53 protein-coding genes and 2 pseudogenes are annotated in these 43,098 nt (G+C 47.6%); 17 read left to right on the top strand and 38 right to left on the bottom strand.

Annotation, left to right across the window (positions count from 1 at the left end):
* Positions 1-245: 245 nt before the first annotated feature.
* Entirely contained in the window at positions 246-680 is a 435-nt protein-coding gene (locus G548_RS0114270; protein WP_022794830.1) for a VOC family protein, read from the top strand.
* Between the two features lie 109 nt (positions 681-789).
* Here the strand turns inward: G548_RS0114270 and G548_RS0114265 are convergent, their stop codons facing one another.
* The 12 genes and pseudogenes from G548_RS0114265 to uxaC all read right to left on the bottom strand — a co-directional run bounded on the left by G548_RS0114265 (position 790) and on the right by uxaC (position 10,704).
* A complete protein-coding gene (locus G548_RS0114265) occupies positions 790-1,086 on the bottom strand; it encodes a DUF4282 domain-containing protein (protein ID WP_022794829.1) in 297 nt (98 codons plus the stop codon).
* A gap of 187 nt (positions 1,087-1,273) precedes the next feature.
* The gene (locus G548_RS0114260; RefSeq protein ID WP_027847442.1) at positions 1,274-2,602 is read right to left on the bottom strand and encodes a TrkH family potassium uptake protein; all 1,329 of its coding nucleotides are present in this window, start codon (positions 2,600-2,602) and stop codon (positions 1,274-1,276) included.
* A gap of 235 nt (positions 2,603-2,837) precedes the next feature.
* A complete protein-coding gene (locus tag G548_RS18350) occupies positions 2,838-3,467 on the bottom strand; it encodes a class F sortase (RefSeq protein ID WP_022794827.1) in 630 nt (209 codons plus the stop codon).
* On the bottom strand, positions 3,436-4,272 hold the full coding sequence (locus G548_RS0114250; RefSeq protein ID WP_022794826.1) for a DUF4397 domain-containing protein: 837 nt from the start codon (positions 4,270-4,272) through the stop codon (positions 3,436-3,438). The genes G548_RS18350 and G548_RS0114250 overlap by 32 nt, the downstream gene beginning before the upstream one ends.
* A 158-nt stretch (positions 4,273-4,430) precedes the next feature.
* The gene (locus G548_RS0114245) at positions 4,431-4,625 is read right to left on the bottom strand and encodes a helix-turn-helix transcriptional regulator (RefSeq protein WP_022794825.1); all 195 of its coding nucleotides are present in this window, start codon (positions 4,623-4,625) and stop codon (positions 4,431-4,433) included.
* A gap of 17 nt (positions 4,626-4,642) precedes the next feature.
* Entirely contained in the window at positions 4,643-5,122 is a 480-nt protein-coding gene (locus G548_RS18345) for a DUF6773 family protein (protein WP_051143878.1), read from the bottom strand.
* A 158-nt stretch (positions 5,123-5,280) separates the two neighbouring features.
* Positions 5,281-5,499 (bottom strand): annotated as a pseudogene (locus G548_RS19070) (PTS sugar transporter subunit IIA); the annotation flags it as partial.
* Positions 5,500-5,756: 257 nt separating this feature from the next.
* A complete protein-coding gene (locus G548_RS0114230; RefSeq protein ID WP_022794822.1) occupies positions 5,757-6,761 on the bottom strand; it encodes a sugar kinase in 1,005 nt (334 codons plus the stop codon).
* A gap of 3 nt (positions 6,762-6,764) precedes the next feature.
* Positions 6,765-7,394: a bifunctional 2-keto-4-hydroxyglutarate aldolase/2-keto-3-deoxy-6-phosphogluconate aldolase gene (locus G548_RS0114225; protein WP_022794821.1), complete on the bottom strand. Its 630-nt coding sequence runs from the start codon at positions 7,392-7,394 to the stop codon at positions 6,765-6,767.
* 11 nt (positions 7,395-7,405) lie between these two features.
* Positions 7,406-8,251, bottom strand: coding sequence for an SDR family oxidoreductase (locus G548_RS0114220; protein WP_022794820.1), 846 nt, complete (start codon positions 8,249-8,251; stop codon positions 7,406-7,408).
* Positions 8,252-8,254: 3 nt separating this feature from the next.
* Positions 8,255-9,292, bottom strand: a complete 1,038-nt coding sequence (gene uxuA, locus G548_RS0114215) for a mannonate dehydratase (protein ID WP_022794819.1) — start codon at positions 9,290-9,292, stop codon at positions 8,255-8,257.
* A gap of 14 nt (positions 9,293-9,306) precedes the next feature.
* Positions 9,307-10,704: a glucuronate isomerase gene (uxaC, locus tag G548_RS0114210; protein WP_022794818.1), complete on the bottom strand. Its 1,398-nt coding sequence runs from the start codon at positions 10,702-10,704 to the stop codon at positions 9,307-9,309.
* Between the two features lie 113 nt (positions 10,705-10,817).
* On the opposite strand from uxaC, the gene G548_RS0114205 reads away from it, so the two are divergent.
* On the top strand, positions 10,818-11,984 hold the full coding sequence (locus tag G548_RS0114205) for an ROK family transcriptional regulator (protein ID WP_022794817.1): 1,167 nt from the start codon (positions 10,818-10,820) through the stop codon (positions 11,982-11,984).
* Between the two features lie 14 nt (positions 11,985-11,998).
* Here G548_RS0114205 and G548_RS0114200 read toward each other — a convergent pair whose 3' ends face one another.
* The 5 genes from G548_RS0114200 to G548_RS18335 form a co-directional block, all read right to left on the bottom strand.
* A complete protein-coding gene (locus tag G548_RS0114200; RefSeq protein WP_022794816.1) occupies positions 11,999-13,297 on the bottom strand; it encodes a TRAP transporter large permease in 1,299 nt (432 codons plus the stop codon).
* On the bottom strand, positions 13,294-13,788 hold the full coding sequence (locus tag G548_RS0114195; protein WP_022794815.1) for a TRAP transporter small permease: 495 nt from the start codon (positions 13,786-13,788) through the stop codon (positions 13,294-13,296). The genes G548_RS0114200 and G548_RS0114195 overlap by 4 nt, the downstream gene beginning before the upstream one ends.
* Before the next feature lies 1 nt (position 13,789).
* Complete coding sequence (locus G548_RS0114190) at positions 13,790-14,779, bottom strand: TRAP transporter substrate-binding protein (protein ID WP_027847440.1); 990 nt, start codon at positions 14,777-14,779, stop codon at positions 13,790-13,792.
* 34 nt (positions 14,780-14,813) lie between these two features.
* Positions 14,814-17,168, bottom strand: coding sequence for a glycoside hydrolase family 31 protein (locus G548_RS0114185; RefSeq protein WP_022794814.1), 2,355 nt, complete (start codon positions 17,166-17,168; stop codon positions 14,814-14,816).
* A gap of 217 nt (positions 17,169-17,385) precedes the next feature.
* Positions 17,386-17,577, bottom strand: a complete 192-nt coding sequence (locus G548_RS18335; RefSeq protein WP_022794813.1) for a hypothetical protein — start codon at positions 17,575-17,577, stop codon at positions 17,386-17,388.
* A 187-nt stretch (positions 17,578-17,764) separates the two neighbouring features.
* Between G548_RS18335 and G548_RS0114175 the strand changes: the two genes are divergently transcribed.
* Genes G548_RS0114175 through G548_RS0114155 form a run of 5 tightly spaced genes read left to right on the top strand, consistent with a single transcriptional unit; the run spans position 17,765 to position 21,502 of the window.
* Positions 17,765-18,565 carry a hypothetical protein gene (locus tag G548_RS0114175; protein WP_022794812.1) on the top strand — a complete coding sequence of 267 codons (801 nt, stop codon included), beginning with the start codon at positions 17,765-17,767 and terminating at the stop codon, positions 18,563-18,565.
* Between the two features lie 4 nt (positions 18,566-18,569).
* Positions 18,570-18,950 carry a GntR family transcriptional regulator gene (locus tag G548_RS0114170; protein WP_022794811.1) on the top strand — a complete coding sequence of 127 codons (381 nt, stop codon included), beginning with the start codon at positions 18,570-18,572 and terminating at the stop codon, positions 18,948-18,950.
* Positions 18,937-19,641, top strand: coding sequence for an ATP-binding cassette domain-containing protein (locus tag G548_RS0114165; RefSeq protein WP_022794810.1), 705 nt, complete (start codon positions 18,937-18,939; stop codon positions 19,639-19,641). The genes G548_RS0114170 and G548_RS0114165 overlap by 14 nt, the downstream gene beginning before the upstream one ends.
* Before the next feature lie 2 nt (positions 19,642-19,643).
* Complete coding sequence (locus tag G548_RS0114160) at positions 19,644-20,567, top strand: ABC transporter ATP-binding protein (protein WP_022794809.1); 924 nt, start codon at positions 19,644-19,646, stop codon at positions 20,565-20,567.
* A 2-nt stretch (positions 20,568-20,569) separates the two neighbouring features.
* The gene (locus G548_RS0114155; RefSeq protein WP_022794808.1) at positions 20,570-21,502 is read left to right on the top strand and encodes an ABC transporter permease; all 933 of its coding nucleotides are present in this window, start codon (positions 20,570-20,572) and stop codon (positions 21,500-21,502) included.
* A gap of 133 nt (positions 21,503-21,635) precedes the next feature.
* Here the strand turns inward: G548_RS0114155 and G548_RS0114150 are convergent, their stop codons facing one another.
* Together G548_RS0114150 and G548_RS0114145 are read right to left on the bottom strand one after the other, a co-directional pair.
* The gene (locus tag G548_RS0114150; protein ID WP_022794807.1) at positions 21,636-22,307 is read right to left on the bottom strand and encodes a hypothetical protein; all 672 of its coding nucleotides are present in this window, start codon (positions 22,305-22,307) and stop codon (positions 21,636-21,638) included.
* A complete protein-coding gene (locus G548_RS0114145) occupies positions 22,308-22,634 on the bottom strand; it encodes a PadR family transcriptional regulator (RefSeq protein ID WP_022794806.1) in 327 nt (108 codons plus the stop codon).
* 237 nt (positions 22,635-22,871) lie between these two features.
* On the opposite strand from G548_RS0114145, the gene G548_RS0114140 reads away from it, so the two are divergent.
* Genes G548_RS0114140 through G548_RS0114120 form a run of 5 tightly spaced genes read left to right on the top strand, consistent with a single transcriptional unit; the run spans position 22,872 to position 24,181 of the window.
* A complete protein-coding gene (locus G548_RS0114140) occupies positions 22,872-23,144 on the top strand; it encodes a hypothetical protein (protein WP_022794805.1) in 273 nt (90 codons plus the stop codon).
* A complete protein-coding gene (locus G548_RS0114135; protein ID WP_022794804.1) occupies positions 23,141-23,431 on the top strand; it encodes a hypothetical protein in 291 nt (96 codons plus the stop codon). The genes G548_RS0114140 and G548_RS0114135 overlap by 4 nt, the downstream gene beginning before the upstream one ends.
* Before the next feature lie 37 nt (positions 23,432-23,468).
* Positions 23,469-23,645: a hypothetical protein gene (locus G548_RS19335; RefSeq protein ID WP_022794803.1), complete on the top strand. Its 177-nt coding sequence runs from the start codon at positions 23,469-23,471 to the stop codon at positions 23,643-23,645.
* Between the two features lie 25 nt (positions 23,646-23,670).
* Positions 23,671-23,883 carry a hypothetical protein gene (locus G548_RS0114125; RefSeq protein ID WP_022794802.1) on the top strand — a complete coding sequence of 71 codons (213 nt, stop codon included), beginning with the start codon at positions 23,671-23,673 and terminating at the stop codon, positions 23,881-23,883.
* The gene (locus G548_RS0114120; protein ID WP_022794801.1) at positions 23,870-24,181 is read left to right on the top strand and encodes a hypothetical protein; all 312 of its coding nucleotides are present in this window, start codon (positions 23,870-23,872) and stop codon (positions 24,179-24,181) included. Before G548_RS0114125 ends, G548_RS0114120 begins: the two co-directional genes overlap by 14 nt.
* A gap of 51 nt (positions 24,182-24,232) precedes the next feature.
* On the opposite strand, the gene G548_RS0114115 is transcribed toward G548_RS0114120, so the two are convergent.
* On the bottom strand, positions 24,233-24,523 hold the full coding sequence (locus G548_RS0114115; protein ID WP_022794800.1) for a hypothetical protein: 291 nt from the start codon (positions 24,521-24,523) through the stop codon (positions 24,233-24,235).
* 293 nt (positions 24,524-24,816) lie between these two features.
* Here G548_RS0114115 and G548_RS0114110 point away from each other — a divergent pair, with 293 nt between their 5' ends.
* Positions 24,817-25,404, top strand: a complete 588-nt coding sequence (locus G548_RS0114110; protein WP_022794799.1) for a hypothetical protein — start codon at positions 24,817-24,819, stop codon at positions 25,402-25,404.
* A 38-nt stretch (positions 25,405-25,442) separates the two neighbouring features.
* On the opposite strand, the gene G548_RS0114105 is transcribed toward G548_RS0114110, so the two are convergent.
* The 6 genes from G548_RS0114105 to G548_RS0114080 form a co-directional block, all read right to left on the bottom strand.
* The gene (locus G548_RS0114105; RefSeq protein WP_022794798.1) at positions 25,443-25,916 is read right to left on the bottom strand and encodes a peptide-methionine (S)-S-oxide reductase; all 474 of its coding nucleotides are present in this window, start codon (positions 25,914-25,916) and stop codon (positions 25,443-25,445) included.
* 84 nt (positions 25,917-26,000) lie between these two features.
* The gene (locus G548_RS0114100; RefSeq protein ID WP_022794797.1) at positions 26,001-27,065 is read right to left on the bottom strand and encodes a MupG family TIM beta-alpha barrel fold protein; all 1,065 of its coding nucleotides are present in this window, start codon (positions 27,063-27,065) and stop codon (positions 26,001-26,003) included.
* Positions 27,066-27,127: 62 nt separating this feature from the next.
* Positions 27,128-28,486: a PTS transporter subunit EIIC gene (locus G548_RS0114095; RefSeq protein WP_022794796.1), complete on the bottom strand. Its 1,359-nt coding sequence runs from the start codon at positions 28,484-28,486 to the stop codon at positions 27,128-27,130.
* Positions 28,487-28,509: 23 nt separating this feature from the next.
* On the bottom strand, positions 28,510-29,403 hold the full coding sequence (gene murQ, locus G548_RS0114090; RefSeq protein WP_027847438.1) for an N-acetylmuramic acid 6-phosphate etherase: 894 nt from the start codon (positions 29,401-29,403) through the stop codon (positions 28,510-28,512).
* 139 nt (positions 29,404-29,542) lie between these two features.
* Entirely contained in the window at positions 29,543-30,397 is an 855-nt protein-coding gene (locus tag G548_RS0114085; RefSeq protein WP_022794794.1) for a MurR/RpiR family transcriptional regulator, read from the bottom strand.
* A 144-nt stretch (positions 30,398-30,541) separates the two neighbouring features.
* A complete protein-coding gene (locus G548_RS0114080; RefSeq protein WP_022794793.1) occupies positions 30,542-31,450 on the bottom strand; it encodes a helix-turn-helix transcriptional regulator in 909 nt (302 codons plus the stop codon).
* A 77-nt stretch (positions 31,451-31,527) separates the two neighbouring features.
* Between G548_RS0114080 and G548_RS0114075 the strand changes: the two genes are divergently transcribed.
* Positions 31,528-31,983, top strand: a complete 456-nt coding sequence (locus tag G548_RS0114075) for a VOC family protein (RefSeq protein WP_022794792.1) — start codon at positions 31,528-31,530, stop codon at positions 31,981-31,983.
* A gap of 348 nt (positions 31,984-32,331) precedes the next feature.
* Here G548_RS0114075 and G548_RS19600 read toward each other — a convergent pair.
* The 4 genes and pseudogenes from G548_RS19600 to G548_RS0114055 all read right to left on the bottom strand — a co-directional run bounded on the left by G548_RS19600 (position 32,332) and on the right by G548_RS0114055 (position 35,039).
* Positions 32,332-33,093, bottom strand: a pseudogene (locus G548_RS19600) (SDR family NAD(P)-dependent oxidoreductase).
* A gap of 219 nt (positions 33,094-33,312) precedes the next feature.
* Positions 33,313-33,450, bottom strand: a complete 138-nt coding sequence (locus tag G548_RS19330) for a hypothetical protein (RefSeq protein WP_022794791.1) — start codon at positions 33,448-33,450, stop codon at positions 33,313-33,315.
* A 292-nt stretch (positions 33,451-33,742) separates the two neighbouring features.
* Entirely contained in the window at positions 33,743-34,471 is a 729-nt protein-coding gene (locus G548_RS0114060) for a Na-translocating system protein MpsC family protein (RefSeq protein ID WP_022794790.1), read from the bottom strand.
* 217 nt (positions 34,472-34,688) lie between these two features.
* Positions 34,689-35,039: a helix-turn-helix transcriptional regulator gene (locus tag G548_RS0114055; RefSeq protein WP_022794789.1), complete on the bottom strand. Its 351-nt coding sequence runs from the start codon at positions 35,037-35,039 to the stop codon at positions 34,689-34,691.
* A 400-nt stretch (positions 35,040-35,439) separates the two neighbouring features.
* Between G548_RS0114055 and G548_RS0114050 the strand changes: the two genes are divergently transcribed.
* Together G548_RS0114050 and G548_RS18325 are read left to right on the top strand one after the other, a co-directional pair.
* Positions 35,440-35,874 (top strand): universal stress protein, encoded by a 435-nt coding sequence (locus tag G548_RS0114050; protein WP_022794788.1) that lies wholly within the window; start codon positions 35,440-35,442, stop codon positions 35,872-35,874.
* 72 nt (positions 35,875-35,946) lie between these two features.
* Entirely contained in the window at positions 35,947-36,840 is an 894-nt protein-coding gene (locus tag G548_RS18325) for a diacylglycerol/lipid kinase family protein (RefSeq protein WP_022794787.1), read from the top strand.
* Positions 36,841-37,037: 197 nt separating this feature from the next.
* Here the strand turns inward: G548_RS18325 and G548_RS0114040 are convergent, their stop codons facing one another.
* Together G548_RS0114040 and G548_RS0114035 are read right to left on the bottom strand one after the other, a co-directional pair.
* Positions 37,038-37,466 (bottom strand): DMT family transporter, encoded by a 429-nt coding sequence (locus tag G548_RS0114040; RefSeq protein WP_022794786.1) that lies wholly within the window; start codon positions 37,464-37,466, stop codon positions 37,038-37,040.
* Between the two features lie 38 nt (positions 37,467-37,504).
* Positions 37,505-37,843 carry a hypothetical protein gene (locus tag G548_RS0114035; protein WP_022794785.1) on the bottom strand — a complete coding sequence of 113 codons (339 nt, stop codon included), beginning with the start codon at positions 37,841-37,843 and terminating at the stop codon, positions 37,505-37,507.
* A 114-nt stretch (positions 37,844-37,957) separates the two neighbouring features.
* On the opposite strand from G548_RS0114035, the gene G548_RS18320 reads away from it, so the two are divergent.
* The gene (locus G548_RS18320) at positions 37,958-38,827 is read left to right on the top strand and encodes a LysR family transcriptional regulator (RefSeq protein WP_022794784.1); all 870 of its coding nucleotides are present in this window, start codon (positions 37,958-37,960) and stop codon (positions 38,825-38,827) included.
* A 106-nt stretch (positions 38,828-38,933) separates the two neighbouring features.
* Here G548_RS18320 and G548_RS19540 read toward each other — a convergent pair whose 3' ends face one another.
* The 6 genes from G548_RS19540 to G548_RS0114000 all read right to left on the bottom strand — a co-directional run bounded on the left by G548_RS19540 (position 38,934) and on the right by G548_RS0114000 (position 42,896).
* Positions 38,934-39,137 (bottom strand): hypothetical protein, encoded by a 204-nt coding sequence (locus G548_RS19540; protein WP_022794783.1) that lies wholly within the window; start codon positions 39,135-39,137, stop codon positions 38,934-38,936.
* A 39-nt stretch (positions 39,138-39,176) separates the two neighbouring features.
* Positions 39,177-40,280, bottom strand: a complete 1,104-nt coding sequence (locus tag G548_RS0114020; protein WP_022794782.1) for a threonine synthase — start codon at positions 40,278-40,280, stop codon at positions 39,177-39,179.
* 68 nt (positions 40,281-40,348) lie between these two features.
* Positions 40,349-40,723 carry a RidA family protein gene (locus G548_RS0114015; protein WP_022794781.1) on the bottom strand — a complete coding sequence of 125 codons (375 nt, stop codon included), beginning with the start codon at positions 40,721-40,723 and terminating at the stop codon, positions 40,349-40,351.
* Positions 40,724-40,732: 9 nt separating this feature from the next.
* Complete coding sequence (locus G548_RS0114010) at positions 40,733-41,380, bottom strand: helix-turn-helix transcriptional regulator (protein ID WP_022794780.1); 648 nt, start codon at positions 41,378-41,380, stop codon at positions 40,733-40,735.
* Positions 41,381-41,946: 566 nt separating this feature from the next.
* Positions 41,947-42,108 (bottom strand): hypothetical protein, encoded by a 162-nt coding sequence (locus G548_RS19495; protein ID WP_022794779.1) that lies wholly within the window; start codon positions 42,106-42,108, stop codon positions 41,947-41,949.
* A gap of 263 nt (positions 42,109-42,371) precedes the next feature.
* On the bottom strand, positions 42,372-42,896 hold the full coding sequence (locus G548_RS0114000) for a hypothetical protein (protein WP_022794778.1): 525 nt from the start codon (positions 42,894-42,896) through the stop codon (positions 42,372-42,374).
* Between the last annotated feature and the right edge of the window lie 202 nt (positions 42,897-43,098).

Here is a 43,098-nt window from a genome sequence, read left to right as displayed (position 1 = left end):
GTTTTGGTCGATGTCATCGTACCGTATCAACGGGGATTCTGTCTCTTTTTTATCGATAATGGAAATAATTGTTAATAAATCCGCAACATAAAAGAACCGCAGGTTTTTCTCTCTAAAATAATGAAGCTTTTAGGAATAACTTGAAGCAAAAAGGGAATTTAGCACCAGAAATAGAAATCAGTAATACACTTGCATAAACCCCCTGAAATAAGAAATTTATTAACCTGCGGAGGAGAGTGTGTATTATGATGGGCGTCGAAATCGATATGGTGGTCACCGACAGTTTAAAAGCCCTGAAGCTGTATGAAAAAATATTTGAGATCGAGATCGTAGAGGCTTCGAACTTTTCCCGGGGTGAAAACGAAGCTATCTTCACGCTGTACGATGTCCCTTTCCATCTGCTGGATGAAAACCCGGCCTTCCATTTGACCGCCCCCACCCCGGATGATCCGAAAACACTCTGGTTTAACATTACAGTTCCAGACATCGATGAGACCTATGCCAAAGCCATCGACGCAGGCTGCAGTGAAGTGCAGCCGGTCACGAATCTCCCTGACCACGGCGTGTCGAATGCTATTTTTATGGATCCCTTCGGCTATATTTGGATGTTGCACCAGGTGTACGAGGAAGTGAGTTTGGAAGAGCGCAAGCGGCTCTGGGAGGAAAAACGGGCGAATTAATAATGAAGCAGCCATTATTTTGCAAATATTGGAAAAACCGCGTCTTTGTTAGACACGGTTTTTCTATGTTTTTTATGCTATCAATCACTGGAATAATAAAATGAATATGTTATAAGTCCCGGGAATCGTTCGATTCAAATTTTGACAGCTTCGTATTGATCTCATGCAGCGACTCCTGCATTTTGAAGAATACAATCAGCAGTTCACAGTAGATTCTGGTAAATAACGGCCCGAGTACAAGAGTTATCAATCCAAGCAGTACCTGGGACCCCCCTCCAAAATCACTGGCAACACCCGCGCCTATTTGGAATATACCGATCAAAATCGACAGACCCACTCCGATAAAAAAGATTATTTTAATAATCATCGGTGTAATCATTTTATTAAAGTTTAAAAAACTATACATCTTCCCACCTCCTTTTGATAAATGCATGACTATATTACCACAAAAATTCCTTTTTTTATATCTGTTTCTGTGTTTCCTATATCTTTTATAAAAACTATAGCTCTAGTCTTTCTCCATACAAATAAAACAGCCGCTCCTTATTACACTTCTGGAAACGGCTGCTTTTTATATTTTCAAACTGCAGGATTTACCCGGTGAAAATATCGCCCTGCGGGTAGCGCACGTGCGTTTTTTTCGGCTTGGCCAGCGAAAAGGCGAGCGTTACCGAACCCACCCGGCCGATGAACATGATACCGATGATCACGACTTTTCCAATCGTGCTCAAGGATTCAGTGAGCCCCATCGTAAGACCGACCGTACCGAACGCCGAAAACACCTCGAACACAATTTGCTCAAACGGGGCCTGCTCGGTCAGCGCTAAAATAAATATTCCCGAAAAGACGACCGCGAACCCGAGCACCGTAATCGCAAGCGCCCGTTCAATAATAGCTGGAGCGATGCGGCGGCGAAAGGCGGTTAAATCTTCTTCGCGTTTAATATATTTTACCGCGGCCAGAACAATCACCAGAAACGTTGTCAGTTTAATCCCGCTTGCCGTTGAAGCGCTGCCGGCGCCGATAAACATGAGCATCATAATAAAGACAATCGTCTGAATCTGCATATCGGCAATGTTGACGGTATTAAAACCGGCCGTTCGTGGCGATACCGCCTGAAAATAGGAGGTCCACAGCTGCTCCCCAAGTGAAAGTGAGGTCGTAGTCTGCGGATTAATGTATTCAAACAAAAATACGATAGTCACAGCTGCAATATTCAGCACCAGCGTGCCGACGATCATCAATTTCGAATGCAGCGTCAGGGTGCGGAATTTCCGCTTTTCCCACACGTCATATAACACCGTAAATCCGATGCCGCCAATAATAAACGAAGAAGAAATCGCAATATTCACTGCCGGATTGCCGGCGTACTGCATCAGATTGCTGTCCCAGAGCGCGAATCCGGCATTGTTAAAGGCAGAAACCGCATGAAACACACTGTAGAACAGCCCCCTACTCCAGCCGTATTCCGGCACGCACTGGGTGGTAAGCGCGGCAGCTGCGAGGGATTCTACCGTCAGAGAAAAAATCACCAGGATCTTTACCAGCTTTACGACTCCGCCCATCGCCGGCTGATTCAGCGACTCCTGCACGAGGAGCCGGCTGCGCAGCCCGATACGTTTACCGAGCAGAAGCACAATAAACACCGTGACCACCATAAACCCGAGTCCGCCGAGCTGAATCATGACCATAATTACCGTCTGGCCGAACACCGTGAAGCCGTTACCCGGACTGATTGTCACCAGGCCGGTCACAGTCGTGGCAGACGCTGCTGTAAACAACGCATCAATCACACTGATCGGGGCCGCGGTGGACACCGGAAGCATCAACAGTACCGTCCCCGCTGTAATGACGACAAGAAAGCCCGAGGCAAGAATCTGCGGGGGCGTCATGCTCCGCATCAACCATGATAGAAAAGTCATTACACATCGCTCGATTCTGCAAAAGGTAGTACTGCGAATAAGGAACCATTTCTGGTTTGAAAAATATTCCTTCTGTTTTTTCTATCATACAAAAAACCCGCGCGTTTCACTAGCTTTTTTTATCTGGCGGTGCTGGCCTGACCGCTATCCTCCCAAAAAACAAAAAAACCTGAACCGTGAACACGTGTTTCTGTGTCCAGGCTTCAGGTTTTCATCATTCAAAGGCAGGCTTTCGTTACTCTGCTACAGCCGAGGCGGTAACAACCAATCTTTCCCTGTGAGTACCGGCATCGTTGTCAAACTCTCCGGTACATGTGATCAACTGCAGCGAACGCTCGCTGGAGGCTCCGAAAATCTGCTGAATCGGAGCATCGTCATACGGATAAGATGCTGCGGATTCCATTTTAAAAATAATCGTTTCCCCATGCTCGTCGGTAACTTCAATCAAATCTCCTTTGTTAAGCTTATCCAGGTGGTAAAATACCGCAGGACCGGAGCGGTCATTCACATGTCCTGCGATGACTGCATTTCCCTGCTGACCCGGCTTGAATCCCGGCGAAAACCAGCCAGTATCCCCACCGTTGTCCGGCACTTCCATTCCTCCGTTATCCGTATATCCCATATCGTCTACTTCCGCTTCTACGCCAATCGAGCTTATCCTGATTTCTGCCGGTGAAATAGACTGCGGCGATGAAGCTGTTTGTGTCTCTGCCCGCTCCTCTATCTCCGAAGCTTCCGCCCCTTCTATTGACGGTTCCGAAAACGTCGTTTCCGCTTCCGTGAATTCTTCTGAGCTTCCGGTTAAAAAAAGAATCAGGATAGCGAAGAGAATACTATGAAGTAGCGTCCGCGCGGCGGCGTGCATAGTATCCAGCCCCAAGACCAGCTGCTAACAGGCCAGCCAATACATACATCATTGTATTATCTGTTCCGGCTGCTCCAGTCTGCGGCATCTCCGAAGGCATACTCTCACTCGAAGGGGCAGCCAGTACAATAGCGTCAAGCTCAGGATCGCCTTCTGCAAAACCAACAGCAAGCACAGAATAATTCATGCCTTCCTCAAGCTCCGTACCAGCCAGATCAAGTACTACGTCCTCGGTTCCAGTCGGGCGTACTTCCAGGTCATAGGATCCGGCTTCCACTTCCATATAGTCCGTTACTCCGGTGAACGGGGCATCTTCAAACAAAATATCTCCGTCTGTTACCGCGACATCAACATTTGGAGCGTCAGGAGAGAAGTGGGCTACTCTGACGTTCGCCATTCCTTCTGCTGCTTCCTGATTGTCCTCAAGCACACTAAGCTCAATGTCTTCGAGCGTGTTTATGGCTGCAGCTGTATAAGCTTCGCCCTCTTCCACATCAAGCGTGCCGGACAATACAGGATCGCCTTCGCCTTCTTCACCTGCAGCAAATATCTCTACCTCGCGCTCCCCTTCCGGTACTTCCAAATAATCAGTTGCATCCTTGAAGGCCGCCCCTTCGACTACAGCCTCTCCATCAACATACACATCAACCTCGGGTGCATCAGGAGAGGCGTGCACAATTCTGACCATCCCGCTGTCTTCCGATGCGCCTTCTTCCGTATCGTGACTGTCGGCCAACGCTGTGCCTCCACCAGCGAAACTAAACACCAGCGCACCAGTTAACATGGATCCAGCAAGCTTCTTCATTTCTCCGCCTTCTTTCTGAAAAGAATGTGTTTCTCCGGGGCGGATACTATGCAACCAATTATCAGAAACATAGTTGGTCTACTATATCCCTTTTAGCGTTACTTCAAATGTAAATCTCACAATTTTCTAATAAATATTTTTGCGCTAATACACAGATTTCATTCCTCCCAGAACAGATCATCAAGCGTTTTGGAAAGTGCCCTGCAAATCGAAAGGCACAGCTGCAGGCTCGGGTTGTATTTACCGAGCTCAATCAGTCCGATCGTCTGACGGGAGACGCCGATCTGTTCGGCCAGCTCCTGCTGAGATAAATTTTTTTCCACCCGCGCCGCTTTTAATTTTAAATTTTTCATCTATGATCCTGTCCTTTTTATTCAGCATGTCTTGATTTTGTAAATACGTCGATCAAAAAAGCCAGCCCAATTAACAGCGGAATGTAAATCATAAGACTGCCGGCAGCCACCAGGAAAAAGTAATAGATGCTCTGCTCTGTTCCTTCTGCGTATAAAATAGCGCTACGCGTGCCGAAATAAAGAGAAATTGCCACGCCACCGGCACCTGCGCAAATAAAATTTTTCGCCGTCATCGGAATGTGGCTGCTGCGGTCGTGCATTTCCCGCTCGGCGCTGAAAATGTCAAGCTGCCAGCCACGGATCATATAATAAAGCGACGTAACAAATAGTATTGTAAGTTCCGGAACCATACCCGAATAAGCTTCAATCTCCATAAACTGCTTAACGAGAATCGACAGAAAGCAAAGACCCATAACGACTACAAATAGCTCCCGGTATATCTGATTTTTTGCCTGCTCCACCCGTTCATCCTTCAGCTTTGATTGAAACCACCGCATTTCCACCGCCTCCTTTTTCTTTTATTGTACAGTATAATTTACATTATGCAATATATATATTGCATTAATACTTCAAGCCAACAGCGTTTTTTCTCATGCATGTGAAAAAGCACCCTGTCGCCAGGATGCTTTACTCACGTTGGTATTAATAATTTGTATTACTGAATCGTTTTTAACAGCTCGTAAGCTTCCCGGTCGGATTCAGTATTTAACAATTGTTTACGGAAGGAATCATCCATCAGCTTCCTTGACAGCATCTGAAGTATTTTCAGATGATCCTCTCCCTGTCTTTCTACAGGGACAGCAATCATAAAGATCAGTTTTGCTTCTGTCTTATCTGCACTATCCCAATCGACTCCCTGCGTCTGCCTTCCAAAGGGGGGTTAATTTTGAAAAAAGCTATTGCTTCCTGCACTACTATATTAAATAAAATGGTTATTTTAAAGCAGGTGCTGTAATACTAAAAACTAATTTCAACTGTCAGGCTTTTGAGACCTGCCTCGTGGAAGCTCAAAAAAATAGCCTGCGCAGTACCCGGCAACAGGCCAGGTACTGCACAAGCTATGATTAGAAACGGACTACACTGGTAAAAATACGAAAACCAAGAAGTATTTAATGCATTTGTCCGTTCACTTTAACGTTTCACATCATTACCCTGATTTTCGACAAACTGAAGCACGTACGCTTCATCAAACTGATTGCTGTCGCCGTACACCATATGCTTCAAAACGCTCGAGCCGGTAGCAAAATCGACGATCTGCTGCGGGTTCCAGTCTTCCTGCAGGACGCCGTGCAGAATACCGGAGGCAAAGCTGTCCCCGCCGCCGACCCGCTCCAGCAGATCAAACGAAACGGTGGCGCTGGCATGGAGCCCGCTTCCGTCGTAGTAGTAGCCGGTCAGACTGTTCGAACTCGCCGAAGCCGCCGTGCGGTGCGTGCTTGCCATTAAGGAAATCTGGTACTCCCGGGCCGCCTGTTCGTAAAACCGCTCCAGCTGCTCCGGCGAAAACGCTTCGTCGCCCTCCATGCCGAGCAGATACACAAAATCCTTGTGGCCGATAAAACAGACATCCACGTATGGAAGAATGGCTTCGAAGGACGCTTTCGCCTCCTCCGGTGTCCACAGCTTGGCGCGGTAGTTGCAGTCAAAGCTCACATGCACCCCGCGGCTGGCCGCCTCCTGCACGGCTGTCATCGTGAGGTTATGCATGTCCGGGCCGAGCGCAGGCGTAATGCCGCTCACGTGAAACACGTCCACGCCGGAAAGCAGCTGCTCCCAGTCAAGATCAGCAACCACAAGCTCCCATACCGAGGACTCTGCCCGGTCGTAGATGACCTCTGCCGGCTTGACCGAATAGCCTTCTTCAACATAATACAGTCCGAGCCGACGGCCCTGGTCCACGACCGTATTCGTGTGCACGCCAGCCGACCGGAGCCGGCGCTTGGCGGCTTCCCCCATCGCATTTGCCGGCAGCGCCGTTAAAAATGAGGCGTCGTGCCCGAACTGGCCCATATTCATCGCCACGTTGGCCTCCGCGCCGCCAAAGTACGCGTGAAAATCATTCGTCTGAATCAGCCGCTGGTGGGACGGCGGAGTGAGCCGCATCATGATTTCGCCCATCGTCAGGATTCGCGCCATCGCCTACACCTCCTCCGCGAGCCGTTGGAATTCGCCTGCAAGCCGGGTGACTTCGTCGTAATCACCGGTCTTAGCCGGTCCGGTAATCGATCCGCCGGCCCCGATCATGATGGCGCCGGCCTGCAGCCACTCCTGAACGTTCCCGAGATCCACACCGCCGGTTGGCATGAGCTGCAGGTGCGGCAGCGGGCCGCGCAGCGTTTTGATAAAGGAAGGGGCGTACATTTCCCCCGGAAACAGCTTGACCACCTGCGCGCCGTAGGCCATCGCTTCGGTCGCTTCCCGGACGGTCATCACCCCCGGAAGATACGGGACGGCGTAGCGATTGCACAGCTTCGCCACCTCGGGATCAAAGGACGGGCTCACAATAAAGGAGGCCCCCCGGATGATCGCGAGCCGGGCGGTTTCGCTGTCGAGCACGGTGCCCGCGCCGACCACCGCCTCCGGATACTTCTGTACAAGCGTCCGCAGCGCGTCGTCGGCGTCCGGCACGGTAAAGGTGACTTCGAGCGTTTTGGAGCCGCCCTTTACGCAGGCATCGGCAGTCTTCACTGCCTCTTCCGGACTATCGCCGCGGATGACCACGGCCACCTTGTTTTCAATCATCTGGTTTAGAATATGAAATACTCTCATCGTTTTCTCCTTTATACTCCAGAATAGGCGGAAAACCCGCCGTCAATCGGTACGACAATGCCGTTTACAAAGCCGGAGGATTTTTCGTCCACGAGCCACAGCAGCGTTCCCACCAGCTCCTCCGGCTCCCCGAAGCGCTCCTGCGGCGTCTGGGAGAGTATTTTTTCCGCTCTCGCACTCAGCACGCCCTCCTCGGAAAACATCAGCTCCCGGTTCTGATCCGTGAGGAAAAAGCCCGGCGCCATCGCATTTACCCGCACTCCGGATTTGGAGAAGTACACAGCAAGCCACTGGGTGAAGTTGCTGACGGCGGCCTTCGCCCCGCTGTAGGCAGGGATTTTTGTCAGCGGCCGGTACGCATTCATCGATGAAATATTAATGATCGAGCCCGGCCGGTCGTACACCATGTCGCGGGTGAACACCTGCGATGGAATCAGCGCGCCGAGAAAGTTCAGGGAAAACAGCTGATCCACCGCGGCAGGGTCCAGGTCGAAAAAAGTGCCGCCGCTGTCGGGCGTCTCCGGATTGAAGTATTCCTCTCCGGTTGTTGCCTTCGGATTGTTGCCGCCCGCTCCGTTTACGAGAATATCGCACGGTCCGAACCGGCTTTTTACGTCCTCGTAAATGGCTTCCATGGCCTGTTTGTCCGTGACATCGCCGCTGTAGCCCGCGGCTTCTCCTCCGCTTTCGCTGATCCGCCGGGCCACCTGCTCCACTTTTTCCTTGTTGCGGGCAATAATCGCCACCTTCGCTCCATTGGCAGCGAGCGCCTCGGCCATCACCGAGCCAAGCACGCCGCTTCCGCCAGTGATAACGACAACTTTATCCTCCAGTGGAATTTGAAATGGTGTCTGCATCGTTTATCTCCTCTCCCGCACAGCATCGATAATGCCGTTAAGATATACCGCGCCGAGTGCACGGTCGTACAAACCGTAGCCCGGCCGGCCTTCTTCGCCCCAGATCATCCGTCCGTGATCCGGGCGGATCGGGCCTTCGTAGCCTGTTTCGATCAGCTTCTGCATGATGCCAACCATGTCGAGCGAGCCGTCGTGCACGGAATGCGACGTTTCCTGAAACGATTTTTCGCTTGTCCATCGCACGTTTCTGGCGTGCACAAAGTGAATGCGGTCCTGCATATGTTCAATCATGCCGATTAAATCGTTCTTCCGGTCCGCGCCGTAGGAGCCGGTGCAGAAGGTAATCCCGTTGTGCCTGCTGTTGACCCGCTTCAGCATGGTCATAACGTTGGCTTCATTTGTGATAATGCGCGGCAGGCCGAAAATGTCCCAGGGCGGATCGTCGGGATGGATGGCCATCAGCACATCCTCTTCCTCTGCGACTGGAATAATCCGCTCCAGAAAGTAAATCAGGTTCTCCATCAGGTCCTCTTTCGATATTTCTTTATATTCCTCCATGATAACCCGCAGGTCGTCCTTCTGGTAGGACAAATCCCATCCGGGAAGTGTCAGGCTCCCGTCGAGCGGATCAATCTGCTGAATCAGGTCCTCGTCATACATAAGGGAATGCGAGCCGTCCGGAAGCGGTGCGTCAAGCTTGGAGCGGGTCCAGTCAAACACCGGCATGAAGTTGTAGCAGATGGTCTTAACGCCCTCCCGGGAGAGGTTGCGGATCGTTTCCTGATACTTTTCAATCCAGCTGTCTCTCGTACTTTTGCCCATTTTAATGTCTTCGTGCACCGGCACGCTTTCCACTACGTTCCATACGAGACCCCGCTGCTCGATTTCAGCCTTTACATCCCGTATTTTTTCCCGCGGCCACGTTTCGCCCGGCGGCAGATCATAGATAGCAGATACAATTCCCTTCATCGCAGGGATCTGCTTGATTTTTTCAAGCTTGACGGGGTCTTCGGTCCCGTACCAGCGAAAGCTCATCTCCATCGACTGTTCCTCCTTTAAATTGAAAAATATTTTTTCGCGTTGTAATAGCAGATATTTTCGACGTACGTACTTAACAGCTTCAAGTCATAAGGCGCTTTTCCTTCTTCCACCCATGTGCCAATCAGGTTGCAGAGAATGCGCCGGAAATATTCGTGCCGCGAAAATGACAAAAAGCTTCTCGAATCGGTCAGCATGCCGATGAAATTGCTGATCAGGCCAATGTTGGCAAGAGACTTCATCTGGCTTTCCATTCCGTCAATGTGGTCATTGAACCACCAGGCGGTGCCTACCTGCACCTTGCCGGGGGTTTCGCTGTTCTGGAAGCTGCCGGCAATTGCCGCAAGCGTATTGTTGTTATTGGCGTTTACGCTGTACAGAACCGTTTTGGGGAGCGCACCATTTTGTTCGAGCCGATCTAAAAACGCAGCAAGCGGACGTGCGGGCAGCTGGTCATGAATGGCGTCAAAACCCGAATCTCCACCGAGCTTATGAAACATCGCGGTATTTGTGTTGCGGAGCGGATGAAGGTGCAGTTGCATCACCCAATTCTTTGCCGCGTACCTTTCGGCCAGATGCAGCAGCGTATACGTTTTGTATTTGGCTGCTTCCTCCGCCGATACGGCCTCCCCGTTTATCCGTTTTTGGAAAACGGCTGCTGCTTCCGCTTCGCTCGCTGGTTCATACACCATTTCCGTGAGTCCGTGATCGGAGCTCCGGGTGCCGAGCGCATCAAACGCCTCGATTCGTTCATCCAGCGCGGCTAAAAGCTCCCCGTAGGAGGAAATGCTTTTTCCTGTCACATCTGCCAGCTGCCGCACCCAGGACGGAAAGCTGTCTTTTTCCAGGTGCAGCGCCTGATCCGGACGATAGGAAGGCGACACGTCAAACGGCAGATGGCTCTGCCCCAGCTGCTCGTGCGTGGTTAACGCGTCTGCCGGGTCATCCGTCGTTCCCAGAAATACGACATTGTCCTTTCGTAGCAGCGACTGCGTAGAGAACTCCGGGGACTGCAGCTTTTCCCGGGTTTCCTTCCAGATTGCTTCCGCCGTGTCTCTGTTTAACAGCGTATCAATGCCGAAATACGACGACAGCTCCAGGTGCGTCCAGTGATACAGCGGGTTCCCGAGCGTGTTCGGCACGGTTTCCACCCATGCCAGAAACTTTTCGTAGTCGCTTTTGTTTCCCGTAATATATTCTTCTGCGATTCCATTTGCCCGCATGGCTCGCCACTTGTAGTGATCGCCACTCAGCCAGATCTCAGCCAGGTTATCAAAGTTTTTGTCGTTTAAAATTTCGCCGGGCGGCAGGTGATTGTGATAATCAATAAGCGGCAGATGCTTTGCATAATCATGGTACAGCGTGCGCGCCACTTGCGACTGAAGCAGAAAATCTTCGTGAATAAACGCAGTCATATTCTCATCTCCTAATTAATTTGTTTACTATGCAAACTATTAAATTTATACTTTTAACACAGCAGCATTCATATTACTAACATACGCAGTACTAGTAGAAAGAGGGATCTTCCTTGCATAAAGGTGACTGGAACTATATACGAAACTTAAACCGTCGGGTGATTCTCGAAGAAATCGTGAAAAACGCCTCCCTGTCCCGGAGCGAGCTGGCGAGAATTACCGGCTTAAATAAAGCGACCATCTCCACGCAGATCAATGACCTGCTCGAGCAGGGGCTCGTGATTGAAACGAGAACCGAAGCCCTGGACACCCCAGGCCGGAAGCCGATTATTATTGAAATGAACGAACGCGCCGGCTTTACGATAGGAGTTGATATTGATGAACTCAGCACAAATATCATTTTCTGCGACCTGAAGGGCCGCCGTCTTCATCAAAAGCAGCTGCATCTGGATACGTACCATTTTGAAAGCATGCTTGATGAATTAATTCAACAGCTGCAGACAGAAATCGATGCCTTTCAGAGCGGTTCCTCTGCTGCCCCACTCGCCGGAATCGGAATCGGAATTCACGGCATCGTGAACAACGACAGCCAGATCGTTTACACCCCGAAACAGGAATGGGTGAACCTGGATGTAAAGACCCGCCTCGAAGAAGCGTTTGACGCCCCCGTGCATGTAGACAACAGCGCCAACCTGGCAGTGTATGCTGAACATGTTTATGCAAAACATGGGTCCGACCTGTTCTGCCTTACGCTATACTCAGGCATCGGGCTCGGCATGGTTAAGGATTCGGTCATTTACCGCGGGCATCAGGGCTTTGCCGGTGAAATCGGCCATATGATTATCGAGCCGGACGGCAAGCCCTGTCCGTGCGGCAACCACGGCTGCTGGGAGCTGTATGCTTCCAATAAAGCATTTTTTAAGCTGCTTCACGAAAGCGGCGACGAGTTCCATACCCAGGACCAGGTAAGTAAACACCTTGAAACGATGGATGCGGAGCAGGAGATTGCCGAATACATTTACTACCTGTCAATTGGCGTGAATAATGTGATTAACATTTTCAATCCGGAGCGCATCATCATCAACAGCCCGCTGTTTGCCTCCAAGCCCGATCTCTTAGAGCGGGTCGAGGCGTCTTTGCAGTCCAAGTTTAACAACTACGAACAGCTGAAGATCTCGAGTCTGAATGAAGACGCCTGCGCGCTCGGAGCCGCGGCGCTTGCGTTTAAAAAGTTTCTCGGTGTTCACCATGTGGACCACTCTGCCTCCTTCAGCATATAGCAGAAAGAACGGAGCTACATCAGATCAAACAGCTGCGGCAGAAACAGGCTAAGCTGCGGGATAAAGGTGATCGCGAGCACCATGACAATCAGTATGATGAAATACGGCACCAGCGCTTTGATGACGCTTTCGAGTCTTGCGTTGGCTACGCTTGTACCGACAAACAGTACGCTTCCGACCGGAGGGGTAATATTTCCGATACAAAGGTTGAAGGCAATAATAATCCCAAAATGGACGGGATCGATGCCAAGCTCGGTGACGACCGGTAAAAAGATCGGTGTGAAAATAAGCACGGCCGGCGTAATGTCCATAAAGGTTCCCATTACGAGCAGAATCACGTTGATGAGCAGAAGAATGACGATCGTATTCGCGCTGATTGAAAGAAGCGCGCTGCTGATCCCTGCTGGTATCTCGGTATAGCTCATTACGAGTGAAAACAGCGAGGATGCTGTAATCAAAAGCAGAATCATGCCCGTGATTTCGATGGTTTCCTTGAAAATGTTTTTAAATTCCTCTTTTTTCAGCTGCTTGTATAAAAGCGACAGCAGCAGAGCATAAATAACGGCAACCGCTGCGCCCTCCGTGGCGGTGAAAATGCCGGCAACGATCCCGCCGATAACGATGATGATCAAAAGCAGACTCGGAATCGCATCAAATACGATAAACATTTTATCCTTCCAGCTGACCTTCTCCGACACTGGATATTTATGCTTTCTGGCATATACGTAAGCGACGGCTATCACGGAAAGGCCCCATAAAATCCCCGGAATATAGCCGGCCATAAACAGCGCTGCAATCGAGGTTCCTCCGCTGACGAGAGAATATACAATCAGCATCGAGCTCGGCGGTATCAACAGTCCTGCCGGCGCTGATGCAATATTGGTGGCGGCCGAGTAGCTCAGGGAGTATTTCTGTCTCATTTCCATCGGAGTCATGATTTTACCCATCGCAGCAGCTGCTGCGACACTTGAGCCGGAAATTGACCCAAACAGCATGTTGCCGACAACGTTTGTATGTGCAAGTGACCCCGGCAGGCGGCCGACAATAATTTTTGCCAGATTAATAAGCCGGAAGGCAATGCCGCCGTTGTTCATAATAATCCCTGCAAGCACAAACAGTGGAATCGCCAGAATCGTGAAATTATCTACGCCTGTGGCGAGTCGCTGCGCGGTAATAATAATGCTCACATCAAACGGAATGACAAGCGAAATGGTAACCATGGCACTCAGCAGAATGGCAAGTGCAATCGGCACGCCGAACACAAGCAGTATACCGAGCAGTGCGAATAATAAAATTCCTGCTGTAACTGTCATCCTTTTTCCCCCTCACCAGCAGTGCCGATCCGGCTGCTGCCCCGAAGCATATCAATTACGGCATAAAGCACGATACATACACCCGAGGCCGGCACGGCGCTGTAGACAAACAGCATGGACATGCCCGTCGCCGGAGCTGTTTCCGAGTATGTATACGACAGCAGAATAATGCCGCCGATGATCATCGGTACTATTCCTAAAAACACCCATAAAATATTAATGGCAAGCCCGATGAGGCGCTGCGAACGCTCCCGGAACTTTTCGACCAGAAACACAATGGCAATGTGCTTTTTCTGGCCGAACACGTAAGCCGCAGTAAGCAGCGTGAACCAGATGAGCATAAAGCGGATGATTTCTTCGCTCGTAGTACTCGGCGCATCCAGGACGTACCGGGTAAATACCTGCCAGATCGACAGCGCCGCCATGCAGGTGATTAGCACGGCGTTCACGATTAAAAGCGCACGGTCGAGAATCATTTTGGCCTTTTGCATCCTACTCGGCCTCCTTTATTTTGTTGTAAATCTCAGAGGTATCCGGGTCGTTTTGGAATTCTTCATGCAGCGGCTGGACCTCGTCAATAAACGACTGTTTATCCACTTCATAAAACTCTACATTCATTTCCTCTTCGGCTGTCACCTTGGCCTCTTCTACCGTTTGATTCCAAAGATCTTCATGATAGCTGGTCGACTCCTCCGCAGCTTCTTCAATGATTTGTCGTTCACTATCGGACAGACCTTCCATAATATTTTCATTAGCAATCAGCATGTCGGGAACGATGGCGTGCTCGGTGTAGAAATAGTTTTTCGCCACTTCTCCGTGGTTGCTGTTTGTAAGCGCAGTAGCATTGTTTTCGGCTGCGTCAATAACACCTGACTGCAGTGCGGTGTATACTTCACCGTAGCTCATCGGTGTCGGTGTGCCGCCCATGGCGTCAATCATCTGCACGCTCGTCTGGCTCGGCTGGACTCTTGTTTTCAAGCCGCTCATATCCTCGCTTGTTTCGATCATTCTGCTTTGCGTATAAACGTTACGAACCCCGGCGTCGTAATACGTCAGGCCGCGGAAGCCTTTATCTGCGGATTCCATATAGATGTCGTCCGTCACGTCCTCGTTGTTCATGACACGTTTAAAGCTTTCCTGGCTTTCAAATAAATACGGCAGACTGAAGACGGAATACGCCGGTTCAAAGCTTTCGAGAGCACTCGCACTTACTTTACTGAAATCAACGGCCCCGGCCTGGGTGCCTTCAATGACTTCCCGCTCGCTTCCAAGCTCACCATTCGGGTAAATTTTAATGCTCATGGCTCCGTTTGAGTTTTCTTCCACCAGTTCGGCAAACCGTTCAAGCGACTGGTGTACTGGGTGATCCGTCGGCTGGTTGTGAGCAAGCGTGAAGTTCTGTTCTTCTTCTCCGCTTGCACTCTGGCAGCCTGTTAAAGCAACCAGAACCATGATTGTGACAAGGCTGATCCATTTTTTCACAGTGGTTCCCTCCTTTGATTGGCTCCAGTGACACTCATCCCCACGAAAACCTCGTGCCTCCTTTTCCATTGATAAAAACCTTTCTGCTTTCTGCCTTTGGCAGCTGAAGCTGCATAGACGCAAGACCGTTGTCGTAGGACCCTTCCTGAGAGGCTTCAATATAGATGCCACTTTCATCGGCTGTCATCGTGCACGCAATGGAAAGCACTTCAGGGTCGTGCTGCCTGTCGTTGTCGTCGTAATACGTAAACGATGTGCGTTCGCCGTTTTGGCCCGGGTACGCGTACATGTCGATCCGGCTTTCGGCTTTGTTTTCCACCGGAAGCAGACTGCCGCCTTTTACCATGACCGGCGTATACTCAAGCGGCGCGGGAACTGTCACCTCCTGCCCTCCCGCGTACCACTGTTCGGTGTACAGGTCGTACCAGCCGTGCACGTGTTTGGGAAGATACACCGAGCGCTCGCGCTCACCCGGACGCACAATCGTGCAGACAAGCAGCTCTTCGCCGAGCATGAATTCGTCGTTTTCGTTGTGCGTTGCTGCGTCATTACCAAAGTCAAAAAAGGTCGGCTTGATCACGGGCTCGTAGCTCGCCGACGATTTATGCAGCAGTGAAAAAATGTAGCCGGACAGCTGCTGGTGCCAGTGAATCGTCTCCGATACCTTACCCACAATTTCCGGGTACATCCACGGTTCATTGACCGTCTGGTCGTCGTTCCATGAATGAATCGTAAACCTCGGGTAGTAGATGTTGCTCTGGATCCAGCGCAGAAACAGCTCCGGCTCCGGGGCGTTGCCGGAAAAACCGCCCGTGTCGTGCCCGAAGTTGTAAATGCCGGAAAGACTTAGGCCGATTGCCATTTTGATGTTGTACTGGAGCGTCTCCCAGTTGGAATAGTTGTCCCCGGTCCACGTCTGGGCGTACCTGCTGAGGCCGGCACTTCCTGCCCGGCTGATCAGATACGGCCGGTGTTCCGTGTCAAATTCGGTCTGTGCTTCGAGCGAGCTTTTCGTCATCAGCATCGGGAAGATTGCCCGGTAATCCTGAAACTTTCCACCCTGGCCGAACAAATGAACGTCCGCCTCCGGATCCCAGATTTCAAATTCATTGTTGTCATTCCAGGTGGCGTCGATGCCGTTTGCAAGCAGCTCCGTTTTTACGTTTTCCTTCCACCAGTCAATTGTCTGTTCATTCGTGAAATCCAGGTACACGCCCATGTCGTCCCAGAACTGCTGCAGAAGCGGCCGGCCTTTTTTATCCAGAATAATAAGATCGTTGTTCAGCACTTCCTCGTGCTTCGGATGGTCAATCAGCAGGCTCGGCTTAATGTTGGCGATGATTTTAATACCGTTCGCATGAAAATCTTCGGTGAATTTCACCGGATCCGGGAACTTGTCGTAGTTCCAGTTGAACACATACCGTTTATGGTTGATCGAGGTATACCCGGAGGACAGATGAAAGGACTCACATGGGATATCATACTTCTGGGTATCCTCCACAAAGTTCATCAGCCGTTCCTGCGATTTTTCTTCATCGGTGTAGGTCATTGTCGATCCGGAGTAACCGATGCTCCATTTCGGCATCAGCGCCGGACGTCCGGTCAGCCAGGAGAAGCGGCGGGTAACCTCGGCAACCGCTGGCCCGAGAATGAAATAGTAATCCAGAAAGTCCGAATTGGATTGAAAAAATTTGTACTTTCCGTGATAATTATCTTTTTCCCGCCCCATGTCGAAAGCGCATTCATTATAGTCATCGTAATAGAGACCGTAAGCCACATCGGTTTCCGGGGAGTGCGTAATATAGTATGGAATATGCTTGTACAGTGGATCGGTTTTTTCCGCATCGTAGCCCATGGCGTCAATATTTAACATTCGGAAGCGGTCGCCGTGCTTGTTGACCTTTCCCGTCTTTTCTCCGAACCCGTAAAAGCGGTCGGTGTCGTTACGCTTTAAGTAGTGGGCCGTAGGGGCAGTTTCGGCAACCTGAAAGGCGTACGCCTGGGTGGTGCGGTCCTCTGCGATCAAAACGTCCCCCCCGTTTGTCTTGTCATACCAGCTGCAATGAAGCTTCACCAAGTTTATTTTCAGCTTGAGCGCCGTCGTTTCAATCGTATAATCTTCCGGTGTTTCTGATATTTCATAATCAGGCAGCGTAAAAAGCTCAGTCAGACGATTCCGATCCAGTCCTTCAAAAGGAACCTCCGTGTCCCCCGGCGCCACCGCCCACGTATGTATATTCATTTCCGGACGCTCTTTTGTTAACGTAACCCGGAATAATTTCTCTTCTAATACATAAACGCAAAAGTACATTTCCTGCACATCCGATTCAAATACCAGCACGTTATTCTCCTGCGCTGATAAATAAAACTGGTCCTTCGTCGTTAACATATGTTCACCCTCTTTGGATTAATCACTTGCCTGAATAATTAATTTGTAGTGTAAACAAATTAATTATTGGTTTTATGATAAGGCTTTCCTAAGCATTTAGCAACCCCGGTTTTACTTGATAACATATTCTTTTTCCTGCACCTTCTCCACTGTGCAATTTCACTGATTCATTAAAAAATGGCTCCCCTGACTGTTCCGGGGAACCACCGCTTTGCCGCTATTCTTCTGTCCGCTTTCTGTGATACAGGAAATTACATATAAAAAGCACCGCCACCACCGCGCTCATAAACAAAATGCCTTCTATTCTGTACTTGGCATCGTAATGGGTCTGGTCCAGTAAAAGCACCAGATTCCATGAAAAAAATAAAAATATTCCATACAAATAAAGAACAGACTTCGTACTTTTCATCCAACCCCTCCATTGGCTAGTTTTTGCTGGCTTTTTCCTGTTCCCTTCCCCATTTCAGGTAAATCGTTAGAATTGGGCTTTATTAAAGGATTTTTAAAAGACGTCTTCCTGGCATAAATGTTGTTGACGTTTATTTTGTACCAGTGTACTATTTAATTAATACACTAATACAAAGGAGCTGTGCTTTATGACAAGCTGGTTACAATTGTGGAAAAAAGAGTTTGCGCTGACGCGATCCATTTTTTATTGGTGCCTGGCGCTAATATTCATTGTTATCATCTTCGCCGTGCTTATGAACAGCGGGAATTTTTTCTCCGTAAATACGAACAACCCCTTCCAGACGGTGGGAAGCGTGGTGCTCGGTTCTCTCAGCGCAGGCATTCTGGCCCATTTTGTTTATCTTCCAATCTACATGATTGTCAGCCTGGAACTCGAACGCCGCCAGATGCATCTCTGGCTGTATCAGCCGCAGCCGCTCGCTAAAATGCTCAGCGCCAAATATGCAAGCGGACTCACATGCGCTTCTATTTCTCTTTTTATCAACGGCCTTCTCCTGCTTATTGCTACCTGGGTAACGCCGGGTATCCCTGCCTTTTTCGGCTTACTCCAGGAGGGAGTAACATGGCTGCAGCTGCTCGCTTTATGCTTGCTTGGTGCTGTCTTTGTGCTTTTCGTCTCTCTTTATTTCAGTATCTATTTGTTATTCATTTACTCGTTTGACTTCGCGTTTCGACACACCGTGGGCCGAGGGCTTCAAATTGTGCTGGCGATTGCCGCCGTGGTTCTTTTAAGCGTCCTTGCCAACTCAGGACTCGGCGATGTATATCACGCGATCACCAGCTGGGGGCAGTTTTCGCTCACTGGACTGGTGAATGCAGAATTTATTAACTTCAATTTATATACCGGAGTTATTCTTTTTCATGCCGTGGTTGGCGCAGCCCTCTTTATCCTGTCCGCTCAGTTGATTGATAAGAAAGCGGAGGTATAAGCTTATGGCTTACACATTTGATAACTCCAGGCCCATTTACCAGCAAATCATTGATACGATCCATGGCAATATTATTCGGGGCGAATGGCCGCCGGGGACGAAGCTTCCCTCCGTCCGGGCGCTGGCTGTCGATTTTGGCGTCAACCCCAATACCGTCTCCCGGACATACAGCGAATTAGAACGGACAGGAGTGTTGGAAATGAAACGTGGCCAGGGAACCTTTGTGACCGAAAGCGAAGCAACCATTCAGCAGCTGAAACAGCAGCTGATGCATCAGCGGATTAAGGAATTTATGAACGAAATGGAAAGCCTCGGCATGAGCAAAGCAGAAATCCGCCGGGGCATTGACTCCTACCGGAAGGATGATGACCATGATAACCTTTGACGGGGTAACGAAGAAATTTTTAAGCCGTACCGCTCTCGAAAACGTAACGATCGAAATCCCTGCTAAAGGAGTGACAGGGGTCGTCGGCGAAAACGGCAGCGGCAAATCCACCCTTCTCAAGCTCGCCGGCGGGCTGCTGCGTCCGGACAAGGGCACCGTTGCCTATAACGGGCAAAAGGTATCACGAAAAGACAGCTCCCGTATCGCTTATTTATCGGAAAATGACCATATATACGCCTTTTTCCGCATCGACGAATTAATTGATTATCAGGCTTCCCAGTTTCTTGATTTCAACAAACAGCGTGCTTATGACATGCTGTCGTTTATGAACCTCGATCCTGCACAAAAAATCAAAACGCTCTCCAAAGGCAACCGCGGCCGGGTAAAAATCGTTATCACGCTCGCACGGGAAGCCGAGCTGCTTCTCCTCGACGAACCACTTTCGGGACTCGACCCGATTGTACGGCGCTCCATTATCCAAAGCCTCGTGTCTTTTGTTGATGTCGAAGCCCAGGGCGTACTAATCAGTACGCATGAAGTCAGTGAAATGGATCCCCTGCTCGACCGGGTGCTCGTGCTCCGGCAGCAGCACGTGCTCGACCTCGAAGACAGCGAAGCGATCCGCGAGCAATTTGGTGTCGATACCGCCGGGTGGATGGAGCACATTTATGCCAGGAAAGGGAAGGTTTAATCATGAACCAGCATCCTGTTTTGCAGTTAGAGGGGCTCACCAAGTCCATTCAAAAAACCACCGTCGTCCACCCCCTGGATTTACAGGTGCACGCCGGGGAAGTGTTTGGCTTTATTGGCCCGAATGGTGCGGGCAAAACCACCACTATCCGCATGATCCTTGGTCTTGTGAAGGCGACAGAGGGCGATGTTTACATCGCTGGCGAAAATGTGCGGAGCAATTTTTTAACCGCCATTTCGAGCGTCGGAGGGATTATCGAAAGCCCTGAAATGTATGACTTTTTAACCGGGGAACAAAACCTGAAGCACTACGCCCGGCTTGCCGGCAATGCTTCAGCAAACAACATCTGGGATGCTGCTGAACGGACAGGTATCGCCTACGCCCTGAAACGGAAATTAAAGACCTATTCCCTCGGCATGAAGCAGCGTCTCGGGCTTGCGCAGGCCCTGCTCCACCAGCCAAAGCTGCTAATATTGGATGAACCGACAAACGGCCTGGATCCGGCGGGTATCCGGGAGCTCCGGCATTACCTGCGCCAGCTCGCGGAGCAGGAGCAAATGGCAGTATTCATCTCCAGCCACCAGCTATCGGATATGGAGCAGATGTGCGACCGTATCGGCATTATTCACCAGGGGCACCTGGTGGATGTGCAGCCGGTCCAGTCCTTTGTACAGGGAGACCGTCAAAAACAGGTTGTCACCATTGTCACCGATCAGCCCCGCGAGGCGTCTACGGCGCTAAAACCATTTACACAGGAGCAGACGGCTGTGATGGACGCTTCCTCTGTCCGGGTGTCTCTTTCGCCCGACGATGTGCCTCAATGCGTAGCGACACTAGTCGAGCATGGCATCCGTATATACGAAGTCTCCGTCCACCATCATTCGCTCGAAGACCAGTTTTTAAAAGTAACCAACGGGGGTGCTTGAGTATGCTTACAGCTATCTGGAAAAATGAAAATATGAAATGGATGCATAAAACGAGCACCTGGGTCATTGTAGGCCTGGTTACGCTGATGATCATCGGAGCCGCTCTGCTCGGGAAATGGAACGGAGTGGAAGAAGAGTCGCAGTGGCGTGCTGATTATGAACAGGCACTTGCCCAATACGAGGAAGGCGGAGAGCAGACAGCCGCCTCCTTAACACCGGAGCTCGCTGCTGAATATGAATACCGCCTGCAGGAAAACATCCCTCCTCTCACTGCCTATGGGCAGTGGAATTATATGGACCAAATGACGTTAATGGTCTCGTTCATTACCCTGTTTTCCATTATCGTTACATCAACGCTGGTCGCCGGCGAGTTCCAGACGGGCTCGGTGAAGCTGTTGTTTATCCGGCCGGTCGCGAGATGGAAGCTGCTCTTGGGCAAATACCTTTCCGGGATGACGTTTGCAGCGCTTCTCACTATGTTCACTCTCGCTCTCGTATACCTTACAGGCGGCCTGGTGTTTGGCTTCTCTCCGCTCGGCGCCCCTTACCTTTACAGCAGCGAAGACCTGCTGGAGCGGAATGTGGCGGTTCATATGCTCAGCATATTTGGTCTTGGCTTCATCCAAACAGCCATCATGACGCTTTTTGCTGTGATGATAGCCTCCCTGTTTCGCAGCAATGCCATGGCTATTGGCATCAGTGTGTTCAGCATGTTTTTCGGCACCACCGCCACCGCTTTACTGGCGCAGCTCAATGAAACACTCGCGTCCTACAGCCTGTTTGCCAACAATGATCTTACGGTATTTATCAGTGATAATGTTCGCCAGCTCGTTGATGTCAGCCCGTGGTTTTCAATTATGGTCTTAAGCTGCTATACCATATTGTTTGTAGTAGCAGCACTAGTCAGCTTCACCCAAAGAGACGTGGCAATCTGATACAAAGCCCTGATTTCACCCCTGGAAGAAAACGATATCCTATAAAAATCCACTTTGAAGCCGTTTCTCCAAATTTGGTTTTGTTCATAAAAACAGAAGGGTCTCCTCTTTCTTCAAGGATGACCCTTCTTTCTTAATCTTTCCTCCGCAATATTTCAGCCACCAATAGAAACACCGCTCCTGTTATCCCCAGCCAATATACAGGCACGGTTAACATCGGCCCCATCGGAGGCAGCCAGAAATACATTGCAAAAAATACAGTACCCGGCACGATACCGAATATAAAACCTGTCGCCAGAAATTCCTTTATTTTCGAAATATCCCGGAAACAAGACCACTTGATATAACGAAACACACTATAGCCCACGACCGATATTGTGATGCTCCCAAGGATAATAATTATTGCAGTCGTACCCAGGCTGTACAATTTCGTTGGCTCCATCTGCTGAAAACCATATAAAAGAATCTTTCGTATCAATCCAGTAGACAGCATATATACACCTAAAAAATAACAAATGCCCATTACAAATAACGCCATCATTTCTTTGGGCACTGTATGAGGAAGCTCGCCGACAATATCCTCCGCATACTGCCTTGGATCGGATCCAAACAGCTCCGAACTGTCTCCACCCTCTGCCTGCAAAACGAGAAGATGATCCAGCAGCTCCATCAGCACCTCTTCGGTCTCCTGGTCACTTTTATTAAATGAAAGGCGGATATACACCATCATATCTTCATATATCTTCTTGTTTTCTTTATTTAATTGGTTTCGCTTTTCGTTGTTTTCCTCCACCAACGTACTCACCTATGAATCCTCCTCGTCCAGTAATTGATCAACGGGCTGCTTCAAGGCCTTCCAGTTTTCCCGGAACGCCTTCAGCGAAGCTTCTCCCGCCGGGGTCAGCGTATAGTATTTCCGGTTCGGTCCACTGCCTGAAGCCTTCATTTCCCCGTGAATCAGCTTTTCCTTCTGCAGCCGCAGGAGCAGCGGATAAATGGACCCTTCCTTAACGTCGATTCCCTGCTGCTGCAGCTTGACCGCTAGCTCGTAGCCGTAGACGGTCTCCCGGGAAATAATAGCTAAAATACATCCTTCCAAAATGCCCTTCAACAGCTGGCTTCGCTCATTCATCTGGTCACCTGCCTTGCAATACATGCTAGTTATTTAATTAAATACCCGCCGGCCATATTGCCGCCAGAACGGGTTAAAATAAGTATTCCTCCGCTATCTTGTATAACAATATAGTTTTACCTTAATACACCTTCAGTCAAAAAACAACAATGACTTTAATCATTAAAAGCCTTGTATTTTCGTTTCTTATGTTCAAAAATGGAAATAATTACTAACGTCGGGTTTAGGAGGGAAGCTATGCGTACTGCTGTTCATATATTGTATTTTGTTCTGCTGTTTTTCGTATGCGGATTAATTGGGTTTGGTTTATTTGGAACGGGCTTTACAGCTGACCTTCACCCTTCGACGTTTCTTTTCTTCTTTTCCTTCAGCGCCATATGGACGGTCAGTTATGCAGGGCATCTACACCTCGGACGCTGGGATCTGCGTCTGGCTTTATGGGTATGCACAGCCCTTGGAATAAGCCTGCTGTTCGCTTCAGGGTCAAAAATATTGGAGGTTCTTCAATGAAGAAATGGAATTTTGCCATGCTGCTGATATCCGGCATGTTTTTGGTGTACGGCCTGGGCTTGGTATCCCTGTTTACTCTCGGCATTTTCAGCAGCATCAATCAATTTTTTATTACCATTGGCATGGCATCCATTCCTCTGATTCCTTTTTCTGTGTGGCTGTACCTGCTGTACCAGTTTCATGCCAAAAAAGATCATCAGAACTTTTACATTAGCGTTGGATGTTTTGCACTTCTGATATTCGCTTTAATATACGATGTGCAGATGATCCAGCGTTATATTGCCTGACAAGATTTGAATATTTGCCAATAAGGAGGACATAGACATGAATTTCGCCTGGAAAATAGGGATATTCTCAGGCGTTTTAACGATTATTGTTTTATTTTTCCTGGACGTTCTGCTTCCCGATCTGCCCTCGTTACTCCAGATATCCAGCAATGCTATTGTTGCTTTTCTTACGATGGCAACCGCTTATGCCGTCTTCAGCAAAAAGAATTCATGAAAATTGTCTATAAGGAGCAGTCACGATGAAAATGCTCAAAGTGTTAAAATATATACTGATGATTTGGCTCATTATTCACGGCCTCACAGCTATCGTATTAAGCCTGCTGATACTAACCGGTGCTCACTATATCGATGTGCCTGTGTCTTCAGCGATATCCGCTTCCATGGGCTCCGGCATTTACATCTGGGTTGCCCATCAGCTCAAACGGAAAGAAGGAAAAAATGATATTTCATAAGCCGTATAGTTATTGGTCTGTAGTGACAAGTTTGCTCGGTATTGCATTTCTTGGCCTCACCTATGTTATTGCTCCAGATATACCACAGGGCTTCACTCTATTTGTGATCAACATATTAGTAATTTCAGCTGCTGTTTTTATCCTTATTGGCGTATTGAGCAGTATTGCGGCCATAGTTAACAAAGAGCCCGGGATAAAGAAATACTTAGGGATTTTCATTCCTTCTACAATTATTTTATATATTGTACTGGTGCCTCTTATCATGGGGCTGTTATTTGGCATTAACAATAACCCTTAAAAAAATGGCCTTCGAAAGTCATTTTCATATTGCCGTCACTATCATTTGTCATTAAACAATCCAAAAAGTCATACACACAGCAGAAGCTACGGCTAAAAGAAAGGACCCTACGACAATTACCTGTTGGAAATGCTTACGGCTTTTACGTTCAATATAATCGCAGACATTTACAACTAAAAATAGAGCTACAGCAGGCAGACCAAGATTATCTGTCGTAATCGTTTTTCCCGTCACCAGCATGAGAGCAACAAACAACATCCCGTAGATCAAAGCTGTTTTGGCTCCGGGACTTGCTGGCTTCAGTACTGTCTTTTTCTCCTCTTTCTCCTTTGCAGCCAGCATAGATGTCCTTCTTTCTTTGTAATTATTCGCGCACGCCAAAAAAATTCAAAACCCTTCCAAAGATTCAATTTAACAAATTTATCCAGTAATGAAATCCACCCAAATCATCAAATAAAAAAATCCTGCTTGAATAAATTTTTAACCCCTATTAATAAAGGGTTGCGACTTTAATATATGTATATTATCGTTTTAAATGTAATTAATTTACATAAAAAGATGATATTATACGCCGGGCTGATGGAGGTCTGCCTTATATCTTTTATATTATTTTGCATAAGATCAGGAGGGCTTCTATGTTTACTTCCATTCTTCAGCTTCCTTTTCAACCCAGGAAGCAATTTGCTTTTCTAACAAACCATTACCCGCTTTTACTAGTAGCATCCATTATCCTCGGAACCAGTCTTTTACATACGTTTATTACGAATTATATTTTTCCCGCTACTAATCAATCTCCGATTATTTCCCACAATTCCTGGCTCATAGTATTGGAGACCCTGTTTTTAGGGATTTCTGTTTTTATATTACCCGTGATTTTGAAAGGGGCGGGCAGCATTAATGATCGTCCCCTCTCCTATCAAAAAGCTTTTTGGGTCAATATTTTAACTATTATTCCTTCCCTTTTTTTACTGCCGGTAGCGCTTATTGGATTGCTGACATTTATTGCGCAGGGAAGTACTCCGTCATTATTTACGTTTGTTTACAGAGTGCTCGAATGGCTTTCTTTTATTTGGATATTTGTCGTTGCCGTCGGCACGATCCAGGTTGCGGCAAATACCAGCAGGCCAAAAGCCTTAACGATCGCTTTCACGTACGTATGCTTTACCGTGATAGCTGCTGTCGTCACAGTTTTGTTTCTGGGAGGCTTTTACGCAGCGTTCTAGATTCCCCCATCGGCCCGGACGCCATCAGAGCAAGAGCTTCACCCACTATATTTACGTAACAACCCTTTCGGAATGTGACAATAATCGCCGGGGTGCTTATCCAGTCGGTCCTGGTGCTCCTCGGCGCTTTTAATGTAGTTTGTCAGAGGCAGCACCTCCACCATGATACGGTCGTAATCTGCTCTCTCCCTGAAAAACGCCTCCGCTTCTGTTAAATGCTCCGGCTTTTCGCTGTACACGCCGGTTCTGTATTTCTCTCCTATGTCCTCCCCCTGCTGATTCAAGCTGTACGGATCAATGATTTCAAATAAATATTCCATCAACTCTCTGATTGATATTACTGCAGGATCAAATCCCGTTTTCACGCATTCGGCGTAGCCATCATAGCCACCGTCCAGCGTATAACTGCTTCCATTTGCTCTGCCCGCCTCTGTAAATTCCACGCCAGGCAGCGTTTTGATAAACGCCTGCACGCCCCATAAACAGCCGCCGGCAAGATAGACTGTCTCCATATGACCGCTCCTTTTTGTGTAAAAACAGTAGTCCAGTGTGCTTCCTTCTATGTATGAATAAATTAAGACTTATATTAACTGTTTTTACACAAGTTTAAAAGGCTCGCCAGGTTCAAGCAATGATAAAAGTAAATGAGCTCCCGAGTTTACACGGCCAATAACATTAACATTCGGATGAGCCGGCAGGTCTTTCTTCGTTATTTGAAGCTCTCCCTGGTACCTGCCATATTTGTTATTATCAACAGTAATCGTTCCGGCAGGTCGGGGTTCCGGCACATAAGATGGCAGTATTTGAATCTGCTTTTGCGCAGCGTAAGAGCGGGATGGTTCCGAGCGTATTACATCTCTTGCCGGATCTGGCCGCTGCCAGTGCTGCATGCCAAATATGTCTGCGGCGCTGGTGTTTTTTACGAATAATGAAGAACGGAGGGATACTTCGTTCGTTTCTTCATAAATTTTAAAAAGGAACGCTTCTTCGGAGGAAAGCATGCTGTCCCCAATACATATATCATTAACAGCACATGTGCGCCATAAATCAAGCGCCGCTGCAAACGGAGCTGCTTCGCGGTGCTCCTCGAGGGTGGGCAAAAATTGATGTAAAGGTCCCCGGGGTTTTTTATCTCCTGGTACAAAGGCGCATACGCGAATGCTTTCTGATTGCAGCCATTTATTCTTCTGGGTGATATAATTCCGGTCGAGTCCGGTTTCAGGCCGGGGATAAAAGTTGTGCCAAGCCGCTAAGGAGGAGAAATTCACACCGCAGGCTTTCAAATCCTTGAGCATGGATTCAGTTATTGTACTAGCGTTTAATAGTACATTGACATGTTTGGCAAGCGAGGCAATTCCGGGGGCGTCAATGCCATAATCCACCCTCACGCCGGTAAGACCCCACTCCTGAAGCTTTTTTCCATCTGCCTCTGTCATATCCAGCAATTGAAAGGATGCTGGAGATATGTCTGCAAACAACTTGAGTCCAAGCGATGCTGTCTGTCGGGCGAGGGCTTGAAGCTGGTTTTGATATGAGGAGATGTTATCTTCGGGTATATGAAGTGAAGTAAAGACAAAAGAAAAACCGCTATTTTTCATACGTGCTAAATAAGAGGAATTTTCTTCCAAGTCTTCAGTAAGATAAACGCTAAACCCTTTCATGGATTTCCCTTCCTTCTAAGTAATATGTAAAAAGGAAGCTGAAAAGAAGCTTCCTTTCTTTCTTATTGAATATTTTCAGCCATTTTTTCGTTGTAACCAAAAAGATATGTGAATAAAAAGCCAAAAAAGTAGGCTACTAGAAGACCTAAAAAGTACATTACATATTGGCCGTCGATAAGTGGAATCAACGATAAGCCTGAAACCCCGATCCCGGTCGATGCTGTGCCTATTACTGCCTGAAAAGCGCCCCCTACAGCGGCCCCCAGACAAGCGGTTACAAACGGACGTCCAAGCGGCAGAGTCACGCCGTAGAGTAAAGGTTCTCCGATTCCGAGAAATCCGACCGGCAGCGCCCCTTTTACCGTATTACGAAGCTGTTGGTTCTTTGTTTTTACGAAAACGGCTATTGCAGCACCAACCTGGCCGGCTCCGGCCATCGCCAGAATCGTAAGAAGCGGTGTAGCTCCCATGCTGTCAATAAAATCTAAATGTATAGGCGTCAGTCCGTGGTGCATCCCTACCATGACAAGCGGCAGAAAGAAACCAGCAAGGGCAGCTCCAGCTACTGCCCCGCCAATATTTAGTACAAAATTGATAGCAGCAGTAATTCCAGTGGAAATGAATCCTCCGAGCGGCTGTAATAGAATAATAGTAGCGACGCCTACAATTAACACGGTAAAAAACGGAGTGAAAATCAAATCAAGTGTACCTGGAATAAATTTTCGGATAGTACGTTCAACAAAGGCCATCGCCCAGGCTGCCAGGATAACTGCAAAGATCCCGCCCTGCCCGGGCACAAGGGCTTCGCCGAACAGTGTAATATCGGCAAGGGCGGGATTGATAATTAAGATACCGGCCACAGCGCCAAGAGCCGGAGTCCCGCCAAATTCCTTTGCGGTATTCCAGCCTACCAGAATACCAAGGTATGTAAAAATTCCGCCGCCGATGACAAGTAGAATCTGCAGCCAGGTTGTTTCCGGATCAACCCCGGCATTTTGTGCGAAGTTAGCTGCTCCATTAATTAAACCAGAAGCGATCAGTGCAGGAATTAATGGAATAAAAATATTGCCGATACGTTTTAAAAAATTCCGGATCGGAGTATGCTGGCGTTGTTTAATCCCTGCTTTAACATCTTCTGCTGTATGGTCGTCTCCCTGGACACTTCCGGCTGAAAGATTTGTTATTTTTTCTAATTCAGCAGCCACTTTGCCTGCTGTCCCGGGACCAACGACAATCTGAATCGTCTCCTCCTGCACGACTCCCATAACGTTTTCCACTTTTTTCAACTGAGCGATATCGACCTTTTCCGGATCACGTACGTTCAGACGAACCCGCGTCATACAGTTATATAAAGAAACGATATTTTCACTGCCGCCAAGGGGTTGAAGAACATCTTCAGCAATTTGTTGTTCTTTTTTCATCAGGAACACTCCTTTTTATGCAGTTATTTGTTAATAATGGCCTCCCGGACTCTCCCGTGGTTTTGTTCAAGAAGTGCTGCTGCTCCAGAAGAAGTAGTGTCAGCCAGAATCATAACAATTGCTGTTTTTACATGCCGGCCGGAGGCTTCAAATACGGAAGCGGCTTTTTGCTCGTCTACTCCGGTTATATCCTGTACCATATCCACCGAACGATGGGTCAGTTTTTGATTCGTTGCCTGTACATCTACCATGAAATTTTCGTACACTTTGCCAAGCCTGATCATTGTTACGGTAGATATCATGTTCAATATGTTCTTTTGGGCGGTGCCGGCTTTTAATCGAGTAGAACCAGTCAGTATTTCAGGTCCCGTTACAGCTTCCACGGGATAATCGGCAAGTGCACTGATGGGGGCATCCTGATTACAGGAAATGCTTCCCGTTACGGCCCCGATTTTTCTTGCGTAGCTAAGAGCCCCGGCTACATAAGGAGTGCGGCCGCTTGCAGCCAGCCCAATAACGATGTCCCGGGATGTGAGATGAATTTCTTTGAGGTCAGAAGCACCTAGGCTTTCAGAGTCCTCTGCTCCCTCCACTGCAGTAAGTAAAGCCTCTCTGCCACCAGCAATGATCCCCTGCACCATTTCCGGTTTAGTGCCGAATGTAGGAGGGCATTCGGCAGCATCCAGAATGGCAAGGCGTCCGCTTGTGCCAGCGCCTACGTAAATCAGACGACCTTCCTGGCGGATAGAGGCTTCTGCTTTCTCTACTAGAGGCTCAATTAAAGGAAGAATGCTTTCGACCACATTCGGCACAATTTTGTCCTCGTGGTTCATAATTTGAAGTATTTCTCTAATGCTTAAATTGTCGAGTTCATATGTATCCGGGTGCCGTGTTTCTGTTTTAAGTTTATTCACTATCATCCCTCGCTATCTTTTTAGAAAACGCTTACAATTAAATTATAATTATTTTGAAATTTAAAATCAATATTATATTAAAATAAATGAAATTTAATTTTAAAGAAGACACGAAAAAAGAGCGGATCCATATAGCGTATAATTATAGTTTCCGATGCTCTTCTGTCGTCTCTCTTGCCTGTTCGAATGCTTCTACCAGTTCTTCGCCAATGAGATGAAAAACAGCTACATACAAAGCATCTATATAATTCAACTGGCTGGTGCGTGAAGCAATGCTTCCAATTCGTTCTGCCTGTTCAATATCTGGAATCGCCAGAACGTAGTCAGAATGCTTGACCAATGGTGAATTGGCGTATTTAGTGATGCTGATAACTGTTAGATTCTTTTTCTTAGCATAGCTGGCCGTATCAATAACCTCCTTTGTATAACCGGAAGTGCTAAAACAAATTAAAACATCGTTTTTCTTCATCATTGTAATAAATGGAACCATATAATGATAATCAGATGAGGCGGAGGCATGAAGCCCGAGTCGCATAAATTTATACTGGCCGTCCACCGCCGGAGTGAAGGAACCGCCAACACCAAATAAGCCAACAGTCTTTGCCCGGGAGATCAACTGGACAGCTTCTTCAAATGATTGATGATTGACTGTTTTTGTCATCATATCAAGCGAAGCCCGGTTTAAAGACGTTACTTTTTGAAATAAACTGTGAGGATTATCACTGCTTTCAAGAAGAGACAAACTATTAATGGAAGCATCCATTTGAGACAGCTCCTGGGCAAGAGCAACTTTAAGCATGCGAAAGCTTTCCATGCCTATACGCTTGCAGAAACGGACGATACTTGCTTCACTCGCATTCGCCTGAGCAGCCAGCTGCTTAGTAGTCATCGTAGGTACGAATTCTGCATAAGTAAGCACATAATCCGCTATTTTCCTTTCAGCTTTACTGAAGCTATTATATTCGGCCCGAATTTTAGCCACTAAGCGCGTTTCCATAGTATAGTCCCCCTTTTATGTATGCTTCTATTATGAAGACACTAAAGTATTATTAGCAAATAAATATTAAGAAGCTGGTGATGCTCACTGGTACTATTGCAGAGCTTACCATAGCAAAGCATTTTTCCGGTGTGTGTTAATCTTTTATTTATACAATCCAATGGTTTCCTCTAAAAAATTTATGAAATTTACAATAAAACTCTCAGGCTTTAAAATTTTTACCTTGTTTCCAAAGCCGGCTAGAAATTGATAAGCAAACTTGTTATCTGGCAAGTCAATTCTGGCATGATAACTGTCTGTGGTAACTTCTCTCACTGAACTTTTTCCGTATCTTTCGATAAATTGGTCTCTAACAGCCACGTCAAGTAATAGCTGGACAGTAACCAAATTTTGTGGTTCCAAATGCTTTTTTTCTTTTTTAAACTCTTTTTTCGGCCTCGGGGTAAATGAACCTACTTTTTGGCTGCTGAGCATTCTCGTCACTTTAAACATTCGATAGTCCTGGCGTTCAAGACTGTAACCAAAGAGGTACCAATGCATCTCAATTAAATGTAACCTGTAGGGCTCGACCATCCGGGAGGTTCTCTCTCCTGCTTGATTTACATATTCAAACTTTATTAACCAGTGGTTTTCAATTGCTTGATTAATAAATGCAATTTCTTCTTTCATTTCACTTCTTCCCGTCCAGTTGTAAAAGCTTAAATCAAGCTTCGGGGAAATTTCTGAGCCGGTCATGGATTTAATTTTTTGAATCGTCATTTGAATTTCGGGGTTTGTGATCAATTGATCATAACCCCCTAGCGAGATAAGTATATTTTCCAGGTCCCGGCTGCTTACTAAACGTTTATCCAGCTTATATTCATTCATCAGCGCATAACCGCCACCGGCGCCGTATACGGCATAAATAGGAACATTTGCGTAACCCAGTGCTTCCACATCACGCTGAATCGTTCGCCTGGAAACATTAAACAAACGACTTAATTCTGAAGCCGGGACGATTTCCTTTTGCAGCAATATCATAACGATGGAGATCAAGCGTTCAATTTTTTTCATATATTCCTCCTATATACGACACAATGATGTCATCTATGCCCTATTATACTTAGGGTATAAAAAGGAGGAAATAAAAGATGAAAACAGTAGCTTATTTACAATTTGATGGTCAGGCAGAAGAAGCGCTAACGTTTTACGAACAAGCATTACAGGCAACGAGCATTAAAAAAGTGAGATTTAACGCTTTTGGTCAGAACCCCGGTGCCCCCTTCACAGATAAAGAACAAAACATGATTATGGAATCACGCATTGAATTCCGGGGAAATACTTTAATGCTCTCTGATGTCCCACCCAGCATGCAAGCCATAACGGGGATAATTACGAGGGGAAATTCCCTTCTTATCAGTATTATCGATGCTGAACCAGAGGTAAACGAACCAATTTTTAGAGCGCTCTCTGAAGACGGTACGGTGCTTATGCCATTATCGTCCACTCCATGGTCCTCCAGTTTCGGGATTGTAATTGATAAGTTTGGCGTGATGTGGAAATTTAATAGTGAGGCCAGTAAATTTCTAAATAGCTTTGTGAATTAAATTTTATTCATTATTAGGAGTCTCTAAGATAATTAAAGAAACTATCAATAGATCGTTGCACTGACCCAACGAAATGAGTCAAGAAAAAACAACTATGCGGCCATTGTCCGGAATTCTACCGGACTGTGGTCGTTTCATTTGGTAAATGGTCGTATGTAATTGTAATAATAAATGTACGAATCGACTTTTCCGAAGATAATAGAAGTGGTAAGGAGCATCCGTATTATCGTTACTACTACATACGACGTTAGGGGGGTTCTTCCTGTATCATACTATGGGGTCACTCTAAAAACCGAACCCGGAGTCTTTCCCGGGCCCGGCATAAACAATCATTTGGGTTTTTGGAATTTACTGAGGCTTTGCTTTTTTCGCATGCTCCGCTGCTTTAACCTCTTCAGGCGTGGTTCTATTGTCTTCTGCTGCTTTCTTTGTAGCTTCATCGCCACAAACTACGTGATCCCATTTATTTTTTAAAGCGTCATATCCCTGCTGCGCTACTAATTCTTTATCATTTTTGTTTCTTTCATCGCCAAAGTAAGTAGAATCCATGCCGGCATTGTGGTGAAAATCCGTATTTGTAGCACCAGGGAGCATAGCTGTTACATTGACACCGGCGTCTCTTAACTCCTCTCTTAAGGATTCGGCAAACATAAATCCAAATGCCTTTGACGGGCCATATACTGTTTCGTAAGGTGTCGGCAATGTCGCAGATAAAGACGAAACGATAAGGATATCTCCCTTTTTATTTGGAACCATATCCTAAACGACACGCTTCGCCATATGCACCGTCCCAGAAATATTAATATCTATTAACCGCAGCTCTTCCTGTAAATCATTTTCTAAGAAGGAGCCGCCGATGCTGACACCGACATTTAAAACAGCCGCATCCAGCCCTCTGTTCTTACTTTTTACAAACTCCCAAAAAGCTTCCACACCTTCGTACGTCGATGCATCTGCCTGGTGGGGATATGCTTCCACCCCGTAGCTTCTAATAGTCTCCGCTGCTTCAAAAATACGCTCACTCGAGCCCGAGACCGCAATGTCGTATCCATCGTGAGCGAATAATTTTGCAAGCTCCAGCCCTAAGCCTGAGGAGGCTCCCGTGATCATAGTAAATGGACGTTCATTGGACATGTTATTTACTCCTTGTTTGTTTTTCTGATACACCCTCTGCTAAAAACTACACGTATTATCCTAAACAATGACCCTCCTCTGAAAATTCTTAAGACGCAGTCGGAGTAGCGCGCGGAAGACGCGCCAATCCTTAGCGAAAAATATTATTTAAAGGAAGAATATAAAAAATGTTTTATTGAGCCTCATTCCTATCTATCATTTTTTAGGATTTTCCTGCTTTAACAGCTCCTGGATCTCCTGCAGCCGTTGTTGAAAATCATCGTAGGACACCTTACCCTGGTTATAGTCTTCCTGCAGCGCCAATTTTTCTGTGAGTAAGTGTGCTTTATTCATGATAGAGTATCTCCTCTCGTGATTGATAGTACCTCTTTACCTGCTTTACGGAAGTAGATAAACCTCTTCTTTCGCCGGAAAAATCAGAAACAAATATAGCAAAGACGCTCTTTCACGCACATTTTTTGATTGCTCGTTTTTAAAAATACCGAAACCCTTTCAGGCTTCGGCATTTTGATTTAGCCATTATTTCAACAGATCCTCCACGTTTTGATCGCTCTGCACTATCCGGCAGGAATAAAACTCCTCTAGCACTCTACTTCATACATAGCGAAGAGGCGACTTTTTCCCGTTATTCTTCTTCCGGACGTGGCAGTGGGTCTGTCAGTAGCACGACTACGCTGTTATCCTTGTCAAAATCCCAGTCGACAAAAATGTCGCGAATACCGACGCCCAGCCGCTGACTGAACTGCTCCTCATACAATAGCCGCTTTTCCAGCTGGCGTTTCACCGTCTTGAGTGACTTTCGGTACCCGGTGCGTATTAATTCCTTTTCGATCATAATTAGTACGTCCGTACGGACCACAACCAGAGTGCGATCATTAATTTGATGGGCAAGGACCGTCCCGGGTTCTTTCTCCGTACGCTGGCTGACATTGCGAACGCCTTCCCGAAGACTGGCTTGATATGGAGATTCAGACAGGGACGGCTGGTGCTCGAACGAGGGCTCGTGCAGAGCCGTCACCATGCCCGAACGATTAGAGATATTCCAATCCACAAAGAAGCTCCAGTTTTCTTCTCCGGTCAATTGCTCAATCGCGTGAGTCATTTCCGGCAGCATGTTAGCCATCATGGTTTCCCGCAATTCTTCAATTGCTTCCTTACCCCGCTGCTCCAAAAGCACTTCCTCCATCGGCGCCAAAAACCGCCGGATGTGAATAACGACACTATGTGGATCCAGGCTGACGTAGACGGATTCCGGGCCTCGGCCAAAGTGTTCGCGTAACACCCGGCTCATGTAGCTTCCGAGTTCCTTTTCCTGATTTTGATGGGACCGTTGCTGAATATCGCTAGGCAGCATAAGACACGCTCCTTTCTTTTTATCCATCACAAAAAAAGCCGAAGATGTCTGCATGGTACTTACAGACGCTCTTCGGCTTGTACGACAGGCGCTTAATGTCCTCGTATTGCGACCGCTATTAGGATGGAGACATGGTAAATTCATTCCCGCTTGTCCATGGGCGAAACCTTTTTTCTTTAATATTTTTCAAATCATTCCAGGATGTGCCACAGCCTCCTTATTGATAGGCATGTCGGTACGCACTGGGAGGCAGGCCCTGGTGAATGCGAAATTGGGCCGTAAAGTAATCCTGGCCGTTAAAACAAAGCCTTTTGGCAATTGCACGAATAGAATAATCAGTTTCGATCAGCAGACGGGCAGCGACTTCCATACGCCGCTTTCGAATGTAACCGGGAATCGTTTGCCCGAGCGAAGTATTTACTATCCGTGATAATATGTAAGGCCTAGTTTCCAGCGCTTCGGCCAACCGGGGCACCGTGAGCCGGTGCTGAATATTGTCATCGACATACTGCATAAACATAGCAACCAGGGGCTGGTCGCATCGGGAATCATAAAGCTGTTGTGGCATTGGTCGGCCCCCTTCTTTTATTCATAACCGTGACTTTAAAAAAAGAACATATGTTTCGGTTAGTATATCATCTTAAGTACGAAAAATCACCCTTAGGATGCCTCTCTTAAGTACTCATTAAGAAATAAGTTTAACAACGATTAGTGCCCTCCCATGTTTTACCGCTTCACTTACCGGGTAAATCATTCGAGAACGGATTATGGTTCTTCTATAGAGGAACCAGTCCTCCCCCCTCATATGCGGCAGCAATGGATAGATGTTAAAGCTAGGCCATCAGCCAGAAAAAGAGTACTTTCTCTTTTTCTGGTTTTTTATTGTTTTATGAAACCATTTTCATTTCTTCTATTTCCTTATGAAATATAGTGCGCACGAATGTTTATAACAGAAAGGAAGACCAGCTATGGAACAATTTCACCGTATACTAGTCGGGGTTGAAACTCTCGAAGCCACCTCACACGACCCGCTTGCACAGGCTGTGCAATTAGCACAGGAGCACCAGGCAACGTTACTTATTGCCTTTATGATGGATACCAAAGGTTACACCTCCTTCGAGCGCATGGATCCGAACGGCTTCCGCCGGCTTCAGGATCAGGCCTCCTCCCAGCTTCAGCGCTCCAAAGATTGGGCCGTCGAACAGGGCGTTCCTCACGTGGAAACCGTAATGGAACCCGGTCTGCCAAAACGGGACATCGGAAAACTTTGTGCCAGATACGAAACAGATCTAGTTGTTCTCGGGGAATCAGGAGCTTCCAAAATCGACCGGGCGTTACTTGGTAATACAGCCAAAAGCGTACGAAAAAAGGTTGACTGCAACGTAAAAGTTATTTCAACGTAATCCAGGAACGAAGTTTGTCTACGGGCGTTCCCAAAGAGCCGCTTCGCTATTTTTATGAAAAAGGAGCTTTTAATGTCAAACGCCATGCTCATCATCAACCCGTCTTCCGGCAAAGAAGAAGCAATGTCCTATGAAGCTTCTGCCATCAAGGTATTACAGGAATTGTATTCCAGCGTTACGATTCGCTACACTAAACAGGCTGGAGACGCCAGAGACCTGGCCCAGCATGCATGCGAACAGGAATTTGATGCCCTCGTGTCTTTAGGCGGAGACGGCACCATTAACGAATGCATCAACGGCCTTGCCGAACAGTCCTATCAGCCAGCTTTTGGCTTTCTTCCGCTCGGTACGGTCAACGATTTTGCCCGTGCCCTCCAGCTGCCCTTAGATCCAGCTGAGGCTGTACAGGTGCTTCGACATCAGCACATCGTTCCTGTCGATATTGGACGTATCGACCAAACGTATTTCATGAACGTTCTGGCCATCGGTGCCATCGCAGAAGCTGTGTATAACGTAAGCCCTGAGCAAAAATCCATGTGGGGGCCGTTCGCCTATGTGATGGAAGGCACCAAGGCCTTCCGAAACCATACACCGTTTTCCCTGACGCTCACGCACGATGAGGGAGTCTGGGAGGGGGATGTTTATCTTGCTCTCGTCGCTTTAACCAACTCTGTAGGAGGCATCGAATCCCTGGCCCCACAGGCAGAGATCCACGATGGGTGTTTCCACGTATTTATTGTTAAGCAGCTCGGGATAACCAATGTTGCCCAGATGATCCCGGAGCTCCTTCAGGGAAATCTTTCTCATCACCAGGACATTGAATACTTCACCACCACCAAGCTGCACGCACATACCGATGAGAAGCATATCGTCAATATTGACGGAGACGAAGGACGCCCGCTTCCTTTTAGCGCTGCCGTCCTGCCACATGAACTTCGTATGTTTGTCCCCCCGGACGATCAATAAAAATATTCATAATTTATTGCAAAACCATGTTTGACTTTATGAAATGGAAGGAATCACCAAAATGTATATATTTATCCAGTATATACGCCCCTTTATGCTATCTAACGCATAAGCTTATGTAACCCCGAGCGTCCAACGCTTCGGGGCCTTTTTATGTACTACTTTCGTTGAAACAATTAGCGAGGATAAATTTTTCTTCAATGATAAAACAGATAAAGCGCCACTCCAATCAATCCCACCGCTGCTAAACGCGAGGCATCCACTGGAATTTCCGGCGTTCCAAAGGCACCAAAATGATCCAGAAGCATTCCGAGCAGCAGTTGTCCGGCAACCCCGGCGGTAATTGCCGCCGATGCCCCGATCCTGGGAACGGCCAGGATGATACAGACAATATAAAAAGCGCCCAGCGCCCCCACGGTCCATTTCCACAACGAGAAGGAGGAAAGCGAAAATGAGAGACTCCCCTGCACCAGCGTACTCACAAATAAGCAAACCGTCCCAACAAAATAAGCGATAAAGGCCGCCTCCAAACTCCCCATCCTGCTCCCGATTTCTCCGTTCACGCCGGCCTGAAACGCAAGCGCCGCCCCTCCGATAAAACATAATACTATTAACAACCAGGCCATGCTACTTCTCCCCCTTTAATTTTATATGGTTCAGCTTTCTATCGTTTCTCGCCTTTTAGCCTGCTGCGTTGCTGATACAGCACATATCCCGTCCAGCTTAACGCCCCCGGCATCACCCATAACACGGTTAAATATAATGTGCCAAGAACCGCGACTCCTGCGGCCCAGGGTGCAGCCAGAGACCGCCGGCCAAATGCCAGAGCCGCCAGGATAAAGGAACAGACGGGCATTACGATCTCTCCGCCACCTGCCGTCATTCCTACCGCTGTCCAGCCTGGAAATTTCTGCGTTGCCTGCCACAGCCACGGCCAGCAGATGCCGATCCCCGCTCCCAGAAACCCGGCAAGAATCCAGCACGTTCGTTCCTCCTGATGCATGCTCCTTCGCTCCCTTTTCCTATGATAGGTTCTACGATACATCACCCAATAGATCATGAATAATGATAAAATAATATAGAAGCTATCATAAAAACAGATACCCGGAGGCGAGAAATGAATATTCAGACCCTACAGCTGTTTCGTGCCCTGGCGCATGAGCAAAACATTTCCCGGGTGGCGAACAAATGGAACTATGTGCAATCGAATGTGACCGGACATTTAAAGCGACTGGAGCATGAACTGGGCGTCCCTCTTTTCCACCGGCATTCCAGAGGCCTCACCCTCACTCCGCAAGGAACCTATGTGCTTAGCTGCGTGGAAGATATGCTTGCCTCGTGGGAGCATCTGCAGGGTACAGTTTCCCATTCATCGCTGCCCTATGAGCCACTGGTGCTCGGATCCATCAATTCCATGGCGGCAACCCACCTGCCGGCGTTAATGTCATCGCTCCATCAGGCCCTTCCCTCCATCGATTTGACCCTGCGCTACGGCATTACGGAGGAATTGGTCCAGCAGGTACTGCAGCATGAATGCCAGGGGGCATTTGTCACCGGCCCTGTGCGTCACCCTGCTCTCCATCAGCACGTATTTTCCACAGAAACCCTCACTCTCGTTTCCAACCCGCTGGTGCTCCCGATCGAGAGTCTCCAGGACGCGCATCAGCAGACCGTTCTTGTGCTCGAACCAGGGTGCATGTTCCGGGAACGCCTGTTGCAGATGATTCATCAGGAAGGCATCATTCCGAAACAGGTGATCACCTTTTCGAACCTCGAATCATTATTGGGACATGTTCGGGCCGGAATGGGAATCGCCCTGCTGTCGGAGCGATACGTTCGTTCGTTTCAGGATGATTATATCGCATGCGCGCCGGTGCCACCGGCCCATGCCCGGGTGGATATTTCCTTTATCTATTCCCCGGCAAGCGAACAGCACCGCTCGTTTCAGGCTTTTCAGGACATCATATATGCATCACTGCATTCTTAGTTCTGATGAAACTCACTTTAATAAGATTAAAAAAGAGAAAAGCATTTCTAATGTAAAGGCTTCTCTCTTTTTTCGTTAAATTAATGTTTTCTTAACCTAATGACGATTATTGGAATGCATTAGGTCTCTTATCACTTTCACCCGTATGAAAGAAGCGCACAAATGCTAATGTCATTTGATCGCTTTCGTTTAATAAGTCTTCGATGGCCAACGCTCCAGGCTGGTACCCGGTGGTCATGGTTTGGGAGGAACCCGCCCCGGCGATCGTGCCGCCGGTGGCGATGATTTTAATGGTGGGTTGGTTTGTCATTGGCTCTCCTCCTACGATTCATAATGGACAATGGGTTGATTACTTGGACTTAATGCCCGCCCCGCAAAGCGGTATTACCATAGTTTCGCCAGGAGCCTTGGCATATTTGGCATAGGCCGCGTAGTTGACCGCCGAGGTGACTTCCACATAAAAGCCGTTGCCACTGAGAATGTCCCGGGCTTCTCCGATTTCGTCTTCCGTAATCGTCATAAACGTGCCGTTGGTTTGGCGTACAGCTTCCAGGATTTGCTGGGATCTTGCCGGCGCGGCAATAGCGATGCCTTCAGCCAGGGTCCCCTGATTTTGGACGGGGGCGGCCGTTTTCCAGCCATGGCGGTAGGCTTCGACAAGCGGCGCACACTGCTCTGCCTGCACCGCCACGATCTTCGGCATGTGTGTAATTAGCTGGTTGGCTAGCAATTCCTGAAACCCGGCATATACGCCTAACAGGAGGGTGCCATTTCCCACCGGAACGATCACCGTGTCCGGGGCCTTGCCCAGCTGCTCATAAATTTCATACGCATAGGTTTTCGTTCCTTCATAAAAATACGGATTGTACACGTGGCTGGCATAAAAAGCTCCTTCGTCGGTGACCGCCTGTTGGGCCGCAGCGGCTACGTCCTCCCGGGTGCCGTTCACTTCCTGGATGTTTGCCCCGTGTGCCTGGACCTGGGCTACTTTTTTCGGGGAGGTGCCCGCTCCCAAATAAATATCACATGAGATACCGCAGCGTGCCGCATAGGCCGCAATCGCCGTCCCTGCATTGCCGCTGCTGTCGGCAATCACTTTGGAAGCCCCCAGTTCTCTGGCCTTGGCCATCAACACGACGGCACCCCGGTCCTTAAAAGAGAGCGTAGGCATCATATAATCCACCTTCACGTACGTTTCGGGTTCGGCCGGAGCCAGCACGATAAGAGGCGACTGCCCTTCTCCCATGGTGACCGCCTCCCACATAGTCGCGTCGCTGCTTAAGGGCATGGTTTCCACATAACGCCACAGGGAATTCGGGTAGTGGTTCCAGGCGGCCGGATCAATCACCGGCATCGGTTTGTCGATGTTCAGGACACCGCCGCAGTCGCACCTCCAGCGCGTTAGCGTTACCTCATACGTAGTGCCGCAATGGTTACAAATAAACTGTTCCACTCATTCATTCATCCTTTTCCATCCATGCCTGCACAAAGCAGTCATTTTCTATTTTTCCATCAACCACATTAAATATAGGCGATCCCGTCCACTTCAATTTGAAAACCGAAATGCAGGTCCCGCGTTGGCACGACCGTGCGAGCAGGAGTATGCTCCCCGAAGAAATCCTGATAAACGGCGTTAACCCTGCTCCACTTCTCTACGTCGGAAATATAGAGCGTCATGCGAACGATCTGTTCTTTCGTGCTTCCGGCTGCTTCGACAATGGTTTGCAAATTGGTCAGGGCCTGATGAGCTTCTTCTTCGATGGTCCCAAATTGTTTTTCTCCCGTCTGCGGGTTAAAGGAAAATTGCCCCGAAACGTACACGGTTCCCTGATGTACTGTCGCCAGGGCATAGTGGCCATTGGCTTTTAAGTTTCCTGCTTCTCGTATGATTTTCATAGGTTCTCCTTAGCTTGATTGTTTTTTGATTTCATCCAGATAGCTGTAGATGGTTACCCTGGATACTGCCAGCAGTTCCGCCACTTTATCGATCGATCCTTTCATGGAAAAAATACCTTTCTCCTCCATGAATTGAAGCAACTCAATTTTTTCCTGGCGCTTCATGTTCGGCCGCGCGTTGTTTTGAATGATCTGTTGAATCAATCCTTCCACGATCTCTTCCACGTTTTCCATTTCTGCCGGCGATGCCTGCTCATCCCCAGAATTTTCCGCCACGGGCACAAATTCACGGACCCATTGCTGCATCTGCTGCAGCGGCTCCACGTCCATGTTTACACAGAAAGCTCCAATCACTTGTTGCTCCGCATCGCGAATGAGGGTGGTTGATGCCCGGATCATGCGGTTGTCGGACGTATAAAAGGTGTATCCCGCCAGGTAATCATGTTTGAAATCTTTGGAACGCAGCACGGTCTGGACCAGATGATCAAAAGACTGGCCCACTTCGCGGCCGGTCACATGATTATTAACCGTAAAAAAGACGGAGCTCTGTGGATTTGTTAAATCATGAAGCACCACTTCGCAATGAGAACCAAACATGGCAGCGGTGGAACGGGCCAGGGGAATATACCCTTCTAATTGTTGCTGGGTCTCGGTCATGTCGTTTTTCCTCCTAACATAAATCAAAATGTATAAAATTTTATATTTAAATTTTCAACAAATAAAAATGATCACAAATGTTATAACACTGCTTTTAAAGAATTTACAGGAATTTATTTTTACAAATGTTTTTATATGCTATGAATTACGCTGTTCATAAAACAAATTATATATAAAATATTATATGAATGCAAATAGGAGTGTGTCTTCATTTTTCTGTTATTTTCGAGAGGCGTCATTTGCCTGTGGTTTCAGGAAATTAAAGAGGATTTGGGGATATTGAACATAAAACATGCAGGGGGATGAATGAAGAAAATTTCTTTAAACAAGTCGTTCACTTTCACTATCTACGAAAAAATAAGCTTTAATCAATAGAAAACGTCTATAGGAAATAAAAATATCACCAAAACATTTCTTACTCCGTCTAAAACCCTCAAGCTTTTGGTCAGTGCAATAAACGCCCCGTTTTTATAATCAAAAACGGGGCGTTTTCCATCTGAAAGTTCGTTTATATCGGAATATACCATGCCTAATAAACTTTTAGACACTTTCAGCAAATTTGAAACTTATGTATTCCATTTTAAAAGCTCAGCAATAATGTCAGAGCTTCCAGGAAGCAATAATATTAACGACATTACTATAAACAAAATTCTAAGAATTCGAAAGCTTAAGCCTATAATGATAGATGCAATAGTAAGTCCTGCAAAAATACCCAATGTTTTCATCATTCATGTGCTCCTAGTTATCATGATAAATTCAGAAACGCTTTAAATGTTTAAGTATTACATTTGAGTGCTTTGCATCATTTGAGGGTAAGAGCTTTGGTATCGCATTGTTCGTGATTTTTATAATAGAAGAGTTGTTCATTTCCTATGCCTTTCAACAAAATGCCCCAACTATGTTAAAAATTGAGAAAGAAACAAAGCAAAAATAAAACAGAAAGGCCGACTCCATTTTTTACAGGTAGACGGCCTTTTTTCTGTATAAGTGATTATTCTTCGCCCTCCCCGGTGTTTCTCGCCCACCGGTTGTCTCCGAGGACCATTGGAGAGTCGTATGAAGAAGCGGCGTCTGTTTCGATATACATGTCCTGGACATAATCAAGACTCTGGTGCAAAATGACTTCGATGTGGCGATAGCTGCCATTCACTTCATTCGTGTAATTGGAAACGATATAATAATCGCCATTCGGCAAATGGTAGACAAGAGACTGTTCAAATGCATCAAACGTAAGGACATGGCCGGTTCGGTTAAAAATCTCATTCATACGGTCATGGTATTGCTGAAAAATCGCGCGGCACTCGGAGGTGCCACATGGCCGCCGTTGATCTACCGAAATATAGCTTTCGGTACGCAGGGCGTGTTCGCCGTTGGTGGTTGTTTCTTGCATCGATGGTTGTTTCAGACTGGCGCCGCCAACAACGGCTACATGGGCGGCTTCGGCTGGTGTTTCCAAGGTCACCGAAACCACGGATGCAAGTAAGAGACTGGAAATTGTGGTAGTGAGCATCTTCATACGCTCCCCCCCCTTTTCGAAAAATGTTGCTTCAGTATAACGAAAAAGAAAGGAAATGAAAACCATAAATTGGTATAAAAGTAAAAATTTTTATTATTTATCGTCCTTACTCTAATGTTGCAGTTTTGAAAACAAATGTTGGTCATGGATTTAAATATTGGAAATCATCGACAATATCATCCAACCGATGGCTTTGCGGGTC

It is taken from the genome of Marinococcus halotolerans DSM 16375 (assembly GCF_000420725.1).
Taxonomy (GTDB): Bacteria; Bacillota; Bacilli; order Bacillales; family Marinococcaceae; genus Marinococcus; species Marinococcus halotolerans.
The sequence above is the reverse complement of the archived record's forward strand: the minus strand, read 5'-3'. Positions and strand labels throughout refer to the sequence as shown.

What these genes read in the sequence shown, in the direction of transcription:
- G548_RS0114270 (WP_022794830.1), top strand. Translation starts at nt 246, where the DNA reads ATGATGGGCGTCGAAATCGATATGGTGGTCACCGACAGTTTAAAAGCC.
- G548_RS0114265 (WP_022794829.1), bottom strand. Translation starts at nt 1,086, where the DNA reads ATGTATAGTTTTTTAAACTTTAATAAAATGATTACACCGATGATTATT.
- G548_RS0114260 (WP_027847442.1), bottom strand. Translation starts at nt 2,602, where the DNA reads ATGACTTTTCTATCATGGTTGATGCGGAGCATGACGCCCCCGCAGATT.
- G548_RS18350 (WP_022794827.1), bottom strand. Translation starts at nt 3,467, where the DNA reads ATGCACGCCGCCGCGCGGACGCTACTTCATAGTATTCTCTTCGCTATC.
- G548_RS0114250 (WP_022794826.1), bottom strand. Translation starts at nt 4,272, where the DNA reads ATGAAGAAGCTTGCTGGATCCATGTTAACTGGTGCGCTGGTGTTTAGT.
- G548_RS0114245 (WP_022794825.1), bottom strand. Translation starts at nt 4,625, where the DNA reads ATGAAAAATTTAAAATTAAAAGCGGCGCGGGTGGAAAAAAATTTATCT.
- G548_RS18345 (WP_051143878.1), bottom strand. Translation starts at nt 5,122, where the DNA reads ATGCGGTGGTTTCAATCAAAGCTGAAGGATGAACGGGTGGAGCAGGCA.
- G548_RS0114230 (WP_022794822.1), bottom strand. Translation starts at nt 6,761, where the DNA reads ATGGCGCGAATCCTGACGATGGGCGAAATCATGATGCGGCTCACTCCG.
- G548_RS0114225 (WP_022794821.1), bottom strand. Translation starts at nt 7,394, where the DNA reads ATGAGAGTATTTCATATTCTAAACCAGATGATTGAAAACAAGGTGGCC.
- G548_RS0114220 (WP_022794820.1), bottom strand. Translation starts at nt 8,251, where the DNA reads ATGCAGACACCATTTCAAATTCCACTGGAGGATAAAGTTGTCGTTATC.
- uxuA (WP_022794819.1), bottom strand. Translation starts at nt 9,292, where the DNA reads ATGGAGATGAGCTTTCGCTGGTACGGGACCGAAGACCCCGTCAAGCTT.
- uxaC (WP_022794818.1), bottom strand. Translation starts at nt 10,704, where the DNA reads ATGACTGCGTTTATTCACGAAGATTTTCTGCTTCAGTCGCAAGTGGCG.
- G548_RS0114200 (WP_022794816.1), bottom strand. Translation starts at nt 13,297, where the DNA reads ATGACAGTTACAGCAGGAATTTTATTATTCGCACTGCTCGGTATACTG.
- G548_RS0114195 (WP_022794815.1), bottom strand. Translation starts at nt 13,788, where the DNA reads ATGCAAAAGGCCAAAATGATTCTCGACCGTGCGCTTTTAATCGTGAAC.
- G548_RS0114185 (WP_022794814.1), bottom strand. Translation starts at nt 17,168, where the DNA reads ATGTTAACGACGAAGGACCAGTTTTATTTATCAGCGCAGGAGAATAAC.
- G548_RS18335 (WP_022794813.1), bottom strand. Translation starts at nt 17,577, where the DNA reads ATGAAAAGTACGAAGTCTGTTCTTTATTTGTATGGAATATTTTTATTT.
- G548_RS0114175 (WP_022794812.1), top strand. Translation starts at nt 17,765, where the DNA reads ATGACAAGCTGGTTACAATTGTGGAAAAAAGAGTTTGCGCTGACGCGA.
- G548_RS0114170 (WP_022794811.1), top strand. Translation starts at nt 18,570, where the DNA reads ATGGCTTACACATTTGATAACTCCAGGCCCATTTACCAGCAAATCATT.
- G548_RS0114165 (WP_022794810.1), top strand. Translation starts at nt 18,937, where the DNA reads ATGATAACCTTTGACGGGGTAACGAAGAAATTTTTAAGCCGTACCGCT.
- G548_RS0114160 (WP_022794809.1), top strand. Translation starts at nt 19,644, where the DNA reads ATGAACCAGCATCCTGTTTTGCAGTTAGAGGGGCTCACCAAGTCCATT.
- G548_RS0114155 (WP_022794808.1), top strand. Translation starts at nt 20,570, where the DNA reads ATGCTTACAGCTATCTGGAAAAATGAAAATATGAAATGGATGCATAAA.
- G548_RS0114145 (WP_022794806.1), bottom strand. Translation starts at nt 22,634, where the DNA reads ATGAATGAGCGAAGCCAGCTGTTGAAGGGCATTTTGGAAGGATGTATT.
- G548_RS0114140 (WP_022794805.1), top strand. Translation starts at nt 22,872, where the DNA reads ATGCGTACTGCTGTTCATATATTGTATTTTGTTCTGCTGTTTTTCGTA.
- G548_RS0114135 (WP_022794804.1), top strand. Translation starts at nt 23,141, where the DNA reads ATGAAGAAATGGAATTTTGCCATGCTGCTGATATCCGGCATGTTTTTG.
- G548_RS19335 (WP_022794803.1), top strand. Translation starts at nt 23,469, where the DNA reads ATGAATTTCGCCTGGAAAATAGGGATATTCTCAGGCGTTTTAACGATT.
- G548_RS0114125 (WP_022794802.1), top strand. Translation starts at nt 23,671, where the DNA reads ATGAAAATGCTCAAAGTGTTAAAATATATACTGATGATTTGGCTCATT.
- G548_RS0114120 (WP_022794801.1), top strand. Translation starts at nt 23,870, where the DNA reads ATGATATTTCATAAGCCGTATAGTTATTGGTCTGTAGTGACAAGTTTG.
- G548_RS0114115 (WP_022794800.1), bottom strand. Translation starts at nt 24,523, where the DNA reads ATGCTGGCTGCAAAGGAGAAAGAGGAGAAAAAGACAGTACTGAAGCCA.
- G548_RS0114110 (WP_022794799.1), top strand. Translation starts at nt 24,817, where the DNA reads ATGTTTACTTCCATTCTTCAGCTTCCTTTTCAACCCAGGAAGCAATTT.
- G548_RS0114105 (WP_022794798.1), bottom strand. Translation starts at nt 25,916, where the DNA reads ATGGAGACAGTCTATCTTGCCGGCGGCTGTTTATGGGGCGTGCAGGCG.
- G548_RS0114100 (WP_022794797.1), bottom strand. Translation starts at nt 27,065, where the DNA reads ATGAAAGGGTTTAGCGTTTATCTTACTGAAGACTTGGAAGAAAATTCC.
- G548_RS0114095 (WP_022794796.1), bottom strand. Translation starts at nt 28,486, where the DNA reads ATGAAAAAAGAACAACAAATTGCTGAAGATGTTCTTCAACCCCTTGGC.
- G548_RS0114085 (WP_022794794.1), bottom strand. Translation starts at nt 30,397, where the DNA reads ATGGAAACGCGCTTAGTGGCTAAAATTCGGGCCGAATATAATAGCTTC.
- G548_RS0114080 (WP_022794793.1), bottom strand. Translation starts at nt 31,450, where the DNA reads ATGAAAAAAATTGAACGCTTGATCTCCATCGTTATGATATTGCTGCAA.
- G548_RS0114075 (WP_022794792.1), top strand. Translation starts at nt 31,528, where the DNA reads ATGAAAACAGTAGCTTATTTACAATTTGATGGTCAGGCAGAAGAAGCG.
- G548_RS19330 (WP_022794791.1), bottom strand. Translation starts at nt 33,450, where the DNA reads ATGAATAAAGCACACTTACTCACAGAAAAATTGGCGCTGCAGGAAGAC.
- G548_RS0114060 (WP_022794790.1), bottom strand. Translation starts at nt 34,471, where the DNA reads ATGCTGCCTAGCGATATTCAGCAACGGTCCCATCAAAATCAGGAAAAG.
- G548_RS0114055 (WP_022794789.1), bottom strand. Translation starts at nt 35,039, where the DNA reads ATGCCACAACAGCTTTATGATTCCCGATGCGACCAGCCCCTGGTTGCT.
- G548_RS0114050 (WP_022794788.1), top strand. Translation starts at nt 35,440, where the DNA reads ATGGAACAATTTCACCGTATACTAGTCGGGGTTGAAACTCTCGAAGCC.
- G548_RS18325 (WP_022794787.1), top strand. Translation starts at nt 35,947, where the DNA reads ATGTCAAACGCCATGCTCATCATCAACCCGTCTTCCGGCAAAGAAGAA.
- G548_RS0114040 (WP_022794786.1), bottom strand. Translation starts at nt 37,466, where the DNA reads ATGGCCTGGTTGTTAATAGTATTATGTTTTATCGGAGGGGCGGCGCTT.
- G548_RS0114035 (WP_022794785.1), bottom strand. Translation starts at nt 37,843, where the DNA reads ATGCATCAGGAGGAACGAACGTGCTGGATTCTTGCCGGGTTTCTGGGA.
- G548_RS18320 (WP_022794784.1), top strand. Translation starts at nt 37,958, where the DNA reads ATGAATATTCAGACCCTACAGCTGTTTCGTGCCCTGGCGCATGAGCAA.
- G548_RS19540 (WP_022794783.1), bottom strand. Translation starts at nt 39,137, where the DNA reads ATGACAAACCAACCCACCATTAAAATCATCGCCACCGGCGGCACGATC.
- G548_RS0114015 (WP_022794781.1), bottom strand. Translation starts at nt 40,723, where the DNA reads ATGAAAATCATACGAGAAGCAGGAAACTTAAAAGCCAATGGCCACTAT.
- G548_RS0114010 (WP_022794780.1), bottom strand. Translation starts at nt 41,380, where the DNA reads ATGACCGAGACCCAGCAACAATTAGAAGGGTATATTCCCCTGGCCCGT.
- G548_RS19495 (WP_022794779.1), bottom strand. Translation starts at nt 42,108, where the DNA reads ATGATGAAAACATTGGGTATTTTTGCAGGACTTACTATTGCATCTATC.
- G548_RS0114000 (WP_022794778.1), bottom strand. Translation starts at nt 42,896, where the DNA reads ATGAAGATGCTCACTACCACAATTTCCAGTCTCTTACTTGCATCCGTG.